This window comes from Leuconostoc sp. BM2, from assembly GCF_002095565.1.
Classification (GTDB): domain Bacteria; phylum Bacillota; class Bacilli; order Lactobacillales; family Lactobacillaceae; genus Leuconostoc; species Leuconostoc falkenbergense.
Genome location: NZ_MOWQ01000013.1, coordinates 1 through 42,109, shown reverse-complemented (window position 1 = coordinate 42,109; position 42,109 = coordinate 1). Strand labels below are relative to the sequence as shown.

The 42,109-nt window shown below is 40.5% G+C and carries 44 protein-coding genes and 1 riboswitch; of the genes, 30 read left to right on the top strand and 14 right to left on the bottom strand.

Annotated features, from left to right (window positions below; translation table 11 throughout):
- Positions 1 to 80, bottom strand: an 80-nt coding sequence (locus tag BMG01_RS10930; protein WP_143471347.1) for a helix-turn-helix domain-containing protein, incomplete at its 3' end; no start/stop codon positions are given.
- A gap of 121 nt (positions 81 to 201) precedes the next feature.
- On the opposite strand from BMG01_RS10930, the gene BMG01_RS05370 reads away from it, so the two are divergent.
- The 4 genes from BMG01_RS05370 to BMG01_RS05355 are packed head-to-tail and all read left to right on the top strand — an operon-like array spanning position 202 to position 4,890.
- Positions 202 to 2,880 carry a pectate lyase-like adhesive domain-containing protein gene (locus tag BMG01_RS05370; protein WP_143471346.1) on the top strand — a complete coding sequence of 893 codons (2,679 nt, stop codon included), beginning with the start codon at positions 202 to 204 and terminating at the stop codon, positions 2,878 to 2,880.
- Positions 2,864 to 3,331 carry a hypothetical protein gene (locus tag BMG01_RS05365; protein ID WP_036068150.1) on the top strand — a complete coding sequence of 156 codons (468 nt, stop codon included), beginning with the start codon at positions 2,864 to 2,866 and terminating at the stop codon, positions 3,329 to 3,331. The genes BMG01_RS05370 and BMG01_RS05365 overlap by 17 nt, the downstream gene beginning before the upstream one ends.
- An 11-nt stretch (positions 3,332 to 3,342) precedes the next feature.
- Complete coding sequence (locus BMG01_RS05360; RefSeq protein ID WP_004910924.1) at positions 3,343 to 4,230, top strand: hypothetical protein; 888 nt, start codon at positions 3,343 to 3,345, stop codon at positions 4,228 to 4,230.
- A 39-nt stretch (positions 4,231 to 4,269) separates the two neighbouring features.
- Positions 4,270 to 4,890 (top strand): hypothetical protein, encoded by a 621-nt coding sequence (locus BMG01_RS05355; protein WP_036066433.1) that lies wholly within the window; start codon positions 4,270 to 4,272, stop codon positions 4,888 to 4,890.
- Positions 4,891 to 4,995: 105 nt separating this feature from the next.
- Here BMG01_RS05355 and BMG01_RS05350 read toward each other — a convergent pair whose 3' ends face one another.
- Positions 4,996 to 5,760: a WxL domain-containing protein gene (locus BMG01_RS05350; protein ID WP_004910926.1), complete on the bottom strand. Its 765-nt coding sequence runs from the start codon at positions 5,758 to 5,760 to the stop codon at positions 4,996 to 4,998.
- A gap of 260 nt (positions 5,761 to 6,020) precedes the next feature.
- Between BMG01_RS05350 and BMG01_RS05345 the strand changes: the two genes are divergently transcribed.
- The 8 genes from BMG01_RS05345 (at position 6,021) to thiD (ending at position 13,059) form a co-directional block, all read left to right on the top strand.
- A complete protein-coding gene (locus BMG01_RS05345; protein ID WP_036068148.1) occupies positions 6,021 to 7,091 on the top strand; it encodes a DUF916 and DUF3324 domain-containing protein in 1,071 nt (356 codons plus the stop codon).
- A gap of 279 nt (positions 7,092 to 7,370) precedes the next feature.
- Positions 7,371 to 7,967 (top strand): hypothetical protein, encoded by a 597-nt coding sequence (locus BMG01_RS05340; protein WP_036068147.1) that lies wholly within the window; start codon positions 7,371 to 7,373, stop codon positions 7,965 to 7,967.
- 242 nt (positions 7,968 to 8,209) lie between these two features.
- Positions 8,210 to 9,721: a peptide chain release factor 3 gene (locus BMG01_RS05335; protein ID WP_004910937.1), complete on the top strand. Its 1,512-nt coding sequence runs from the start codon at positions 8,210 to 8,212 to the stop codon at positions 9,719 to 9,721.
- Between the two features lie 158 nt (positions 9,722 to 9,879).
- A complete protein-coding gene (locus BMG01_RS05330) occupies positions 9,880 to 10,332 on the top strand; it encodes an XRE family transcriptional regulator (RefSeq protein WP_004910939.1) in 453 nt (150 codons plus the stop codon).
- A gap of 11 nt (positions 10,333 to 10,343) precedes the next feature.
- Positions 10,344 to 10,787, top strand: a complete 444-nt coding sequence (locus BMG01_RS05325; RefSeq protein WP_143471343.1) for a hypothetical protein — start codon at positions 10,344 to 10,346, stop codon at positions 10,785 to 10,787.
- Positions 10,788 to 10,867: 80 nt separating this feature from the next.
- Positions 10,868 to 11,410, top strand: coding sequence for a hypothetical protein (locus BMG01_RS05320; RefSeq protein WP_004910942.1), 543 nt, complete (start codon positions 10,868 to 10,870; stop codon positions 11,408 to 11,410).
- 106 nt (positions 11,411 to 11,516) lie between these two features.
- Positions 11,517 to 11,613, top strand: a riboswitch (THF riboswitch).
- A 41-nt stretch (positions 11,614 to 11,654) separates the two neighbouring features.
- A complete protein-coding gene (locus tag BMG01_RS05315) occupies positions 11,655 to 12,212 on the top strand; it encodes a folate family ECF transporter S component (RefSeq protein WP_004910944.1) in 558 nt (185 codons plus the stop codon).
- 34 nt (positions 12,213 to 12,246) lie between these two features.
- Positions 12,247 to 13,059, top strand: coding sequence for a bifunctional hydroxymethylpyrimidine kinase/phosphomethylpyrimidine kinase (gene thiD, locus BMG01_RS05310; RefSeq protein ID WP_004910946.1), 813 nt, complete (start codon positions 12,247 to 12,249; stop codon positions 13,057 to 13,059).
- Positions 13,060 to 13,096: 37 nt separating this feature from the next.
- On the opposite strand, the gene BMG01_RS05305 is transcribed toward thiD, so the two are convergent.
- Positions 13,097 to 13,780 carry a hypothetical protein gene (locus tag BMG01_RS05305; RefSeq protein WP_004910948.1) on the bottom strand — a complete coding sequence of 228 codons (684 nt, stop codon included), beginning with the start codon at positions 13,778 to 13,780 and terminating at the stop codon, positions 13,097 to 13,099.
- Positions 13,781 to 14,117: 337 nt separating this feature from the next.
- Here BMG01_RS05305 and adhE point away from each other — a divergent pair, with 337 nt between their 5' ends.
- Positions 14,118 to 16,820: a bifunctional acetaldehyde-CoA/alcohol dehydrogenase gene (adhE, locus tag BMG01_RS05300; protein WP_004910950.1), complete on the top strand. Its 2,703-nt coding sequence runs from the start codon at positions 14,118 to 14,120 to the stop codon at positions 16,818 to 16,820.
- A gap of 43 nt (positions 16,821 to 16,863) precedes the next feature.
- Here the strand turns inward: adhE and BMG01_RS11320 are convergent, their stop codons facing one another.
- The 6 genes from BMG01_RS11320 to BMG01_RS05275 form a co-directional block, all read right to left on the bottom strand.
- Entirely contained in the window at positions 16,864 to 17,022 is a 159-nt protein-coding gene (locus BMG01_RS11320; RefSeq protein WP_004910952.1) for a hypothetical protein, read from the bottom strand.
- Between the two features lie 132 nt (positions 17,023 to 17,154).
- Positions 17,155 to 17,694 (bottom strand): DUF1440 domain-containing protein, encoded by a 540-nt coding sequence (locus BMG01_RS05295; protein WP_004910954.1) that lies wholly within the window; start codon positions 17,692 to 17,694, stop codon positions 17,155 to 17,157.
- Between the two features lie 295 nt (positions 17,695 to 17,989).
- A complete protein-coding gene (gene gndA / locus BMG01_RS05290) occupies positions 17,990 to 19,417 on the bottom strand; it encodes an NADP-dependent phosphogluconate dehydrogenase (RefSeq protein ID WP_004910957.1) in 1,428 nt (475 codons plus the stop codon).
- Positions 19,418 to 19,711: 294 nt separating this feature from the next.
- Positions 19,712 to 20,110: a VOC family protein gene (locus BMG01_RS05285; RefSeq protein WP_004910959.1), complete on the bottom strand. Its 399-nt coding sequence runs from the start codon at positions 20,108 to 20,110 to the stop codon at positions 19,712 to 19,714.
- 2 nt (positions 20,111 to 20,112) lie between these two features.
- Positions 20,113 to 21,594, bottom strand: coding sequence for a 23S rRNA (uracil(1939)-C(5))-methyltransferase RlmD (rlmD, locus tag BMG01_RS05280; protein WP_004910961.1), 1,482 nt, complete (start codon positions 21,592 to 21,594; stop codon positions 20,113 to 20,115).
- A gap of 81 nt (positions 21,595 to 21,675) precedes the next feature.
- Entirely contained in the window at positions 21,676 to 22,839 is a 1,164-nt protein-coding gene (locus BMG01_RS05275; protein ID WP_004910962.1) for a DUF998 domain-containing protein, read from the bottom strand.
- A gap of 275 nt (positions 22,840 to 23,114) precedes the next feature.
- On the opposite strand from BMG01_RS05275, the gene BMG01_RS05270 reads away from it, so the two are divergent.
- The 5 genes from BMG01_RS05270 to BMG01_RS05250 all read left to right on the top strand — a co-directional run bounded on the left by BMG01_RS05270 (position 23,115) and on the right by BMG01_RS05250 (position 30,587).
- Positions 23,115 to 23,342, top strand: a complete 228-nt coding sequence (locus BMG01_RS05270; RefSeq protein ID WP_004910965.1) for a hypothetical protein — start codon at positions 23,115 to 23,117, stop codon at positions 23,340 to 23,342.
- Positions 23,343 to 23,393: 51 nt separating this feature from the next.
- Positions 23,394 to 25,541 (top strand): AAA family ATPase, encoded by a 2,148-nt coding sequence (locus BMG01_RS05265; protein ID WP_004910967.1) that lies wholly within the window; start codon positions 23,394 to 23,396, stop codon positions 25,539 to 25,541.
- A 231-nt stretch (positions 25,542 to 25,772) separates the two neighbouring features.
- Positions 25,773 to 28,577: a BspA family leucine-rich repeat surface protein gene (locus BMG01_RS05260; protein ID WP_158082475.1), complete on the top strand. Its 2,805-nt coding sequence runs from the start codon at positions 25,773 to 25,775 to the stop codon at positions 28,575 to 28,577.
- An 83-nt stretch (positions 28,578 to 28,660) separates the two neighbouring features.
- A complete protein-coding gene (locus tag BMG01_RS05255) occupies positions 28,661 to 29,680 on the top strand; it encodes a nucleoid-associated protein (RefSeq protein ID WP_004910971.1) in 1,020 nt (339 codons plus the stop codon).
- Complete coding sequence (locus BMG01_RS05250) at positions 29,652 to 30,587, top strand: DUF1810 family protein (RefSeq protein WP_004910974.1); 936 nt, start codon at positions 29,652 to 29,654, stop codon at positions 30,585 to 30,587. Before BMG01_RS05255 ends, BMG01_RS05250 begins: the two co-directional genes overlap by 29 nt.
- A gap of 10 nt (positions 30,588 to 30,597) precedes the next feature.
- Here the strand turns inward: BMG01_RS05250 and BMG01_RS05245 are convergent, their stop codons facing one another.
- The gene (locus BMG01_RS05245) at positions 30,598 to 31,962 is read right to left on the bottom strand and encodes a PLP-dependent aminotransferase family protein (RefSeq protein ID WP_084013429.1); all 1,365 of its coding nucleotides are present in this window, start codon (positions 31,960 to 31,962) and stop codon (positions 30,598 to 30,600) included.
- Positions 31,963 to 32,078: 116 nt separating this feature from the next.
- Between BMG01_RS05245 and BMG01_RS05240 the strand changes: the two genes are divergently transcribed.
- The gene (locus BMG01_RS05240; RefSeq protein ID WP_036066440.1) at positions 32,079 to 33,017 is read left to right on the top strand and encodes a multidrug resistance efflux transporter family protein; all 939 of its coding nucleotides are present in this window, start codon (positions 32,079 to 32,081) and stop codon (positions 33,015 to 33,017) included.
- A 32-nt stretch (positions 33,018 to 33,049) separates the two neighbouring features.
- On the opposite strand, the gene BMG01_RS05235 is transcribed toward BMG01_RS05240, so the two are convergent.
- From BMG01_RS05235 to BMG01_RS05225, 3 genes are all read right to left on the bottom strand, one after another.
- On the bottom strand, positions 33,050 to 34,480 hold the full coding sequence (locus BMG01_RS05235; RefSeq protein ID WP_004910981.1) for an aspartate ammonia-lyase: 1,431 nt from the start codon (positions 34,478 to 34,480) through the stop codon (positions 33,050 to 33,052).
- 95 nt (positions 34,481 to 34,575) lie between these two features.
- Entirely contained in the window at positions 34,576 to 35,262 is a 687-nt protein-coding gene (gene rpiA / locus BMG01_RS05230; protein ID WP_004910982.1) for a ribose-5-phosphate isomerase RpiA, read from the bottom strand.
- Positions 35,259 to 35,540: a GNAT family N-acetyltransferase gene (locus BMG01_RS05225; RefSeq protein WP_004910985.1), complete on the bottom strand. Its 282-nt coding sequence runs from the start codon at positions 35,538 to 35,540 to the stop codon at positions 35,259 to 35,261. The genes rpiA and BMG01_RS05225 overlap by 4 nt, the downstream gene beginning before the upstream one ends.
- A 120-nt stretch (positions 35,541 to 35,660) precedes the next feature.
- Here BMG01_RS05225 and BMG01_RS05220 point away from each other — a divergent pair, with 120 nt between their 5' ends.
- The 11 genes from BMG01_RS05220 (at position 35,661) to BMG01_RS10920 (ending at position 41,919) form a co-directional block, all read left to right on the top strand.
- Positions 35,661 to 36,203 (top strand): deoxyuridine 5'-triphosphate nucleotidohydrolase, encoded by a 543-nt coding sequence (locus BMG01_RS05220; protein ID WP_004910989.1) that lies wholly within the window; start codon positions 35,661 to 35,663, stop codon positions 36,201 to 36,203.
- On the top strand, positions 36,203 to 36,403 hold the full coding sequence (locus BMG01_RS11440; protein ID WP_004910991.1) for a hypothetical protein: 201 nt from the start codon (positions 36,203 to 36,205) through the stop codon (positions 36,401 to 36,403). The genes BMG01_RS05220 and BMG01_RS11440 overlap by 1 nt, the downstream gene beginning before the upstream one ends.
- The gene (locus BMG01_RS11435) at positions 36,404 to 36,664 is read left to right on the top strand and encodes a hypothetical protein (protein ID WP_004910993.1); all 261 of its coding nucleotides are present in this window, start codon (positions 36,404 to 36,406) and stop codon (positions 36,662 to 36,664) included.
- A gap of 16 nt (positions 36,665 to 36,680) precedes the next feature.
- Positions 36,681 to 37,541 (top strand): metallophosphoesterase, encoded by an 861-nt coding sequence (locus BMG01_RS05205; protein WP_036068143.1) that lies wholly within the window; start codon positions 36,681 to 36,683, stop codon positions 37,539 to 37,541.
- A 2-nt stretch (positions 37,542 to 37,543) separates the two neighbouring features.
- Positions 37,544 to 38,911 carry a DNA repair protein RadA gene (radA, locus tag BMG01_RS05200; protein WP_080519300.1) on the top strand — a complete coding sequence of 456 codons (1,368 nt, stop codon included), beginning with the start codon at positions 37,544 to 37,546 and terminating at the stop codon, positions 38,909 to 38,911.
- 372 nt (positions 38,912 to 39,283) lie between these two features.
- Entirely contained in the window at positions 39,284 to 40,159 is an 876-nt protein-coding gene (locus tag BMG01_RS05195; RefSeq protein WP_036068140.1) for a hypothetical protein, read from the top strand.
- A gap of 14 nt (positions 40,160 to 40,173) precedes the next feature.
- Positions 40,174 to 40,353: a hypothetical protein gene (locus BMG01_RS05190; RefSeq protein ID WP_004911012.1), complete on the top strand. Its 180-nt coding sequence runs from the start codon at positions 40,174 to 40,176 to the stop codon at positions 40,351 to 40,353.
- 68 nt (positions 40,354 to 40,421) lie between these two features.
- The gene (locus BMG01_RS05185) at positions 40,422 to 40,607 is read left to right on the top strand and encodes a hypothetical protein (protein WP_004911016.1); all 186 of its coding nucleotides are present in this window, start codon (positions 40,422 to 40,424) and stop codon (positions 40,605 to 40,607) included.
- 268 nt (positions 40,608 to 40,875) lie between these two features.
- On the top strand, positions 40,876 to 41,424 hold the full coding sequence (locus BMG01_RS05180; protein WP_036066453.1) for a hypothetical protein: 549 nt from the start codon (positions 40,876 to 40,878) through the stop codon (positions 41,422 to 41,424).
- A 15-nt stretch (positions 41,425 to 41,439) separates the two neighbouring features.
- On the top strand, positions 41,440 to 41,625 hold the full coding sequence (locus BMG01_RS05175; RefSeq protein WP_004911023.1) for a hypothetical protein: 186 nt from the start codon (positions 41,440 to 41,442) through the stop codon (positions 41,623 to 41,625).
- 123 nt (positions 41,626 to 41,748) lie between these two features.
- A complete protein-coding gene (locus BMG01_RS10920; protein WP_004911024.1) occupies positions 41,749 to 41,919 on the top strand; it encodes a hypothetical protein in 171 nt (56 codons plus the stop codon).
- A gap of 100 nt (positions 41,920 to 42,019) precedes the next feature.
- On the opposite strand, the gene BMG01_RS11635 is transcribed toward BMG01_RS10920, so the two are convergent.
- The coding region (locus BMG01_RS11635; protein WP_143470296.1) for an IS3 family transposase at positions 42,020 to 42,109 on the bottom strand (90 nt) is incomplete at its 5' end.

The following is a 42,109-nucleotide window of genomic DNA, read 5'->3' as shown; positions in this document are numbered from 1 at the left end:
CGCGCAATGGCACGAACAGAATAATTCAATTCGAGTAAAGTTTGAATGACAGTGCGTTCTTGAGATGATAAACTAGTCATGAGTCGCAGTTCCTTTATGGTTGTTTTAGACAATTACCATTAAAGGCACTGCGGCTTTTTTATTCAAGTGTTCGGTTTAATTTTACAATCTACCATAAGTATACAAGAGAGAAATGACAACATGAAAATTAAAATATCAATATGCCTATCGATATTACTAATAAATATTTTAATTTCACCAATAATGATGGTTGCAGCTGATGAAGTGAATGCAACGAGTTCAATGGCAACATCAGTACGTGATGAGCAAAAGGTCATGGCCTCAGACGAAACAGTGAAAGAAGCGATAAAGGAAGCACAAACAGAATCTTCCGACACAAAGATAGATAAAAGCAACAAAAAGACCACTGAAGTTGAATCTAAAGATCATTCTAAAACAAGTAGCACTAAACGTGACATATCCTTATTAGATATGGCTGGGCAAGTAACAGTGACCAATGCAGCTGAGTTTACGGAAGCATGGAATACCGCAGCTGTGACTAAAATAACAGTAACTGATGATATTGATTTGAAGTATGATGCTGAGTTGAGAACACAAGAAACTGGTACAGCGGCGCCCACAATCTCTAATGCAGAAAAGGCAGTCGATGATTATATGGTGGACGCACTAAAGCCTAGAGCTAATAATATTGAAATTACATCTAACAATAAAACTATCAATCTGAGTTCATCCGTTTTCACTGTTAGACGGGCATCGGGCACAACTAATACAAGGATTGTAACGCGATATTACGGTTTACCAGTATCAACTGGTGTGGCGCCTGATATTAATATTAATCACTTAACGTTTACTTCAGCAAGTGCAGATGACTTTAAAAGTATGTCCGATTTTCGTAATAGTATCTTGTATCGTGGCACAACTAGCGCGTCAGGTGATATTGGTGGCACGTTAACATTATCAGACGTAACAGTGGCGATTGATAATGATCCTGCAACCGACGCAGGTAATACCATGTCTGCCTTTGTAGTACCGGGTATGAACATCGAACTTTATAACCATATTGATATGCAAACCCGAGGTACTCAACTGATGGGCTCAAATATTCATGCTGATGCCTCAGTCCGTTATAGAGGTATTCATGATAATGTACCGGGGGTTATTGGTGTAAATTCGTTTAGTTATTTAGCAAATACATGGGCGTTATACAATAACTACTATTCAGGTAGTAGCTCAGGAACGTACCAAAATTATACTAATACTATTGCTAAAAATATTGATATTGAAAAAGGTGCCAAAGTTTACATGTCACGGTTAAATTTTGGCGCAACAAATAATGCCAGTCTATCATATCAAAATGGTGTGATAGATGGCGCCATTAGTAATCTTAACATTGCTGGCACGTTGATGATGAATGTCAAAGATGATGGATTTGTTTTTCAGTCACGCCGAGGTAGCACCGTTAACATGTTGACAACCAAAATTAACGTTGCCTCTGCTGGTATCTTGGCAATGAACGGGACTAATACGACTGCTTCTGATTATTCTGGTGTTATTCAAGCACCTGCTAATCTCGTTCGAGGAGAATTTAACATTGCCGATGATGCGACTTTCTATTTAAAAAGTGGTCAGGGCTGTCAGACATTCTCTATTCCTGCTGGTGTTAACGAAACCAATGGCGGGATTGTTTTTAACGTTGAATCACCAAAATATATGTTAATTGCAAATCATAAGAGAGAAACTGATGCCGATGTTGCTGGTGCTGATTGGACGGGATATACAACTGGGTATATGCAATTAAACGTCAAGCATTCAGATGTTTCATTTTACAGTTCTGTCACGAATTATAATAATGGCAATCATTTAACTTATAATGCCCCTGCCGGATATAGTAGTTGGAAACGAGTTGGTATTGCAGACATGATGCAAGAAACTCAAGTTGGATCTACAGATAGTAGTTATTATAGTTTAAAAGAAACGCCTGAATCAAAAGTTACTGGTTCGGCAGGTGCTTTATGTAATAACAGATACTATCGTGTTTTTGAAATTCAGTCATACGTATTTAACTGGCTTAAATGGGTGCCGATGTCTGAAGCTGATACAGATGCAAAGTTGGCGCTGATTAGTGACGCCGAAAACCAAGAAGAAGCAGTTAGTGATGCGGATCGGTATATTCGTGGTCAATATGGTATATCAGAAAAACTGATTCCTAATTTTGCATTGCCAAATGCTGAGTGTGATGGAATTGCTGACTTTGAAAGCACAGGTGGTGCTAACAAACAAGTGACATGGGAAAGCAATCAGGTTGGCGTTAAACAAAACACAGTAACGACAAATAGCAATGGTATTTTTGTTTTTGAAAGCAATCGAAGTCAAGACTTCTCAATTCCAGGCGGTGATGCAAATAACCATGTTAAATATCAACAGGGTGATGATACAGTGTCTGTCACAGTGGATGGTGGAACCTATGAAACAAAGGTGGCATCAACACCAACCTACGCACCACAAGTCTATGATTTGCCCGCAGTGAATGTTGTTGGTGGCACAATCACTTTTAAAACATCAATGGCTGCGGATAACATTCTGATTAATGGTGAAGACAATGCTGAACAGTATGTCACGTTAGCAACACTAACAAAAGCTAATAATTCTGCGAATGGTGATGGGAAAGAATGGTCATTTAATATGACTGATTATAATAATGCCCATCAAGATGATCCAATTGAAGTTGGTGAAGGACTGGAGTTTTGGGTTATTGGAAATGATCAAGGTGTTGAAGCAGAATCAACTCGAACGACTTATACTTATCATGATTATTTGGCAGAAGCAGTTGGGTATCGGTTAATTGCCAATCATAGCTGATACAGTTGAAAAAATGACATTTGGTAATCTGAAACGTGGTAAAGATGGCTTATTTAATCGGGCACCGCTTGATTTGAGTCTGGACTACGGTCACTTAATAGTTGCTGATGGCACAATTCAAAAAACAACACCTTGGCAGATGCAAGCGTCATTGGTTGATAAAGGCTCTTTTGGCGATGATGAGTTACAACTTGAGTATGTTAACAGTACAAATGATAGTTCATTTTTGAGTAACGAAGGCGATTCATTATTGGTTGCTACGGCCCCTAACGGAAATAATGGCGATATGGTTGTGGAATTGGATACATCTTGGAACAAAGTAAGTAATGGTCAGGGCTGGTATTTGACGTTAAATAGTTTGAAAAAGTATTCGGTTGCGGATTATATTTATGATGATATAAAAACGCCGATAATGCAATGGACGCTAACAAGTGTACTTGGAGACGACTAAGGGAAAATATAATGTTACAAAAAATATTAACTTTTGCAACGGTTATTAGTCTATCGATTCTTATAAACCAAACAGTTGTTGCAGATTCAATTGAGTATGGGTCTGTAACGAATGGATTAGAGTTCGACGTGTCAAATAATTCGTTGCTAAATAACATTAATACTAATAGTGATTGGGGTACAGTGGGAGAGGTAATAAACCAAGAAAATGAAGGTATTATTATCGAAGATGGTGTGGGTTTTACACATTTCCCAGTCTTGAACTTCGGTGAAATAACGGAGAGCTCACTTGACGATGGACAAGTTGTGCAAAAATCAGACACGAGTTATAAAGTTTGGCCACTTTCTAATGTGCAACAAGTGGGAGATCAATCTGTTATCACACGACCATATTTGCAAATTGTAGATCAACGTTCTGATAAAGATGATCAACCTCTAAGCATTTCTGTACGTATGACGCAACCTTTCCAAGGTATGTATCGTGAGGCTGGGAGTGATAAAATTGATGTTCAACCGAACTTATTGGTGAGGACTGTGCCCTTTTTTGATTACAGCATCTCCGGATTGATTAATACGACGGGTCATTTTACTCAAAATTGGGGTGGCGAAGTAGGCGCTGGATCGGAATGGACTTTTGGACCAGATAGTTTAGAGATGACGGCTGGACCATCAGCAGATAGTTTTGGCACTATGAGCTACGAATATGGATCACTGAAAAATCAAACGAATATTGAAGCAGGTAGCAACGGTAATAGAGCTGGGACAGCTACTTACAACAGTAATGAACGCATTAAAAATGGTATATATCTTGAGTTACCTCGCAATATAGTTTTAAAATCAAAAAGTTATCAAGCAGAGTATACATGGTCAATTGTTAATGGGCCCAACAGTGATAGTTAGCGTAAAATTTGCAATCGTAGGATGGTGGAAAGATTAATAATGCTAAAAAAAATATTAAAAGGGTGTCACGTTATTGTTGTTATTAGTATTTTAATATCGTCTTGTTTGATGATGAATGTATCAGCTAAAGCCGATACGTCACATTCTAGTATCAATTTTGCAGATGGAGCAATTGATATCTCAGTGCCATCTCTTGATTTTGGTGAAATAGATGTAACATCGCTACAAAATAATGATACTACGGCTCAATTTTTTCAAACATCATTAGGTCATATGAAATATTATCAAGGGGATGCAAAGTTAGTAGCGACGGATAAAAGATTTAATTCACGAGACGGTTTTCGTATTACTGCATCAACTGATGGGGATTGGTATCAAGGTGAGGATAAGGTTGCTGATGTTACGAAATTGGTGTTATTTATGAAAGATCCAGGAGATGACGATTTAAACATATTGTATGGTCCTGGCGCTGTTGTTATGGACGTTGACTCGCCTATTCTAGGTGAGAATAGCGAACGTAGTTTTAATTATGATGAGGATTCGACGGATCATGTTAATTTTGGAATTTTTGTCCCTAATAATGCTGATGTGAGTGCGCTTAAAAATAAGACGCTAACAACAACAATTACTTGGACGACAAGTGATATTCCACAAGTTTAGTATAGATAGCATTTTTTTAACAATGATTGATATCAAAAGGTTATTCTGAAAATAGTAAATTAAAGGAGCGGATAGTAGATATATCCGCTCCTTTAATTTACTATTTTATGATAATGACACCAATGGGACATCGTTCATAATCCAAGTTAATTCTGCTTGATAATGCTTATTCATAATAGTGGTTCCCGCGGGAATGTCTAATGAAAAACCACCAACAACATAGTTTCTTTTGCCATTATTTTTCTGACTAAATGTGTTGGTCCAATCACCCGCAGCTGTTGTTTCTTCGCCCATCATCATGCAAACTGCTTGCTGATCGGCAAAAGCTTGATTATTGTAATCCCGTGTATTAGCTGTTGATCCTAATTCGGTACCGCTTAAATTATGATCAGTAGTACTAACTTTTAGTTGTGCATTGGCAAGTGTTTCACCATCAGCTGTTTTAAAGTCACCGGTTTGAATCACGGATGCGCACCAGACATGTGCATTCGAAACAGTATGCACTTGAACGAATGGATTGACGTTCACTTGCTTATTATTCAAGAGCACCTGATCTGCGGAAGGATATAAGGTGTGACTTGTTTTTAATAGAAGACTTTCATTGCTTTTTTTACTTGCTAAACTATCGATGATTGGCGAAAAATTTAGTTCAGAAGCATAAGCGACGTATATACCATCTGATCCAATTGTTGACATAGCAGTGTTGTTAATTGGCTTCACTGGTGTGTCATTGTTAATAATTGTAATTGGTTTATTCCCAGAAAGCCGTACTGTCGCTTTTGAAGTGTGGTGACCATCAGCTAACGCTATGCTTACAGGTGCCATTGCCAGCGCTAGAAAACTCAGGCTACCCAATAAATATTTTTTCATACAAAATTACCCTCAATTCTTCTTTACGTTTAGTGTATCAAATGGGTTAGTTTAAATTGGTAATAACTTTCGAATAGATTGTGACGAGTTGTGAAGAAAGTGTTGTGATCTGCCAATCCTTTTTGTTAATTAGGTGTTGCGTCATTTATTGCGGTTTAAGGACACAAAAAATTCCCATTTTGTCCACAAAATGCGCAAAGTGAGGTCACAAACTATTGGTATAGTAAAACTATAAATTGAAGTTGAGAAGGTAAAAAGTTATGCTAATTAAAAAAATTGGCCTTATTTTAGCGACAGCAACATTTTCTATGACACCATTACTTGGATTAGCGCATGGTGATGAGTCGTCATCGTCATCTGCTGATTCAGGAGCTATGGGGATGCGTGTTAGTGCCGTTTTGCCAGAAAATCAAGTTAATAAGGATCATACTTATTTTGATTTGTTAGTAAAACCCAATGACGAGCAAACGCTTGTTGTCAATCTGACTAACACGACTGACAAATCACAAACAGTGACGACGGCAGCAGCGGCTGCTAAAACTAATATTAACGTTGTGGCTGAATATGGTCCCTCAAAAAATAAATTAGATAAGTCAGCACCGTTTGATTTTGGAAAAGTCGCTGAGTTGCCGAAACAAGTTGAAGTGCCAGCTAATAGTACAAAAAAGTTAGAAATAAAGGTTAAAATTCCTGATAAGCAATGGCAAGGTATTGTGGCGGGTGGTATCACAATTACACAAGCTGCCACTGCAACAGAAAGTAACGCGTCAAAAAAAGCTGGCGTTACGATTCGTAATCGCTACGCTTATGCTATTGGTGTTGTGCTACAAACGGCTGAGAAGACAGATGTCAAAGAAAATCTCAGTCTTGAAAAGGTAGATGCTGGGCAAATCAGTTCACGCAATGCGATTATTTCAGAATTGCATAGCACGACGGAAGCATATTTGAATGGTATTTCAATTACATCCAAAGTAACCCGTAAAAATAGTAAAAAAGTGTTATATGAAGCCAAAAAAAGCAAGATGCAGATAACGCCAAATTCAGTTTTTGCATATCCGCTATCTCTTGACGGACATGCTTTCAAACCCGGCAAATATACGATGAACATGACAGTTAAGTCGAAAAAAAGCACTTGGCATTTGACAAAAGATTTCACAATCACTAATGAGGAAGCTAAGAAGTTGAATGATAAAGATGTCACGCTTGTTCATGATGAGGGCTTTAATTGGTGGTGGCTTGTGTTAGCCGGTGCAGTCATTATAGCAATCATTCTGTTTTGGTGGCAACGTCGAAAGAAGCAGAGCGTCAATAATGATGTTAAGCATTTCTAGGGGTTAATCGGTAGAACTTTATTAAAGTGTCACTTTGTCCCATCATTTTTAAATTTTAAGCGTACAAGGTGGCAAAGTATTCTTGATAAATGCCAAAAAACATCTTACGAATCAATAAAACTTACAAAATCAAAAAATAAGGGGACTGCTATTGCGCTGCTGTGTGCTTAAATGGCATTCCCTTTATCAAGTGCTGGAAACGCAGTTATTGGCAGTCCAATAATAATATATGTTGATTCTGGTAGGTAAATATGTGTAGTTATAAAAGGTAGGTTAGTTATGAAAATAGTCAATAGAATCATTATTGTGATTTTAACGGCACTAATTGCCCAGTCGCCCATTACAATTTCAGCTGATACTATTGTTAGTAGTTATATTCAGTTCCAGAATGGTGAACTGAGCATGTCTGTTGATGATATGGATTTTGGTGTTTTAGATACGAGTAATCTCGAGGATACAGATAACCAGACATTTATGTCAGACCTTGGACATTTCGTGTTATATAAGGGAGATGCTGAGTTAACAGTTACTGACGACAGGCTTGATAGTAATGATGGGTATACAGTGACTGTCAGTACTGAGGACGATAATTGGTATGATGATTCAGAGTCAGTAGTAGCTACAACTGATAGTATGGCTTTAGTACAGCTAATTTCTGATGATGAGATTAACTTAATTTCTAGCGGGACTAGCACGCTCGTGAAAACCGTCGATAATAGTCCCATTGCGCATCAAGAAGTTATTCCACTTGACAATAGCAGTACAGATATTGGGTATGCGATTTTAGTTCCAGCGAGTGTTGATGTGTCTAATTTGTTGGGAAAATCAATTCACACTAGTGTCGTCTGGACACTTGGTGATACGCCTTCTGAATAGTTAATGTTGTCAGTAAGATCGCGTAATGTCATCATCAAAAAAGATAAAACCCTTGTAAGTTTTATAAGTGAATATGTTTGTTATGAAAAATGTTTCACGTGAAACACTATTTCGATTAAAAAGGGCACTTTCTAATTGAAATGTTGTCAGTAGTTTTGTTAAGTTTCTTAGCGTGTTTGATTTAGTGGCTGTTGATTAAAAAGCTGGCCGTCGACTTGTTTTTCGGGTAAAATAGAAGTACTATGGAAAACTTTCAAGAACAACTAAAAAATCGGCGGACTTTTGCGATTATTTCTCACCCCGATGCTGGTAAAACAACCTTAACTGAGCAGCTATTGTTGCATGGTGGCGTGATTCGTGAAGCTGGAACGGTTAAAGGTCGTGGCTCAAATAAGCTGGCCTCGTCTGACTGGATGGCAATTGAACAACAACGTGGTATTTCAGTGACCTCGTCAGTGTTGCAATTTGATTATGAAGGTAAGCGAATTAACATTTTGGACACACCGGGGCACGAGGATTTTTCTGAAGATACCTATCGAACGCTGATGGCGGTTGACTCAGTTGTCATGGTTGTCGATGCAGCCAAGGGAATTGAGCCTCAAACAAAAAAGCTCTTTGAGATTGTGTCGCAACGTGGTATTCCCGTGTTTACTTTCTTCAACAAGATTGACCGAGACGCACGACCAGCGCTTGATTTGGTTGATGAATTAGAGTCTATTTTAGGTATTCAAGCCTATCCAATGAACTGGCCAGTTGGATCAGGACAAATTTTGCAAGGCATTTATGATTTGCAAAAAGATGAATTAGTACCTTTCAAAAATGCCAGTGATCACCCAGAAGTTGTCAGCGAGGCAATGGATGAAATTGAGTTATTACGTGATGCGGGTAACGAATTTGATGCCGATAAAATTGCTCATGGCAAATTGACCCCAGTCTTTTTTGGGTCAGCCTTGGTGAATTTTGGTGTGACACAATTTTTGCGTGAATATTTGACCTATGCGCCGGCGCCTGCTGCTGTGACAACAGTTGACGATCAAGTAATCTCGCCAGACAGTCCACAATTTACTGGTTTTGTCTTCAAAATTCAAGCCAACATGGATCCGCGTCATCGTGATCGCATTGCCTTTGTTCGTATTGTCAGTGGTGAATTTGACCGAGGTATGGATGTCACTTTACAGCGAAATGGCAAGAAATTAAAGCTGTCTAACGTTACACAGTTCATGGCTGAAGAGCGTGAAAATGTACAAACAGCAGTACCCGGAGACATCATTGGTGTCTATGATACCGGAAACTTCCAGATTGGTGACACGATTTATGCTGGCAAAAAGAGTGTGCAGTTCCCTGATTTGCCAACATTTACCCCTGAATTGTTTAACCGTGTGATTGCCAAAGATGTGATGAAGCAAAAGTCTTACCATAAAGGCATTGAACAGTTGGTACAAGAAGGTACAATCCAACTTTACAAGTCTTCGAATGGTGGTGATTACATCATTGGTGCCGTTGGACAATTGCAATTTGAAGTGTTCCAGTTCCGTATGGAAAATGAATACAACGTCGAAATTCAATTTGAACCAATTGGTTCAAAAGTGGCACGTTGGATTAAACCAGAAGAACTTGACGAAAAAATGGGTTCATCTCGTAATTTACTTGTTAAAGACCGTTATGACGCGCCAGTTTTCTTATTTGAAAACAAGTTTGCACTCAATTGGTTCCATGATAAATACCCAGATGTGACACTAGAAGAAAAAATGTAATGTGACCTAAACCACAAAATCAATAACGATTTTGTGGTTTTTGTTTGCCTTTTTGGTGTTAAAATTGTGAATACATACGATAATATATTACATTTTAGGACAACAATGTGTTATTATTACATGTGAAATAGTTAACGAAAGCAAGGGGAGAATATATCATGGCTTTTCATATTGATGAAAATCACTATAATGAAGCATTAAAGTTTTTTATTAGGGAAAAGGGTGTGCCAGTAAAAATCATTTTGGCACACGCTGATATTTCACGTAGTCGTTTCTATGGTTATTTAAATGGGTCGGGTGATCTTGCAATGAGCAGATTACTCTCGATTTTGGAAGTGATTCATGTGTCACTTGACGAGTTTATGTTGTATGCGCGTTCATTAAAACCGGTCAATACCAACATGCAGTCACAACCAGAAGCGCCAATTGTTGATGAAGCAATGGTGGAAAACGCATTACAAATATACAAACAAACCAAGGATGTTGCGGCGATTGGAACAGCTATTACACAAATCAAAGCACATGATTCGGAAGAGGTTGCGGGAAAATTATTTAAAAAATTTTACCAACAGCTCGTAATATTTTGTGCAGACGTCATTATTTCTCGCTGATGGATGCGAATTTGTTATTAGATATCATGGACAATCTACGCTACGAGGATTTGCAAACAATTTTACCGTTTGTACGCAAAACAATTATGCAACAACAAGCTTGTCAACAGGCTGGTTTCAAAATGGAAATCGTACGTCAACAAGCATTACTCACTGTAATCTATCGGTACACATTACGAGCGTTTCACGAAAAAACAAATGATGATACTAAGCGTGATTTTGATCTTGTTGATAGTCTTGAACCAGCTATCAGCGATTGGTATACGAACGTTATTCGTAAATTGATGACCGTGATAAAAACACTCATCGTTGTCGGTAATGAATATGAGGCGCGAGTGGCATACAATAACATTTTGGCAGCCGTTTATGCGATTCAACCACAATCGGCTTGGAATAATTATGAGAAGCTCATGCACAATAACTTCAATGATTTCAAGACATACGCTATGCCATAACCTCATTTAATTCGGGATTCGCATTCAGTTTTGGTCGTGACTTATGTTAAAATGTAGTAACACCACATTGGAGAAAAATAATGGCATATTACACACAACAACTTTTTAATGGCCAAAGAGATCGCATTTTGCGTGTCGTTGACGCTGCGGATGAAACGCAAGCAACAGCAGGCTTTATCCATATTTTTGACGAACGTCGCCCGTTTGATTTTGAATACGCAACGGAATTAAGTAATGGCGAAATGACACAAGAGGAATTTGATGAACAGGGTGGTGCTGGCAACACATTCAGTGCCAATTTTATGCCTATTGCTCAAAATGAGGATGAAGAGATACCTGCAGAAGTGTTTGAAGAATGGGCTGGTCTAGTTGGACGAGAGTACGCCTTAATTCCTAACTTGCACATCAATATGTACCAACAATCACTCAAGGCAGAAATTGAAGATATTGATAAAGATACTTTTGAAGAACGTTTGATGGAGTTAATCACACGTGTGTTGGGCTCATCTGTTGTGGGCTTTGAAGAAAAGTCATTGACACTTTATCCCAGCTTCTTAATCCAAGAGCAACCTGAACAGGCTGAACCACAAGGCCCTTCAACGCAAATCATTTTACCAGAATAAGACGCTGCCTAGAGGTGGCGTTTTTTTACGAACAATTAGCTAACTTTAATACCAACGTTCGGTTCATTTGGTGTTACAATGTTCGTTGTCGATAAGACAAAATAAAATCGGGGTAGATTGATGCGCGTTAAGTGCAGCGGAAACGGAATGTGGGTCGCTGACGAAACACGCTTGTGTGCGGTGCATCAATCACATTCACCAATATAATCATATAGGTGAACACTCCACTCGGAGGTTCTTTATTATGGAAAGTACATCGCGTACATGGGCGCTGTCAAAATTAGACACACGCCAATTTGTTGTTTTGGCATCTTTAATGGCCATTGACATGGCGTTAAACAAATTCACTGTTGGGACGAACGTGCTACAAGTCAGCTTTTCGTTCGTGGCAATGTCTTTGATTGCCAAGTGGTATGGTCCGCTGTGGTCGATGTTGATTGCTGCCGTATTAGACGTGGTTAATATCACGATTGTTAATCCCGGTGTCTTCTTCATTGGGTTTACGTTGACGGCGGTTGTTTCAACATTAATTTATGCGCTAGCTTATTATCGTCAAGATCACACAAGTCTATGGCGAATTATTGTTGCCGTTGGATTGGTGTTGCTCATCACTAACATTGTGATGAACACAGCTTGGCTGGTAATCATGTATCATACAGCGCATGATTGGCCATCATTGGTGGCGTTCGCAATACCAAGAATTATCAAAAACTTAATTATGTACCCAATCCAAGTTGCTATCACCTATTTCTTTCTAAATAATCCGGTGGTACGCCGCACAACAAAAATAATTTTTAGTTAAACAGCTTCGGCTGTTTTTTTGAAAGCAGGTTATTATGACAAACGAATTTCCTCAAGTATTAACAATTGCCGGTTCTGATTCTGATGGCTCAGCTGGTATGCAAGCTGATTTACACACCTTTTTTATTCGTAAGACGTATGGCATGAGTGTTCTAGTGGCAGCTGTTGCGGGTAATTCTTACGGTATCCACGCAGCGGAAACATTACCATTGGCGTTTATTGACCAACAGTTTGAGGCTTTGGCTGATGATTTTAAAATCAAAGCTAGTAAGACGGGAATGCTGTCTGATGCAGCTTTAATTGGTACGGTAGTTAAGGCATATCAGACTTACGATTTTGGGCCATTGGTCGTTGATCCCGTTATTACTACGAAACATGGGACACAATTATTAGAAAATGAAGCGTTCAAAGCTTTGAAACAACAGCTGCTACCATTGGCAACTGTTGCCACGCCTAATTTTTTTGAGGCACAATTGTTAACAGGACGAACAATTCAAAGCGAAACAGACCAAGCAGCGGCAGCACGGGACATTCAGGCACTAGGTGTTCAGAATGTCATTGTGAAAGGTTGGCATCATCAAGATGACCAACAAGAAGTTGCAGACTACGTGTTACTAGCTGATGGATCAGATTTTTGGCTGCGCCATCCTTATTTTGATACGACACATATCAACGGTACGGGCGATACGTTAAGTGCCACCATTGCAGCTGAAATTGCCAAAGGACAGTCAGTCGCTAATGCCATTCGTATCGCGCACGATGTGACAACGGCAGCTATTGCTAGCGAAATAGCGGTTGGCCATCAATTTGGTCCAATTAATCATTGGGCAGCTCAAAATATTGATTAAAAAAAGTGTGAGTTGATAAATTTCAACTCACACTTTTTTAGGCTTGGCCTGTGATATCACCATGGACAAGCCGTTTAAAAATATGTCGGTCGGCCCAAGCGATGTTACGACCTTGGAAAAGAAAAGATACAACTGTGCCTAGTCCTAAGGCCACAAGCTGGTGACTGAAAGGGAAACAGACTGCTGAAATACCAATGGCAACAGCAAAGTTACTCATTTGCGCTTTACTAGCATTGCCGTGAAAATAATCAAACCGTAAAATGTTGGTCAAGTCATCAAGGGGATGTAGAATCCAATTGACACGCTGATAAATGGAGATAGCAACACCAATCGTCCACACCGCAAAAATATCGATTGGAAGTAACCACCACCAAGCAAGATGTCGAATGCCTAAGGAGACAAAGAGATTAGCAAAGACGCCAACCAACAAACTAAACGACATGCCAAACACAATATTGCCAATTAAACGGGGCCAATTAAAGTGCATGGCGAGCCACATGTTCAAGAAAGCGACACTCGTAGCAAAAAAAGCAAGGAATAAACTGATCGGCGCACCAGTTAGATTGGATAAATTGGCAGCACCAGCCGTCCAAGGAGCTGATCCCATTGCAGTTGCCACACTCAAACCATTTCCAAAAGAATTGATAATTAAAGATACAACGAAAAAACTAATTTTTTGTTTGTACCCTAACTGGTAAAATTGTCCGTCAATATAATACATGTCGTCTCATCCTCAAGCTAATATATTATCTTATTATAGCATTGTCGTCGTAAAGTGCTTGGTACATTTAGATTGAGAGTTCACGATTTCATAACATTTAGGGCGCAATGTTTACACTTTCTTCAAAGAATGGTTATATAATAAGCCGTAGGCGTAATATTAAAAAATATGCCGATACTGTGATTAAGTACACAATATTATTTCCGTGTTTGTAAGCGCTTGCAAATGTACATTTATCAGGCGTTTAACAAATAAAAATTAAAAGTGTTGCTTTTTCTTGACACTTATTATATACTTAGATTGTTAAGAAATGAGCAAACAAAAAGGAGCACAAATTATGGCAGAAGCAACTGCAAAGAAGCCCGCTAAAAAGGTTTTGACACCTGAAGAAAAAGCTGAATTGACAGCTCAAGCTGAAAAAATGACGGCCGAATTGGTCGAAAAGTCACAAAAAGCTTTGGCAGAATTTTCAACATTTTCACAGGAACAGGTTGACAAAATTGTTGCCGCAATGGCATTAGCTGGTTCTGAAAATTCACTATTGTTGGCCCATGAAGCCCACGATGAAACTGGTCGAGGTGTTGTTGAAGATAAAGATACCAAGAACCGTTTTGCCTCTGAATCCGTTTATAACGCGATTAAGTTTGACAAGACAGTTGGCGTTATCAATGAAGATAAAATCCAAGGAAAGGTTGAATTAGCAGCACCACTTGGTGTATTAGCTGGTATCGTACCAACAACTAATCCAACGTCAACAACGATTTTTAAGTCAATGTTGACAGCTAAGACGCGTAATACGATTATCTTCGCATTCCACCCACAAGCACAAAAGTCATCAGTTCACGCTGCACAAATCGTTTATGAAGCAGCTGTGAAAGCTGGTGCACCCAAGAACTTTATCCAATGGATTGAAAAGCCTTCAATCTACGCTACAACTGCTTTAATTCAAAATCATGGCATCGCTTCAATCTTGGCCACTGGTGGTCCATCAATGGTTAACGCCGCTTTGAAGTCAGGAAACCCATCAATGGGTGTTGGTGCTGGTAATGGTGCTATCTACTTGGATGCAACCGTAGATACTGACCGCGCTGTGTCAGACTTACTTTTGTCAAAGCGTTTTGATAATGGTATGATCTGTGCCACTGAAAACTCAGCGGTTATCCAAGCGCCAATTTACGACGAAGTTTTGGCTAAATTACAAGAACAAGGTGCTTACCTTGTGCCTAAGAAAGACTACAAGAAGATTGCTGATTACGTCTTCAAGCCAAACGCCGAAGGTTTCGGTGTAGCCGGACCAGTTGCTGGTATGTCAGGTCGTTGGATTGCTGAACAAGCTGGTGTTAAGATTCCTGAAGGCAAAGATGTTTTGCTGTTCGAGTTGGATCAAAAGAACATTGGTGAAGCTTTGTCATCAGAAAAGTTGTCACCATTATTGTCAATTTATAAAGTTGAAAAGCGTGAAGAAGCCATTGAAACAGTTCAATCATTGTTGAACTATCAAGGTGCTGGTCACAACGCCGCTATCCAAATTGGTTCACAAGATGACCCATTCATCAAAGAATATGCTGATGCAATCGGTGCATCACGTATCTTAGTTAACCAACCAGATTCAATTGGTGGTGTTGGTGATATCTATACAGATGCTATGCGTCCATCATTGACGCTTGGTACCGGATCATGGGGGAAGAATTCATTGTCTCACAACTTGTCAACATACGACTTGCTTAACATCAAAACTGTTGCACGTCGTCGTAACCGTCCACAGTGGATCCGTTTGCCTAAGGAAGTTTATTATGAAGCAAACGCGATTACTTACTTGCAAGAATTACCATCAGTTAAGCGCGCCTTCATCGTGGCTGACCCTGGTATGGTGCAATTCGGCTTCGTTGGTAAGGTTTTGAGCCAACTTGAATTGCGTCAAGAACAAGTCGAAACAAACATCTACGGTTCAGTTAAGCCTGATCCAACTTTGTCACAAGCAGTTGAAATTGCACGTCAAATGGCTGATTTTAAGCCTGACACAGTGATTTTGCTTGGTGGTGGTTCAGCATTGGATGCTGGTAAGATTGGTCGTTTCTTGTACGAATATTCAACACGTCATGAAGGTATCTTGGAAGATAATGATGCTATCAAAGACTTGTTTACAGAACTACAACAAAAGTTCATGGATATCCGTAAGCGTATTGTTAAGTTCTACCATGCACGTTTGACGCAAATGGTTGCAATTCCAACCACATCAGGTACTGGTTCAGAAGTGACACCATTCGCGGTTATCACTGATGATGAAACACACGTTAAGTACCCATTGGCCGACTATGAATTAACACCTGAAGTTGCCATTGTTGATCCAGAATTCGTGATGACTGTACCAAAGCGCACAGTTGCATTCTCTGGTTTGGATGCTTTGTCACACGCCTTGGAATCATACGTTTCAGTAATGGCCTCAGAATTTACACGTCCTTGGGCTTTGCAAGCTATTAAGTTGATTTTTGATAACTTGGCTGATTCTTATCACTATGATCCAAAGAACCCAACTAAAGAAGGTCAAAACGCACGTACAAAGATGCACTATGCCTCAACTTTGGCAGGTATGTCATTTGCTAACGCCTTCTTGGGTATCAACCACGCCTTGGCCCACAAGACTGGTGGTGAATTCGAATTGCCACACGGTTTGGCCATTGCGATTGCAATGCCACATGTGATTAAGTTTAATGCCGTAACTGGTAACGTAAAGCGTACACCTTATCCACGCTACGAAACTTATACAGCACAAAAGGACTATGCTGACATCGCGCGTTTCCTTGGTTTGAAGGGTAACACAGATGTTGAATTGGTTGATTCATTGATTGCAGCTGTTAAGGATTTGGCTGCGTCAGTTGAAGTTAACCAAACATTGTCAGGCAACGGCGTTGACAAGAAGCACTTTGACGATTCTTTGGATAGCTTGATTGATTTGGTTTACAATGACCAAACAACACCAGGTAACCCACGCCAACCTAGTTTGGCAGAAATTAAGCAATTGTTGAAAGATCAATTTTAATTAATGTTCATGAAAAACACACACAACATGAGTTGTGTGTGTTTTATTGTGTCATCACATAAATCAATAATGCAATTATCACGATGATAACCAAAATTATAGTGCCCTTAATTGATAGTAAGCTCAATCCACGCTCTGCGTGGTTGGTGACATCGTTTAAAGTATCATCTAAATCATTGCGACCAAAACTGTCTTTTTTCATGTCGTTCTCCAAAGGGTAAGTTGACGGGATATATTTATCTGATTGCTAGATATTGTAATGCAAATTAATGAGGAATACCAGTTGTAATAAAAAACAAAGGATAATTTTATCCTTTGTGTGTCAAACTTAGCATTAAATATTTTCAAGATGACCTTTTTTATCTTTAGCGATTAAGTAGTAAACGGTTGCGGCAATTGACCATGCCCAAACGATATGTCCCCAGAATTCTGAGAAATGTTCATCGAATGGTTGATGCCATGGTGCAGGGACAGTTCCAAAGGCGGGCATCAAGATGACGTGCCACACAATCCAAAGAACGATACCATAAGCGGCACCTTGCCACAAGCCAATTTTTGACCAGTATTGTGATACAAAAACGTACAAGACTGAAAAGGCGATAGCAAATGAAAAGTGCAAAATTAAGGTGAACCAGAAAACTTTTTGATCTTGTGAATAGTAGAAGTAAGATTCAACTAATTTTTTTGGGATACCTAATTGCATGGCCATGTGTTGTGGCGGATTAATCAGGTTACGGGCAATTGTACGAGGTGGAAAAATATTTTCCCAACCAATTTTGACCATGCCGGAAATCATACCGGCGATGAAACCGTACCAGACACTTTTGATAATGATTTCTTTGAGACTAGCCTTTGGCTTATTTAAAACAAACATCAACACTCTCCTTAAAATGTGAATAAAATAACAAACAAATACTAATTGTAAACGTTTATCAATTAGTTGTCAAGACAAGAAGTTGCAGTAGCTATTATCATCAAAAAAATAGGACAAAAAACCGCGACACCATTTTGATACAAACAAAAAGCCACCCAATTAATTAGTAAAATTTGATAGCTTTAAAATGAGTATTATTGTCTTCCGATTTAAGTCTCGGAGCTCTTACACTAACAAATAGATAGTTATTATGAGAAATAGTGAACATGAAATCACATATTACCACAGGTTAAAATTAGGCTTCATCATACCAAGAATAGTGGAACATTTCACCGGCTGGCTTATCCACGCGTTCATAAGTATGAGCGCCGAAGTAATCCCGTTGTGCTTGAATCAAGTTTGCTGGCAAAACAGCTGATCGGTAGGAATCGTAATAGGCGACTGCGGCAGACAACGATGGTGTTGGCACACCGGCTGACACAGCCAGTGCAACAACACGGCGGGCTGCACCTTGATACTTTTCAGCAATGTCTTTAAAGTAGCTATCCAAAAGCAAATTATGCAAATCACTTTTAGTTGTGTAGGCGTCAGTGATTCGTTGTAGGAATTGTGCTCGGATAATCGCACCAGCACGCCACAATTGCGCAAGTTCACCAAATGGTAGATTCCAATCATAATGATCTGAAGCCATCCGTAATTGGTCAAATCCTTGGGCGTAAGACATGATTTTACCAAAGTAGAGTGCCTGACGAACATCTTCTGCGACGCTGTCTTTGTCACCATCAAAGGTAAAATCAGGACCGTTTAGCAAATCGGCAGCTACGAGACGATCTGCTTTTAGCGCTGAAATATAGCGTGCGTAAACAGATTCAGTAATCAATGACTGTGGTGCACCAACTTCAAGTGCTGATTGTGATGACCATTTACCAGTGCCTTTGTTACCGGCGCGATCGAGAATAACGTCTACTATTGGCTTGTCAGAGCCCAAATCATCTTTGCGAGTTAGAATATCGGCTGTGATTTCGATTAAGTATGAGTTCAATTCACCACTATTCCAATCAGCAAAAGTCTTGGCCAAATCATTGGCATTCAAATCGAGTACACGCTTTAGAATATCGTATGATTCGGCGATTAATTCCATATCACCATACTCGATACCATTATGCACCATTTTGACGTAGTGACCGGCACCATTTGGACCGACATAAGTAACGGTTGGCCGACCATCTTCTGGTGCTTTTGCGGCAATTTCTTCTAAAATAGGTGCCACTGAATCATAAGCTTCGCGTTGACCACCGGGCATTAGCGATGGTCCTTCGAGTGCGCCTAATTCACCACCAGAAACACCCATGCCAATAAAGTTGATGCCTGATTGTGAGAGCTTTTCTGAACGACGAATTGTATCTTGGAAGAATGTGTTACCACCATCAATGAGCAAATCACCTTTTGATAGATGTGGCAGCAACTCGTCAATCACATCATCAGTGCCTTTACCAGCTTTAACCATTAGTAAAATACGGCGTGGGGCTTTGATAGATTGTACAAAATCTGGGATTGAATAACTAGGAATAAATGATTTATCAGCGTGCTTTTGAACCAAATCGTCTGTTCGCGCGCGAGACCGATTAAACACTGAAACGGTGTAACCACGTGACTCAATGTTGAGTGCCAAGTTGCGACCCATTACTGCTAAGCCAACAACGCCAAAATCTGACTGTGTCATACTATTTACCTGCTTTCCAATAATCGTATTTATACGTGATATGAACTGCGATTTTTATTTTGAATTGTATTTAACTTACTATCCCAAAATCTATTAGTCAGTGTCTCATACAACGGTATAAAAGAGTGCCTACTTTCCAAAATAAAATAATAGATTTGTTACTTTTATGGTAACACGCACATGGCTTTTGTCACTTGATATGTTTGTGAAAATTGTGAGTTTTTTGTGTTCAAATTGGCTTTTGAAAAGATGTTGTTTTAACCATTAGCGCGACAATAAAAAAAGCCTGATGACTCAGACTTCTTGGTAAACGAGTTCAATTTTTAATCGATCTGGATCTTCGAAATAAAGAGCTTGGTAATCTTGCCCGCCAGCGTATGGATATTGTTGCGGGTACAATTCTTTCAGATTAAGCTCATGAATCCAGTTACGCCAGTAGTCAAGTTCCTGACGTGAGGCGACATGGAAAGCGAGATGGTTTAGACCATTGTGCTTGCGATGGAAACTTGGTGATAAATAGTTGTCTTCGGTTTGGACAAATACTAAGTAGGTGTCACCTAATTTCATTGAAAAGCCAGCCGACCATTCTTGATAAAGGTCATAGTCGAGTGCTGTTAAAAAAGGTAGCCAAAATTGACGTGATTTCTCCAAATTAGCAACATTGATTTCAATATGGTGTATCACACCGCGCATAGTTAACCTCGTTTTGTTAATTTAACGACACCTTCCCAACGGGCAGTCTGTGGGAACATATCAATACTTTGAATATAATCAACCTGATAGACTTGTGCGAGATCAACTAAATCACGTGCTAATGTGGAAGCATTACATGAAATATAAACAAATTTCTCGGGTTTTGTGCGTAGAATTTCGCGCCGTAAAGCAGTGTCTAAACCAGTACGTGGGGGATCAACAATCAAGGCGTCGGCCACCCAGCCTTGCGCTTGCCACTTTGGAAATAAGGCTTCGGCTGTGCCAACTTCATAATGTGCATTTGTGATATTATTGCGTGCAGCGTTGTCATTGGCATCATCAACAGCCTCTGGTACAATTTCCATGCCACGGACTTCGCCAGCTTTGTCTGCTAATGTAAGACCAATCGTTCCAACACCAGCGTAGGCATCAACGAGTTTATCTGCATGGGTCAAATTTAGCGCGGTTAATGCTTCTTCATACGCCACAGTCATTTGCGTGTGGTTGAGTTGCATAAACGCCCGAGGCGATAATTGGAAGGTCTTGCCGAGAATGGTCTCTTCAATCGTGTCACGGCCCCATAATTTGAGCGTTTCCTCACCCCACACCAAACTCGTACGACCGGGATTGTAATTTTGGAAGATACCCACGACTTCAGGTAATGCTTGATTGATAGCAGCAATTAAAGCCGTATCTCCCGGGAAACCATCAGTATGCGTGACAAAAGTCAATTGCACGTCACCTGTTGTGTGTGAAACACGGGCGATAATTGTTTTCACAGTTCCGCGATTTTTATCTTCATTATAAATGGAGACAGACAGTTTATCGAGCAGTTCTGCGACCTTGCGGATAACTTTCATGGTGGCTGGGTCTTGCGTGTGTACAACGGGCAAATCGACAAGTTCATGACTGCCGCGTTTGTACATGCCAACACTTAATTTATCGCCAATTTTGCGAACGGGGAATTGCGCTTTATTACGGTAATCGTATGGGTTGTCCATGCCGATTGTGTCGCGTAATTCATAGTGTGTCCAGCCACGGGGTTGGAATTTTTCGAGTGCTTGGGCAATGACGTCTTTTTTGAAGGCGAGTTGCGCCGGATAGGTCATGTGTTCAAGTTCAAAGCCACCCACAGTATCAGCGTACTCATCGAGTGGTTTGACACGTTGTGGTGATTTCTCACGAATTTTGAGCACTTTGGCGGCGATGTATTTTGGTTCGACTTCCGTGACTTTCACCACAGCGACTTCGTCTGGTAAAGCGCCGGGGACAAAGACAATCTTGCGTTTGAAATAGCCAATACCCTCACCATTAATACCCAATCGTTTGATTGTTAATGGGAAATTTTGACCAACGCGAACATTGACCCCGTCTTGTGCGCCATGATTGGGTCGGCGGTTGCCTTTAAAAGACTGCTTATAAGTCGTCTTTTTTGGTGTATTGTTGTGACCGTTTTGGTAGGGCCGTTTTTTTTCTGTTGTCATGTTTTACTTTCTGCATTGCAATGCCAAATAGCGGTTCGTTACGTCCTTAATCATACCATGTTTGGATAAAGGAAAGGCACCTCAAGAAATTTTGACGACAAATGTTTGGTAGGCATGATAATACAGCCGGTAGATATTTTGTAATAGTAATAAAATCCAACTTAATGTCAGCCCAAAAGCAATGATTTCAAAAGCTGTCAGAGACAAATAACCAATGACTTCAAATAGCAGCATCGTGACGACCAAAACACCACCAATGACGTATGAAGTGACCATAAATTCACGCGGTGCATTTGGTAATAACCACCGATTGCCAGCCATCAAAATTAAAATAAAATAGACTAAGCCGTTGGCGATTTGATCATGAATAAAATGCAGTTGTCCGGCGTTATTTGGAAAGGCACCAATACCTGCTAGTGAGATGGCCGATAATGTTAGCAAAACGCGTAAGACAATCAGTCGGTGATTGCCACGCATGACTTGTTGCAGTGGTACAAACAAATAATCGACTAAGGCAATCCAAATTAAGCCAGCCAAAATCAAAGTTGCGTTAAATTGCCAAGCGTCAAGAGCGCCGTCTGTTCCTAAAAAGCTCAAGTTATATTGCCACCATAGCCGTGAACTGTTGGTTACCATCGCAATTAAGACGCCGCCAATCATAGTCATCACAAAAATGGCAGTAATAAATAAAGTCGAAATTGATAAAGCGGCGTAAATCATCAAAAAATTAATAATCGCATCAAATAAAACAAATAACACCACCGAGGTGAATAAATCAAAGGTCACATTTTGAAATAAGTAATTAATTGCCCAAAAGAAACCAGAGGTTATAAAGGCTAAAATAATCGCAAAAGCAATCAATAAAGCAGGGAAAACACGCCAGCTCGTTTTGCGCTTGAGTGAATTAGGTTGACGACGAACTTCTTGAACATAAGTTACCAAAAAACTAAGCATACCACTCATTTCGCCTAACAGAATGACAGCGCTGGCAATTGAATTGTCGCCGCCTAATGGTAATTGAAAGTGTCTTTGATACAGTGCATAACCAATGAATAACAATGCCGCCAACACTGATGGGACTAGGAAATGTCGCAGTGATAATGTTTGAATTTCATTTTGACCGTCTATTGGGTGTAGCGTGAGCGATCCGTTCCGTAAAGTTAAATGAAATGATTGTTCAGGCTGTAAGTGCAATTCAGTGACAACTTCTTCAGGTAAGTTGATATGGTAGGGTGTTTTAGACATGATATTCTCCAATAACATCTAGTTTATCATGACATCACTAGGGGAAAACAACTAATGTAATAAAATAAAACAACAATTCAATAGTTTACACTTGTGTTATGTCACAAATGTGATATACTATAAATATAGAGAGGAACAAGAAAAGTGAGTGATGAAATCTCACGAGCCTCTTTTTGATAAAGGAGATGTAACTAGATGTTTAGAAGCAGCAACTTTATACAAGACTACGCCCACAATCGTGTGCGTGGTCAAACTAACGAGGACGGCGATTGACAATGAGATTTGATATTAAAGCATATTTAGATGATAATTCGCTAACGATTTATCGTGTGGCGAAGGATTCTGGTTACGGGTATACAACGATTCACAAGTCGTTTAATAAAACACAATCAGACGCAACGAGCTTGAATATGCGCGATCTTGACGCACTCGCGAAGGCACAACACAAAGCAATGTGGGAAGTGCTCAGAGAACTTGAGAAACTTTATTTTGATGAACAGTAAACAAGTGCTTGGGGAAGCACAAGCACGTAGATAAAAAGGGGAATTTAAACTATGGCTAACAATAATTTTTTCAATGATCCATTCGGATCAGATATGAATGACATTTTTAACAACATGATGGGCAATATGAACGGTATGAATTCGGAAAATCGTCGTTATTTGATTAACGGTCGCGAAGTCACACCAGAGGAATTTGCGCAATATCGCCAAAGTGGTCAGTTACCACAAGGTAGTCAGCAAGCCGGCCAAGTGGCTGGTAATGGTCGCCCAATGGCACAACAACCGGGACAAGTTAAGCAAGAAGGCATGTTGGCAAAGCTTGGTCGTAATTTGACGCAAGAAGCACGTGATGGCTTGCTTGATCCAGTGATTGGTCGTAACAAAGAAATTCAAGAAACAGCAGAAATTCTAGGTCGTCGTACCAAGAATAACCCTGTGTTAGTTGGTGATGCCGGTGTTGGTAAGACGGCGGTCGTTGAAGGCTTGGCACAAGCGATTGTCAATGGGGATGTCCCAGCAGCCATTAAAGATAAGGAAATTTATAGCATTGATATTTCTAGCTTGGAAGCTGGCACACAATTCCGTGGCGCTTTTGAGGAAAATATCCAAAACTTGATGAAAGAAGTCAAGACAGCAGGTAACATCATCTTGTTCTTTGATGAAATTCATCAAATCTTAGGCGCTGGTTCAACTGGTGGCGAAGATGGTGGTAAGGGATTGGCTGATATTATCAAGCCTGCCTTGAGTCGTGGTGAAATTTCATTAATTGGTGCCACAACACAAGATGAGTACCGTAACACAATCATGAAAAACGCTGCCTTGGCACGTCGTTTCAACGAAGTAACGGTTAATGCACCAAGTCCAAAGGACACGCTTGAGATTTTGAAGGGTATTGCTAAGTTATACGAGAAGCACCACCATGTCTCATTGCCAGAAGATGTCTTAAAAGCAGCGGTTGATTATGCGGTTCAGTATATTCCACAACGGTCATTACCTGATAAGGCGATTGATTTGTTGGATATGACAGCAGCACATTTGTCAGCGAAGAATCCAGTGACAGACAAAGTCAGCCTAGAAAAGCAAATGACTGATGTTAAAGCAAAGCAAGAAAAGGCAGTTAGTGATGAAGATTATGAAGCAGCCTTGAAATATAAGAACCAAATTGCTGATTTGGAGAAGAAAATCAATAGTGCTGAAGATGCTACAAAAGTTGTGGCAACGCCAAATGATGTTGCGGAATCAGTTGAACGTTTGACTGGTATTCCCGTTGCACAAATGGGTGCTTCAGATATTGAACGCTTGAAGACAATTGGTGATCGCTTGGCTGGTAAAGTCATTGGTCAAGATGAAGCTGTTAACATGGTTGCTAAGGCAATTCGCCGTAATCGTGCAGGATTTGATGAAGGTAATCGTCCAATTGGTTCGTTCTTGTTTGTTGGACCAACTGGTGTTGGTAAGACTGAACTTGCTAAGCAGTTAGCGTTGGATATGTTCGGTAGCAAGGAAAACATTGTCCGTCTGGATATGAGTGAGTATTCTGACTTGACGGCCGTATCAAAGTTGATTGGTACGACGGCAGGATATGTTGGTTATGACGACAACAGCAACACCTTAACAGAAAAAGTACGTCGTAATCCTTACTCAATTGTCTTACTAGACGAAATTGAAAAGGCTAATCCGCAAGTTTTGACCTTACTATTGCAAGTGATGGATGATGGTCGCTTGACTGATGGTCAAGGTAATGTGGTTAACTTTAAGAACACAGTCATTATTGCTACATCAAACGCCGGCTTCGGTCATGGCGCAGCAGGTGACGAAGAAGACTTGATGAAGAAGTTGGCACCTTACTTCCGCCCTGAATTCTTGAACCGTTTCAATGGTGTGATTGAGTTTAGCGCTTTGACAAAGGCGGACTTGAAGCAAATTGTTGACTTGATGTTAGATGATGTGAACAAGACATTGGCTAAGAAAGACTTGACATTGCAAGTATCTGAAGCAGTCAAGAATCATCTGATTGAAGATGGTTATGACGAAGCAATGGGTGCACGTCCACTACGTCGTGTCATTGAGCAACAAATTCGTGACCAAGTAACCGATTTCTACTTGGATAACCCCGGTGAAAAGGCTTTGAGCGCTGACTTAGTTGACGGCAAGGTAGTCATCTCAGCAGTGGTTGCAAAGACACCAGTAACTGAATAATAGTTGTTAAATGATTGAACCAGTTCATCTATTGATGAGCTGGTTTTTTTGTGTGATTTGTTCACAAAATGGTCATCTTTTGTTCAAGGTAGCTTCACCCCCCCACTTTATACTAAATGATGACGATAAAACTGGGAGTATGCTGCATGAAAAAATATGTTAGAAAAGCCATCTTAATTAACGATAACTTTGCTACTGGTTAGCGCAAGTCCTGTACAAATGGTAGCCGCTGTGGCTGCCGAACAATCTAATCTGAAATCAGCAACACACGATAAGACAAAAAAGGCTGCATTGCTGGATAAAGTTTTTAAAATGCCAAAAAGACAGTCTGAGGTTAATACCTCGGCTGATACTGATAAGGCACCAGTTGAAGTTCAGCCAGAACCAAAGGCTGACCCTGTGCCAGAACCAGATAAGCCGGTTGTAGCGCAAAAAGAAAAAATAAGTGAACCGACGTTAGCACCACAGTTAAAAGCAACTGAGACGATCACAGGGACTTATGGGACATCACCATACACGCTGGACCCAGATACCGGCATTTTGGAGTTTGGAGCGGGAACGTTGGCAGCGGGTGAAATTATGTATGCTGCCGAGTTCGCAGGCTATGTCTCAATGATTAAGGAAATAAAATTCTTATCAGGTGCTAAGCTACCTTCAAATAGTAGTCAGATGTTTTGCTATTTATCCAATTTAGAAAAGTTTGATAGCGCGAATCTTGATACATCAGATGTGACGACAATGCTCCGAATGTTTTATGGTTCACAAGCACCGACGCTAGATTTGAGTAGTTTTGATACGAGTGCGGTGACTGGTATGAGTGATATGTTTAGTTATTCAGCGGCAACAACGTTAGATTTGAGTAGTTTTGATACGAGTGCGGTGACTGATATGAGTGATATGTTTTCTGGTTCAAAAGCGACGACGCTAGATTTGAGTAGTTTTGATACGAGTGCAGTCACTGACATGAGTCATATGTTTTATGAATCAGCCGCAACAACGCTAGACGTGAGTAGTTTTGATACGAGTGCAGTGACTAATATGAGATATATGTTTAGTGGTTCAAAAGCGACGACGCTAGATTTGAGTAGTTTTGATACGAGTGCGGTGACTGATATGAGTGATATGTTTAATTATTCGAACGCAACGACGATTGACATCAGTAGCTTTGATACAAGTCTAGTGACCGACATGAGCTATATGTTTTATCAATCACAAGTTTTGACGCTGGATTTAAGTCATTTTACGTTCAACTCAGAATGCGACGTTGACAACATGCTATATATGTATAATCGTAGCTTATGGAAGCTAACACTTGGCGCGAACCAAACATTTGATGGTGCCGCCAATATTCTGGATCCAATTGTGGGTTCGACTATTCCGGGAGCTGGTAGTGATTACGTGAGTGGCAATCGCTGGCAAATTGTTGGTGAGGGGACTGACCATGCGCCCACTGGTGCCTTGATTTCCGGTGGTGACATTCCAAGTGACAGTCGTGCAGTTACAACAACGTACGTTTGGCAACCTCGCGAAAAGTGGCGTGGTGTTAATGGTAATTCACCGTGGTATTTGAATCCAGATGATGGTGTTTTGACCTTTTACAAGTCTGAAGACGACTCGCCCACGGTGCTGGCTGAGGGGGTTTATGAGAACTTGAATGCGACTTTTGGGTGGGGTTCAGATTTACCACAGTTAGTCACTGCTATTAGATTTGAAGATGATGTTGCAGCGCCAGTGGATTCAAGCTATTTGTTCTCGGATTTGGAGAACTTACAATCATTTGATGATACGAATCTCGATACTGGTAATGTTGAGGATATGAGTGGCATGTTTGCTTTCGCATCACAGTTAAGTACGCTTGATTTGAGTCACTTCAACACTGATAAGGTTGAGAATATGGATACGATGTTTGGTGGATTGTCTAGTTTGACAGCGCTGAATATTGAAAGTTTTAACACGAGTAATGTAACAAACATGAGCTACATGTTTGCAGACGCGTCACTGAGTAGCCTTGATTTGAGTCATTTCAATACTGATAAGGTTGAGAATATGTCATGTATGTTTCTAATGATGCCTAACTTGACGGCATTAGATTTGTCTAGCTTTAATGCCAGCAATGTCACAGATATGTTTGGTATGTTTGCCTTGAACGGCCTGAAGCACTTAGACTTGTCACATTTCGATACGGCACGTGTTGAGAATATGCAAGTCATGTTTGTGGGTGCGTCACTGGAAACATTAGACACTAGTTCATTTGACTTATCTGGGTTAAAAGAAGTGAACCCTGAAGCGGGTGGAATCGGCGTTACCTCGCCGGTTGCGTTCATGTTTAGCTCATGGCAAGCGTTGGACCCTGAATCTGATCAAGAAAGCAACCTTTGGCAGGTTAAGCTTGGCGAACAGACAGTATTCCCAGAGGACCCCGGATTTGACGCAGCACCAGCGGCTGGCACAACGATTCCTAGCACAAGTTACGTCACGAATGACGCGGCTTGGCAGATTGTTGGTAACGGCACTGTCTTGAATCCAAAAGGTGACAAGGTTTCTACCACTGAAATGTGGGACGATGCGGTTCGACCGGTAACGTATGTTTGGGCCAACAAGAATCAAGCTTCGCCAAGTATTGTATCAGTTGATGACCTTAATTTTGGCACGTTAGCAGCCAGTGACTTCTTTAATGGCAATAGCCCTCTGGCAACCAACATGACAACTGGTTCAGTAGCCTTAGAAGATTTAGACAACAGTACAACGTATAATGTTACCGTGGCGCAAACAAGCGACTGGACAACTGATGGTGAATCAGCTACGATTGCTAATTCAGATTTGAAGATTAAATATGGCGCTAATGATTTATCCACGGGAGCTTGCAGTTTCTGGTCGGGCACATCAGCGACCGCAACCAAGAATATTCTATTTAACCATGATGATACCAAAAACTTCAGCATTTGGTTGAACCCTAATGCTGTCTTGTCGACTAATTTATTAGGCAAACAACTAGAATCAGAATTAACATGGACGTTAAGTGACACGCCAGAGTGATAACAGCAATGAGTGAAAATGGTACAATGAAGAAAATAGATAAAGGACTTTTTGCGTGTTAACCACGCACAACAGACATTACGATGATTATTCAACATGCCATTTTGCATATTTTAGATACGAACACAGGTAGTTTAATTGCTTCCCAAGCGGAAATGAACGTTGATAACGCTGGTGTTCATGATTATATTGACAAGATTGTCGCCAAGGTCATGCAAGGTGATATCAAGACAGGTCATCTCACCGCCGACAATTATCTCAAAAAAAGTTTGGCACAAGATAATTTTGCGACCATGACCACACAACTCGCTGCTAAATTATTTGACACAATGGCCGGGAGTGAAGCAATTCACCCCGGCGATTTGTTGAGTTTTCAAGCGACGATGGACGAAGGGCCAGTATTTGGGTTGATAAAGTTGGATTTTGCACCACGTTATGCACATGCTGTCGAATACGAAGACGACAAAATGGTGAATAACTTGGTGCTAAATCAAGCTGTTTTGCCCGCTGCGACGCAAACGGTCAGTGAAGCAATATTGGTTGATTTAAACGATGATAGTTATCAACTGCTAGAAAAGAAATACCTCATTGATGGTCACCGCGTGCCGTATTTTTCCGAAAAATTCCTCGAAATAAAACCGGACGTTTCGGTAAAAGAGAATATTCAAACGATTAAGCGCACAGTTAAAAATATCGCTGAAAAATACGACGAACCAGAGCATGAAGCGCTCGCTATCACACAAACCGTGATCCACGATAGTATTGAGGCGACTGGTGAAATTGACACTGACAAAATTGCTGAAAAAGTTTTCACCAATAATATCAGCGCGAAGCAAGAATACACTGAAAAGGCAATTCCAAAGACTGTTGCTGTCCCCAACACGACCAAATACGAAAAAAAGTATCGCGTCCAAAAGTTTAAATTGGATTCCGGTATTGAATTATCTATTCCGATTGATATTTATCAAGATCATAGTAAAGTAGAATTTGTCAATAACGCGGATGGTACGATGTCGTTGGTGCTCAAAGACATTGCGTCCATCGTCAACAAGTTCAGCGTTCAAGGAGAAAAATATGCCCTATCAAGATTCCTATATTGCTAAAATACGTGAAAAAGTTGGTCATGACTTTGAATTGGTGACGGCCACTACTGACACCGTCATTGAAAATCAAAAAGGCGAGCTATTGATGGTCTTTAATCGTGATTTCAATGCGTGGGCTTTCCCCGGTGGCTACGTTGAGCCAGAAATGTCGTGGCAGGAAAATGCAGCGCGTGAATCACTTGAAGAAGGTGGTATCGTCGCGGACCCACAACAATTACAACTGATAGGAACAGTATCAGGACGCCACTACATTGCCCATTATCCTAATGGTGACCGGACGAAACTCTACACAACGGTTTATTTGTTAACATCATGGGATGATGAGTTATCTCAAATTGATGACACTGAAATCGACGCTAAGCGTTGGATGTCACCGAAAACAATTGCCCACACACCACTAACGTTTTCTGGGGACGCTGTTTTTAGAGTGTATCAGCAATACAAAGCAACCGGTCAAGCGCAAACATTGACGGTTGATAGTATCCTACAACGTTTTCTTGACGCCCAAAATGGTGAAATCATTGGCGTGAATTCCTATCAAGACGCACTTCAAGAATTAACCAATGGTCAAAAACAAACCCATTGGATGTGGTTTGTGCTACCACAATTAAAAGGTTTGGGTAGCAGCGCGCGTGCAATGTACTATGGTATTGATGGCGAACAAGAAGCCAACGATTATCTTGCTGATGACACATTACGTGAGCGTTTAGAAACGATTGTCACGACCACACTGAATTTGCCTGACTCTGATCCGGTGGCATTATTTGGTGAAGTCGATGCGCAAAAATTCCAAGCAAGTTTGACATTGTTTGGTAAAGTCGCTGACAATTCTGAACTGTACCAACGTGCATTGGTGAAATACTTCAACGGACGCTTACATGAGCCAACGTTAGCACTGTTAAAATAAAAACGCCTGCTTACCTAATGATAGGTTTCAGGCGTAACAGTATTTGCTGCAGTTGCGCTGTATCGCTAATGCCAGCAATTGCAATTCTGACAAAATAATCCCTGTGCGACCGCCAGCCACCAGCTTGAAATTGGGGGCTCAACAGCACATGGATTTTTTGTTGCGCCAAATCGTCTTTAACTTTTCCAATTTCCAACTTAGGATTAATTTTGACCCATTGAAAAGGACTGTTAGGGGCGCTGAGATCAAATATTTCACGAAAAACAGCAACATGACGTTCTATTTGCTCACGTTGATAATGGATTAAAGGTTCAATAAGATGATGTTCAATCAGATAGCGGATAATTTCAAAGTCTAGCGTCGGTTCTTGCAAATTTAAATTAGTAAATGAATGGCGCAATTGTCGATCAAATTGCTGGTCATACAAGAGAAAGGCGACGCGCAAACCGGGCGCAACAATTTTAGAAAAGCTAGTGATATAAACTGTGTTTTGCGGTGCTAAATCAATTATGGCAGGCAATTTTTGTGTATCTAAATGTCTCAAATAGTCATCTTCAATGATAATAAAATCATGTTGCCTACTCAATCTTGCTAACTGTTGACGCCGAATCAGTGGCATGGAACGATTGGTTGGATTGGATAAAAATGGCATGACGTAAACACCGTTAATTTTTTGATTGGTGAGTAAATGTTCGAGTGCAACGAGATCCATGCCATCTTGATTTTGCGCAATTGCCAGCAGTTTGATATGCAATGTTTTCGCTAATTCAATGAAATTAGAATAGGTGTATTCATCGACGACGATTGTGTCATAAGGTTTGAACAAGCCAGACAAGATGACTGCTAAGCCACTCTGCCCGCCGCCGGTAATCAAGGTTGATTGATTCTTGTTCATGGGCACCTGTAAATAATCAAACCACTGCTGACAAATTTGGTGGTATTGTTGGTCGTCAAAAGCGTTGGTAGAGTAGCGTGACAAAGTTGCTAATGTGACGTGTGACATAGCTAGTTTGATAGTGCTTTCTGCAAGACTATTAGGCGTGTGTCCCATATTGAGACTACCCAAATCGCTGATGTGTGATGCGTTATTTTGTGCTTGAATTGTATTATCGCGCACACCATTAGGCGATACAAAAGTACCACGACCTTTTTCTGAGTAGAGTAGTCCTTGTTTGATTGCCAATTCATAAGCATGTGTGACAGTTGTGAAATGAATGTCTAAAAAATAGGACAGTTCTCGGTGGGAAGGTAGCTGTTTATAGGGTGGCAATATGCCGTTTTCAATGTCGTTTTGAATATTTTGATACAGCGATTGGTAAAGCGGTGGTTGCAAAGGCAATTTGCTGGGGACCCAAGATAAGTCATCATCAACCATAGTTGTTCTCCTAATTATCTGTGATTATTAAATATTATAAGGCATACAATATTTTTATTGTATGCCTTTGTATTTACTGGTAACTTGTTAGTAATCAGAAAAAGGCGGGTTTATGTATGAAAATAAGTGTTAAAGCAATTCTCATCGGTGTGCTATCTGCCTTCTTTTTCTCATTGACCTTTATTTTCAATGAAATCATTGCGAATAAGAACGGTTTTTGGCTATGGTCTGCGTCCCTGCGATTTTTATGGATGGTGCCCATGATGGCTGTTATTTTAGTACCACTCGGTGGGTCATTTAAGCACGTGAAGCAAGCAATCAGTCGGCAACCGGTGTCATGGTGGGTGTGGAGTCATTTTTGTTTTGTGCTGTTTTATGTGCCATTATGTTTAGCAAGCGCATACTTGCCGGGCTGGTTGGTGGCAAGCGTCTGGCAAAGCACAATTGTTTGTGGTGTTTTGACGACCCCATTGCTCAACTTACGTGTTAGAGGGAAGACAACAAGACCAAAAGTTCCTTTTCCGTGGCAAAGTTTGCCTTGGATGGGGTTTATTTTGGCTGGTGTGTTGATGACGGTCATGCAATACATGGGGACAATTCATATCACTGGGCATATCTACTTAGCCTTGTTGGCGATTCTTGTTGGGGCGATTTGTTATCCTTTGGGAAATCGTCAAGTCATGGTGGTAGCGCCCAAAACGAGTGGAATTGAGCGAATCTGGGGGATGTTAATTTGTACAACACCGACGTGGCTATTGCTTGCTGGGATTAGTTTTGTTGTCAACGGCACCCCTAGCAGCAAAACGGTTATGGCAACTTTTCTGGTTGCGCTCTCTTCAGGTGTTATTGCTACGGCACTCTTTTTCCACGCAACCTCAATGGTTTTTAAGAACATCAAATCATTAGCCAAAGTTGAAGCAACACAAGCGATGGAATTAGTGTTTTCAATCATTTTAAGTGTGATTGTTTTACATCATCCGTTCTCGTTTGGCTGGCAATTTTGGGGCGTTTTGGTGATTATTGTCGGTATTGTTGGGATTAGTTTGCGCGATTAAAAAAAGTAGTCGTCTGACTACTTTGGGTTTGACTATGCTTTAGCTTTGGGGGCATGCAACACAAGACCATGCTCTGGTGTTCGAGCGTTGATGACAATGTCTTCAACCTTGAAGATATGTGCCAGTTCATCTTCACTGAATACACCTTTATTTTCAGCGATCTGGCGCAACGATTTGCCAGTACGTAGGGATTCTTTGGCAATTTTAGCAGCTTCTTGATAGCCAATAATTGGGGCCATTGCGGTTGCAAAACTAGCTGACAAATCAATATCCTGTGACAAACGTGATTTGTTAATGGTGATACCGTCAACCGCATTGATACGTAGTGTATCCATTGCACGGGTCAAATGTTCAATGCCTGCAATCAGACTTTTGAAGATAATGGGCTCAAAAGCGTTGAGCTCAAGCTGTCCAGCCTCCGCCGCTGCTGTGATGGTGGCGTCAAAGCCAATCATTTCAAAAGCGACTTGGTTGACTACTTCTGGAATGACGGGGTTAACTTTACCGGGCATGATGGAAGAACCGGCTTGTTTAGCGGGTAGATTGATTTCATGGAGACCAGAACGTGGACCGGAACTAATGAGTCTTAGATCATTTGACATTTTTGATAGGTTGACCGCCAGTGACTTAAGAGCACCTGATAGCGCCACAAAGCTATCTAAATTAGAGGTGGCGTCAAATAAATCATGTGCCTGTGTCAAGGGCAAGTTGGTGATACTAGCAAGGTTTGGGACGATGTGGACTTGATAGTGATAGATGACATTGATTCCTGAACCAATGGCCGAGCCACCCATATTAAGCATATATAGCGCATCGCGAGCGGTGGTGAGCCGTGTTATATCACGACGTAGGGGCTTGAGCCATGCGTGAAAACTATTACCCAACGTCATTGGCACGGCGTCTTGCAGTTGCGTGCGCCCCATTTTGTAAGTTGTAGAGAACGTGTCAGCTTTGTTGCCAAGAGCGTCAACTAGGGATTCTAATGAGTCAAGCAATGGCGCCATCAAACGAATCAAGGCAATTTTACCAGCGCTTGGATAAGTATCGTTGGTACTTTGACCCATATTAATATGATCATTGGGATTAATGCGTTGATAGTCGCCACGGGCGCGACCAATTTGTTCTAATGCAATGTTGGCAATCACTTCATTGACATTCATATTGGTGCTTGTACCAGCACCACCTTGAATGTCACTAATGGGAAACATACGAGAATCAATTGGTTGCTTGAGGAGTAATTTAGTTGCACTGACAATGTGCTTGGCAATTGAACGATCCAAATTACCTGACGTGGCGTTTGTTTGGGCAGCTGCTTGCTTAATTTCCAGAAAGGCGCGAATAATTTCTGGGTGAGTGACATTATCTGAAATCGGGAAATTATTCAAAGCTCGCTGGGTATGAACACCAAAGTAGACATCTTTTGGCAGTTCGATCTGACCAAGTGAATCTGATTCTGTACGCATGTTGGTTCTCCTTGCAGGTTATGAGAATATTTTACCGCACAAATCGAGTATACCAATTATCTATGTTATGTTTTATGACATCAAAAAAAGGCCCCTCAAGGTGCCTTAATAATTTCAACGTTATTCTCATGACCAATCACAATTTGATTGACGACATCGGTGAACAAACCGTGTTCAACAACACCAACCATACCAATAAGTTCTTCACCCAAAGCCCTTGGGTCTTCAATGACTGGTAAATGTAAATCAATTAAGAAGTTTGCCGAATCGGTGCGGACAGGATTACCATTTTGGTCTAATCGCCAAGTTGGGTGGAATCCATCTGCGGTAAAGCGCTTGAACAATTGTTCAGAACCATAAGGAATGACTTCCACGGGTAAATATTGTTCGAGTTTTGGGACACGTTTGGTTTGGTCAATGACCCAGATGTTTTCACGTGAATTGAAAGCGACAATTTTTTCCCATAGGAGAGCAGCTCCGCCACCTTTAATGGCTGAAAAGTCGTCGGCAACTTGGTCGGCACCATCAATCGTCAAATCAATTTTGTCGACATCGTCAACATTATACATGGGAATGCCTAGTTTAGCCGCATTACGACGCGTTTTCTCGGAAGTTGGGACGCCAACAATTTTGAGATTTTCGTTGGCAACACGTTCACCCAATGCTGTGATAACGTGGGCAATGGTCGAACCAGAGCCAATGCCGACCACCATACCATCTTGAACAAATTCAGCGGCACGTCGGCCAGCAATAATCTTTTGCAAATCTTGTGTTGAACTCATGACTTGTATTCAATCTCCTGATAAATGTCGGGATTGCGGAAAAACAAAGCGCGTGCGTATGAGCAGACGGGTTTCACTGTTTGACCGTTTGCTTGTGCTTCATGAACGACAGTATCGACTAACTGACGTGCGACACCTTGACCACGTAGTGATGGGTCAACGATTGTCGAGTTGAGTGACAAGGTTTTGCCATCATTAATTGTGGTATAAAGCACTTCTGCAATTGTTTTGCCGTCTTTTTCCAAAAAATAACGACCATTTTCATGTTGAAAGTCCATAATGATTTCCTCTGTCTACATTATAACAATAGAAGAGCAGTTAAGTGACAAAAATGCTGTCTAAAATTTGACCGAAATAACGTATAATGAAATATAAACAATTAATGAGGTATTTGAAAGATGACACGTGGTTTTGAAATAGTAAGTCAATACGCTAATGCTGGTTTAAATTTGCCTAAGCGAAGCACAACACAAGCAGCTGGATATGATTTTGAAGCATCAGCAGACGTTACCTTGCCAAGCGTTTTGAGTAATCCTTTTTTTAAGGGACTCAACATTTTATCCCTTGGTAAACTAAAAGGTATTCGTGATGATGCCGATTTACAAGACCTTTTAAAGCCTGTTTTGGTACCAACGGGTATTAAAGCATATATGGCTGAAAGTGAGTATTTGCAGCTTGTGTCACGTTCTAGCGGTCCAATCAAAAAGCGTATCATGATGCCAAATGCAATTGGTATTGTGGACGCTGACTACTATAATAATGATGCTAATGAAGGTGAAATTTTCTTCCAGTTCATTAACTTTGGCATTAAAGATGTTCACATCAAAAAAGGCGAACGTATTGGTCAAGGAATTTTCTTACCGTATCTGCTGGCTGATGGGGACGATCAAGTTGCTAAACAACAACGACAAGGCGGATTTGGGTCAACGGGTCAAAATTAATGGCAGATGAGGCGACAGATATTGTTTGGCGAGGGGTTGAACACGATTTTAAGTTGCGCGTGACAGGCGCCTTTTTTAACAAACAGCATCAGGTGGCAGTTAATGTCGACATCGACAATCACTTTTCAGCCTTACCGGGTGGAAAAATTAAGTTTGGTGAGACAAGTCAGGTTGCTATTGTCAGAGAATTTGCTGAATAAATGGGCATTCACGTCCGACCGGTACGGTTGATTGCCGTCACGGAAAATCTGTTTGCTTTTCGTGGTAAGCAGACTAATGAAATTAATTTTACTTGGCTAGTTGAACAAGCTGATCAGACTAAATTATTTGCTAAAGATGCGTGGGAGCAAACTGTAACATGGCGTGACACCAATGATTTAGCTGACTTTAAGCCAACAGCATTGCAGCCGTTTATACGTGAATTGCCTACTACGCCAATCCACCTCATGAATCAAGATTAGGAGAGCAATTCATCACATGCAACAAAAGATAGGTGTTTTAGCAGATGTTCATGGTAATTTAACAGCTTTAGAGGCTGCGATTGCTGATGCAAAAGCGAATGGGGTGACCGAGTTTTGGTCATTAGGCGATATTACAACGTTTGGGCCTGGCACGGTAGCGAGTTACCATTTGCTGCAACAGGAGAACACTACGGTTTTCTTACAAGGTAATTGGGAATCCACTTATTTTGAAATTGAAGCTGGCGAGCCAATAGATTTTGGTAATGCTAAGGATGTGGCCTTTTTGGCTTGGATGTCACGTGAATATGCGGCATTTAATCAGGCAGAGATTGATCAAATCAGGCGGTTGCCAATTAAGCGTCGTATTGAACGTGCAGGGCTAAAAATTGACCTCATGCATAATCAGCCCAATAAGAATTACGGTAGTGATTTATCGCCCGACGCACCACAAGCCAACTTTGATAGAGTATTTCAAGGTAGTGATGCGGACATGGCAATACATGCACATGTTCATGCTCAAATTATGCGCAGTGACAACATTGTTTATGAACCGTATCGGATGCACCGTATTTTGAATACTGGGACAGTGGGGCAATCATATCAACTGACTCAAAAAGGTATGATTGCACAGTATTTGTTATTGACATTAGACGATATTGTTGGTGTGGCGAGCGCTGATTTTCGACGGGTCAATTATGATACATCACTTGAAATAGCCCGTGCCAAACAGGCTGACTGGCCATTTTCTGAGTCCTATATTCGCATGTTAAAAACAGGTCAATTTACACGTGATGTTGATAGTTTGGCGGCGGACAAACGTTTTCCAGAGTATCAAGCGCAAGCCCAGTCATTTTATCAACAGCTGAAAGGAGAATAACTATCGCTAAAGTTAAAACGCAATTTATATGTACCAATTGTGGGTTTGTATCAGCTCGTTATCTTGGGCGTTGCTCGAATTGTGGTGAGTGGGGGACATTAGTTGAAGAAAAAATTCAACCAGAAACCAATGATCGCAAGAGCCGTGTCAGCCTTGATGGTCGAACGGCCAAAGTTGAAAAAATTAACGAAGTGACTTCTGAGGCGACCCCACGGGTGGCAACGCAACTAAAGGAGTTAAATCGTGTCCTTGGTGGTGGTGTCGTACCGGGATCAATGGTACTGATTGGTGGCGATCCGGGTATTGGTAAATCAACGTTATTGCTACAAGTTTCAGGGCAATTGGCGCAAGCGGGTCGTGTTTTGTATGTAACCGGTGAAGAATCTGCGACCCAAGTTAAATTGCGTGCTGATCGTTTGGGCGTTGGGCATGACGAATTTTACCTTTATCCGGAAACGGATATGACGGCTATCAAAAAACAAATTGAAAGTTTACAGCCGGATTTTGTGGTGATTGATTCGGTTCAAACGATGCAAGAACCAGATATCACGTCTGCCATTGGCTCAGTCTCACAAATTCGTGAGGTGACAGCTGATTTGCTGCAAATCGCCAAGACTAATAATATTTCCATCTTTATCGTCGGTCATGTGACCAAAGATGGTGCTATTGCGGGACCCAAGATTTTGGAACACATGGTGGACACGGTATTATATTTTGAAGGTGATAGTCACTACAAATACCGTATTCTACGTGCTGTCAAAAACCGTTTTGGGGCGACTAACGAATTAGGTATTTTTGAAATGCGAGATGGCGGGCTAATTGAGGTTGCCAATCCTTCTGAAATTTTCCTTGAGGAGCGCTTGGCTGGTGCAACCGGATCGGCCATCGTGGTGGCATTAGAAGGATCACGCCCAATTTTGGTTGAGCTGCAAGCTTTGGTTACACCGACTGTATTTGGAAATGCGCAACGGACCGCGGCTGGATTAGATCGTAACCGTGTGTCACTTATTATGGCTGTACTTGAGAAACGTGCTAATTTGCTACTGCAAAATCAAGATGCCTATTTGAAGGCGGCTGGGGGTGTCAAACTTGATGAGCCAGCGATTGATTTGGCAATTGCAATTGCGATTGCGAGTTCTTACTATGATAAAGAGTCACAATCTAGTGATGTATTTATTGGTGAAATTGGTTTGACTGGTGAAGTGCGCAGTGTTGCTGATATTGAAGGGCGTTTAAAGGAAGCAAAAAAGCTTGGCTTCAAACGTGCAATTGTACCAAAAAACAATTTAAATGGGATTACCAAGCCACGTGACATTCAAATCGTTGGTGTCGCAACCTTGAGCGAAGCGCTTAAAATTGCGCTAGGGTAATATTTAAAAAGCCAGTTTAACTGGCTTTTTATTTTGTCAAAAAATGAGAATGATTGCACAAAAAAATATCAAAATAGTCGATGAAAATTCATAAAAGGCTGTAATAATGAAGTTTATGTTAAAGAAAAGAGAAGAAATATGACAGGAAAAATTGTGAATAAGGTAATGGAAAATGGGTGGTAGGTATGGTTAGTTAGTATTAAACACGAACTGTCTTCTAAATGATAGTGTGATGAAGACGTGATTTTCATTTGATGATTTTAGGAGTCGATTGAGTGAAAATATTGACGCAAATAGACAAGTTATTAGCTTACGATAAACGTGTATGTAGAACGTATGTAGAACTAAAGATTTCAAGGAGAAATGTTTATAATGAAAAAAATTATTACACTCATGATGTTGATAGTAACAGTTGTTGGTGCTTTTGTACCTATAGTGCCGGTATTAGCTGATGAAATAGGCAAACGTACTTATACAATGATTGATGGTCGAAGCATAACAATTAAAGACAGTGATATCGTAGATGCGACAGATGGTAGCAAAGGTGATCGAGCTGCGCTCGACTTAGATTCGAAAGAACGGACACTCATCATTAATGGCAAAACATTATTGATGCCTTTAGTGGATGGTAAATGGAATGAAATGAATAATTATTTATTTGATAGCGATACTGAAACATTAAAAGTAAATCAAAAGCCAACGGTTGGAGCTTCTATTAATGCTGTGACACCAGATCATCTGCAAACTAGTAACGGATGGTCTTGGCAAAGTGGTCATCAATCTGGAATTTGTGTTGCAGGATATAATTACCAAAATTCTTTGAAAATGTACGACAATATGTGTGCCGCGAGTTTTATTACCAATGCCACTGTTGCCATAGTTTCTCCTGGAGGGCTGATTGGTAAAATCCTTTCTGTTATTGGAATTAGTAATATCGACATTCTCGGAATCAACGCAATGAATGAAGAAATTGCTAAGTTAAAAAATGCCTATGATAAAACTACAGACAAAGGCTTCGGCACAGTAACAACTACTAAGAATGGCAAATTTTATGACTATTTTTACAATGATAGTTGGGGGACGCCACAATCGGCTTTGAGTAAACCTGACGGGTCAGATAATCGCACGCCAAACAATTGGTCGGGTGGGCTTAATGCAATGCACATGGACTTTTACTTAGGTTGGTCGTGTGACTATAATAGTGCCGGTCGTTGGGTGGGAGTAAATGGCAATAAAACAGCATACTAAAAGAGGAAAGCAGAATGTGGAAAAGTCTTAAAGGGATAGCAAAAAAAGTTAATTATCGAGATGGCGCGTGGTTTTTCTTTGGCTTTTCAATGGCCTCTTTTAGAATTGATGCAGTAGTCGGCTATTCATATCTATTTGTTTCAGTAATATTTGGATTGATATCTTTTGGAAAGACAGAGAATAAAGACAAATAAAAGACTGTAAGAATACAATAGTCGGATAAGCGTTAATGGCAATAAAAGGCATACTAAGGAGCAAGCTGATGTGGCATAAAATAAAAATGTTGTCACCTGGTACGAGCTATCGTGAAATGTCAGCCTTTTTTCTAGGACTCGCCGTTTCTGGCGCTTTTGTTGATATGCAGTGGGCGATTACGATGCTTTTGGGATCAGTAATATACGCTGTGTTGGCTAATTCTAAAGAAGCTAAGCAACGTAATGAAAAGTGAGGTTGATTAGATCAAAAACAAGACAACTTACTAAAAAAGGGACTAATATGTGGCAGAAATTTATGAACTGGCGAGAAACAGTAACTTTTACGTGATAGTGCATGGTGTATGTTTGGAATGGCAGTACCTGAGTTTTTAATAGATATACAAATGGCCTGCATGTTATTGTTTTTTCATTAGTGTTGGCCTTAAGAGCAAGGTCCGCTTATAAGAAAAAACAGCAAGGTGCAAAAAAGTATTGACTATCGTACTGATAGAGTGGGCACACATGAAAAAAACAGTCATCATATTAGTTACAATCACAATTTTGTTGATACCAATAACTCATAAAGTGTGTGGCGCTGTGGCAAACGATGCACTACCAAAACCACATGCTGTTGGTAAAGGAAATATGTACTATTTATCTTACGATGAGAGTGTTCGGTATGCTAAAAACTTTGATAATCATAGCCAAGGTGTCAACTTGTTTGGCATGGATTTGATACAACTCATAAATAATGTAAGTGGTGCTAATACGTTAAAGTATCGTGCTCAAATGGCCGTGGCAAATGGTTTTGGTGTTTGTTGGCGATCTGGTTCATGTACTAAAGGCGATAAATATTGGTATTGTAATGATTGTTGGCCCAATCCACAGGCAGCGTGCCATAAACCATCGATTCGTTTTCCAAAAAATGGCGTTTCAGTTGTCTGGGACAGCACAGTGCCACATTATAGTGTTTCAACGGCCTTTTATGGTGGGTGGTCATGCGAGATTACGCAGGCATCAACTATGGTGCTAAGTGGGCTGGCATTGGAAAAGGGCATAAGTAAGTATTAAACGAGGGACTTTAATATGAGACAATTAAAAACAGTTTTCCGTGACCGGTGGGTAAAATATTTTATTGTGGTGGTTCTAGTAGCAATCATCACGTTTTATTTTCCAAAGGCTACTGTGTCAGCATACTTCATGCTAATTATTATTGCTGGGGGTCTCTTAGCTAATTCCGACCGTGAACTCAATCAGGTAAAAAAAGATTAAATGATAGCAATAAAGCAGTAATTTCAAGACTTAAAGCTACTAAATATTAACGGGGAAAACAAAAATGAAATATACAAAAAATTTTTTTCAGGACGTTGGGGAATTTATTTTGCAGTCACCGTTGTGGCAATTATAGCAACATCATATTTCCATAATCTAATTTCTTTAGCAGAAGCTGCTATTTATGGTTGTGGTGGCTACCTCCTAGTTAATTCCGACCGTGAACTCAAGCAACTGAAACGCCAGCTTAAAGACAATGACGTTGCCAACAAAAACGTGACACATAATTTATAAATCAAAAAGGACCGCATTTCCATAAATGTGGTCCTTTTTTGCAACTTCTAAGCGACGTCGACATGAAGTGAACCCCAATAGTTGGACAAAATAAAATTAATTAACTAACAGACTCAGTGGTGAGTTGTCGATATTGAACCGGCGACAAACCATTGAGTTTTTGTTTGATCCGGTGATTGTTGTAATAATT

Excerpts from the sequence above, each read along its gene's own strand:
- BMG01_RS05320 (WP_004910942.1), top strand. The coding sequence starts at position 10,868 with ATGGCATATTACACACAACAACTTTTTAATGGCCAAAGAGATCGCATT.
- thiD (WP_004910946.1), top strand. The coding sequence starts at position 12,247 with ATGACAAACGAATTTCCTCAAGTATTAACAATTGCCGGTTCTGATTCT.
- BMG01_RS05180 (WP_036066453.1), top strand. The coding sequence starts at position 40,876 with ATGAAAAAAACAGTCATCATATTAGTTACAATCACAATTTTGTTGATA.
- BMG01_RS05255 (WP_004910971.1), top strand. The coding sequence starts at position 28,661 with ATGATTATTCAACATGCCATTTTGCATATTTTAGATACGAACACAGGT.
- BMG01_RS05355 (WP_036066433.1), top strand. The coding sequence starts at position 4,270 with ATGCTAAAAAAAATATTAAAAGGGTGTCACGTTATTGTTGTTATTAGT.
- BMG01_RS05315 (WP_004910944.1), top strand. The coding sequence starts at position 11,655 with ATGGAAAGTACATCGCGTACATGGGCGCTGTCAAAATTAGACACACGC.
- rlmD (WP_004910961.1), bottom strand. The coding sequence starts at position 21,594 with ATGACAACAGAAAAAAAACGGCCCTACCAAAACGGTCACAACAATACA.
- BMG01_RS05345 (WP_036068148.1), top strand. The coding sequence starts at position 6,021 with ATGCTAATTAAAAAAATTGGCCTTATTTTAGCGACAGCAACATTTTCT.
- BMG01_RS11440 (WP_004910991.1), top strand. The coding sequence starts at position 36,203 with ATGGCAGATGAGGCGACAGATATTGTTTGGCGAGGGGTTGAACACGAT.
- BMG01_RS05305 (WP_004910948.1), bottom strand. The coding sequence starts at position 13,780 with ATGTATTATATTGACGGACAATTTTACCAGTTAGGGTACAAACAAAAA.
- BMG01_RS05340 (WP_036068147.1), top strand. The coding sequence starts at position 7,371 with ATGAAAATAGTCAATAGAATCATTATTGTGATTTTAACGGCACTAATT.
- BMG01_RS11435 (WP_004910993.1), top strand. The coding sequence starts at position 36,404 with ATGGGCATTCACGTCCGACCGGTACGGTTGATTGCCGTCACGGAAAAT.
- BMG01_RS05245 (WP_084013429.1), bottom strand. The coding sequence starts at position 31,962 with ATGGTTGATGATGACTTATCTTGGGTCCCCAGCAAATTGCCTTTGCAA.
- adhE (WP_004910950.1), top strand. The coding sequence starts at position 14,118 with ATGGCAGAAGCAACTGCAAAGAAGCCCGCTAAAAAGGTTTTGACACCT.
- BMG01_RS05225 (WP_004910985.1), bottom strand. The coding sequence starts at position 35,540 with ATGGACTTTCAACATGAAAATGGTCGTTATTTTTTGGAAAAAGACGGC.
- BMG01_RS05240 (WP_036066440.1), top strand. The coding sequence starts at position 32,079 with ATGAAAATAAGTGTTAAAGCAATTCTCATCGGTGTGCTATCTGCCTTC.
- BMG01_RS05360 (WP_004910924.1), top strand. The coding sequence starts at position 3,343 with ATGTTACAAAAAATATTAACTTTTGCAACGGTTATTAGTCTATCGATT.
- BMG01_RS11320 (WP_004910952.1), bottom strand. The coding sequence starts at position 17,022 with ATGAAAAAAGACAGTTTTGGTCGCAATGATTTAGATGATACTTTAAAC.
- BMG01_RS05275 (WP_004910962.1), bottom strand. The coding sequence starts at position 22,839 with ATGTCTAAAACACCCTACCATATCAACTTACCTGAAGAAGTTGTCACT.
- BMG01_RS05295 (WP_004910954.1), bottom strand. The coding sequence starts at position 17,694 with ATGTTTGTTTTAAATAAGCCAAAGGCTAGTCTCAAAGAAATCATTATC.
- BMG01_RS05330 (WP_004910939.1), top strand. The coding sequence starts at position 9,880 with ATGGCTTTTCATATTGATGAAAATCACTATAATGAAGCATTAAAGTTT.
- BMG01_RS05220 (WP_004910989.1), top strand. The coding sequence starts at position 35,661 with ATGACACGTGGTTTTGAAATAGTAAGTCAATACGCTAATGCTGGTTTA.
- BMG01_RS05285 (WP_004910959.1), bottom strand. The coding sequence starts at position 20,110 with ATGCGCGGTGTGATACACCATATTGAAATCAATGTTGCTAATTTGGAG.
- BMG01_RS05205 (WP_036068143.1), top strand. The coding sequence starts at position 36,681 with ATGCAACAAAAGATAGGTGTTTTAGCAGATGTTCATGGTAATTTAACA.
- BMG01_RS05195 (WP_036068140.1), top strand. The coding sequence starts at position 39,284 with ATGAAAAAAATTATTACACTCATGATGTTGATAGTAACAGTTGTTGGT.
- BMG01_RS05270 (WP_004910965.1), top strand. The coding sequence starts at position 23,115 with ATGAGATTTGATATTAAAGCATATTTAGATGATAATTCGCTAACGATT.
- BMG01_RS05190 (WP_004911012.1), top strand. The coding sequence starts at position 40,174 with ATGTGGAAAAGTCTTAAAGGGATAGCAAAAAAAGTTAATTATCGAGAT.
- BMG01_RS05335 (WP_004910937.1), top strand. The coding sequence starts at position 8,210 with ATGGAAAACTTTCAAGAACAACTAAAAAATCGGCGGACTTTTGCGATT.
- BMG01_RS05250 (WP_004910974.1), top strand. The coding sequence starts at position 29,652 with ATGCCCTATCAAGATTCCTATATTGCTAAAATACGTGAAAAAGTTGGT.
- BMG01_RS05370 (WP_143471346.1), top strand. The coding sequence starts at position 202 with ATGAAAATTAAAATATCAATATGCCTATCGATATTACTAATAAATATT.
- BMG01_RS05350 (WP_004910926.1), bottom strand. The coding sequence starts at position 5,760 with ATGAAAAAATATTTATTGGGTAGCCTGAGTTTTCTAGCGCTGGCAATG.
- BMG01_RS05265 (WP_004910967.1), top strand. The coding sequence starts at position 23,394 with ATGGCTAACAATAATTTTTTCAATGATCCATTCGGATCAGATATGAAT.
- BMG01_RS05235 (WP_004910981.1), bottom strand. The coding sequence starts at position 34,480 with ATGCGTACAGAATCAGATTCACTTGGTCAGATCGAACTGCCAAAAGAT.
- gndA (WP_004910957.1), bottom strand. The coding sequence starts at position 19,417 with ATGACACAGTCAGATTTTGGCGTTGTTGGCTTAGCAGTAATGGGTCGC.
- rpiA (WP_004910982.1), bottom strand. The coding sequence starts at position 35,262 with ATGAGTTCAACACAAGATTTGCAAAAGATTATTGCTGGCCGACGTGCC.
- BMG01_RS05185 (WP_004911016.1), top strand. The coding sequence starts at position 40,422 with ATGTGGCATAAAATAAAAATGTTGTCACCTGGTACGAGCTATCGTGAA.
- BMG01_RS05175 (WP_004911023.1), top strand. The coding sequence starts at position 41,440 with ATGAGACAATTAAAAACAGTTTTCCGTGACCGGTGGGTAAAATATTTT.